We start from the raw sequence: 50,589 nt of genomic DNA, 5'->3' as shown, positions 1-50,589 counted from the left end.
CAGCTATGTGCGGAAGAGATAAGCGCTGAAAGCATCTAAGCGCCAAGCTCATCCCGAGATAAACTTTCCCTGAAGGATCGTGGAAGACTACCACGTTGATAGGTCGCGGGTGCAAGCGCAGTAATGTGTTCAGCTTAGCGATACTAATCATCCGTTTGTCTTGCATTGCCTTCATTCCTTTCAAAACAAGACACACACGTCGGCCCAAACCGAAATTGTTCATCTTTACTCCTGTATGCAGTTGTCAGGGAACTTCGATCAGCTCCCTTCCTTACCCTCAGACTGTCGAGCAGTCCTTAATTGAATAACCTCTGCTCGTAAGTCTGGTGGTCATGGCACAGTGGAACCACCCGTTCCCATTCCGAACACGGAAGTGAAACGCTGTTGCGCCGATGATAGTTGGACGATAGGTCCTGCGAAAGTAGGTCGCCGCCAGTTTATAAACCCCCTCCCTTCTCACGAAGCCGAGGGGGTTTTTTGTTTAACGACACGACACCAATCGCTGCGGCCTATGACAGTCTAACCTCATTTTGTTGGGAAAATGGGTTTGTGCTTCGGGACAAATCTCCCAGGAGATCCAACCAACCGCTTCTCCCACGCACCTCCTTAACCAGATGAGCATTTTGCGCCTCGACCAGCGCTTGCGGCGGAACCTCAGATCAATAGCCGCACCGCACTCATAAAAGCAGCGCGAAGCCTCCATTCCACTCGCGTGGAGGATCACACGCACCAATCCAATCCTTGTATCAAAGGGACGCAAGGCGAAAACACCCCTCGATCAAGTGGGCAGTGAACCCTGCATTGCCAAGGGCTCAATGTTCAAGCTGAGCTAAACTGTCGCAACCTTGTTCCATCTATAGGGTCTAACAAACTGTAAAAGCAACATGCCTCTGTCTTCGCTAAGAGTGTCGGTCGTTAGACGCTTCAATGGTTTTCTGACTCACGATCAGCTCAGTGGCGATCTGTTTTGTAGCGTGCTCAGTGAGGATCCAAGCCAAAACTTCTGACTCGCGTTCGGGCGGTTTTGCCCTGGATTTGAGGACAAGGCGCATTGATGATGGGGGACGCCAAAGAGGCTTGGTTTTTGAGAGCCTCGGTTGTTCGACTGCGGTTTTTGGGGAACCCTACAGTCCGGAAAATTCTCCGTGGGAGGACTTCCTTCGGAGGAATGCACCTCTTTAAATTTTAAGAGATGGTGCCGGTGGTCGGACTCGAACCGACACTCCTTACGGAACAAGATTTTGAGTCTAGCGCGTCTACCAATTTCACCACACCGGCGTGCAGTTAAGTAAGGACCGTTAAAATGGCGAGTCGCCAGAAGATTGCAAGGCTTTTGGTGGACCAAGTATCTCACGCAGCAAAATAGCTTGGCGGGCTGCAGCGGGATTGTGCAGCAGATCCTTGAGTGAGTAGGGGCTGGCGGCTTCGCTTTTCTGTCGCGTAGCAAGGGGGGGCTTGATGGGGGCGTCGAAGAAGACGGGGGGAGTCGCCATCTTAGCAGGCTTGGCCGTGACGGGAAAAGGCTCGGACTTGGACGGGACGGGCGGAGGAGCCGGGCGGAGATCTGCGCGCACGGTGCCTGGTGGGGTGCGCTGGCTCTGTGGTAGGGGCGGAGGGGGGCTGGTGGGGCGCTGGGGAGGGGCAGGAGACTCTTGTGCTCGGCGGGCCTGCTCGAAGACATCCCGCACGGTCTCCCAGGGATTGTAGGTGGGCGTCGGGGCCTGCGTAGGGGGGCGGTAGGTGCGCTCCTGCTGGGTCTGCTGTTTCCAAGCGGCTTCACGCGCCGCGCGTTCTTCCTCACTCAGGGGCATGTTTTGGCGCTTACCCTCCTCCAGCTTTTGCTGAATGAGGCCCCAGAGCCATTGAAGAAAGCCCGCCCCCATCGCGATGACGATGATGATGATCTGGACGGGGTCAATGTCAGCGAGGATCATGCGGGGAGTGTGGCATCAATCCACGGGGCGCGCCACCACGATTCCTGCATGGCTCTTAAAGTCGGCTAAATAACCGGAGAGGGTCTGATCCACCAGCACCTTCTTATGGGTGTAGGAAGCGTGCATGAAGTGGCACTGCCCATCGGCGGTGCGCACGGCGAGGCCGACATGGCTGCAATAGACATGCGGCTTATGCGTGACGATGCCGATGATGTCCCCACTGCGCAGCTTGGGCTCGATGGCGCGGACGGCTTCTTTGGGGATGTAACGGAAGGGGTGCGTTTGCAGTTCAGCCTCGATGCGAGCCATGCCTGGTCGTAGATCAGGATTGGCCTTGAGGTAGCGGTAGCTTTTCCACAGCACGGTCATCTCATCAATGCGGCGGTCGGTGAGTGGCACGGTTTGAGCCAAGCTCTCGGTGATGTTCTGAATGTGGCCACGCTTTTGGTTATCCCGAAACCATTCATCCAGGTAGTGAATGCGGTCCAGGTAGCCGCCGTTGCAGATACCGTGGCGGTAACGGGTGATCTCGATCTGCCGCAGCAGATCGCTCGGTGTGTAGGGGCCTTTTTTCTCCTTCAGCATGCGGGCGATACCGAGGGCGATCTCAAAAAAGGTCCAGCAATCTAGTCCCGCAAAATTGACGGAAGGAGACTCGATGCGGTCATGAATCTCCAAGGTGTATCCGACATAGGGGATGCCCTCCATGGCAAGCGCGGCACGGGTGATACGCTCACCGATGGGTAGGGCACGCCAGTTTTCTTTCAAAGCTTGAGCGACGATGCGCTCGAACTTCTTCTGGCCGACGAAGGTCAGGTTTTGCGGCAGATGCTCACCAGCACGAACGACTCTGGGGAGGACGCTCGCAGCCAGCAATTGGAGCAGAGTGCGGCGATTCATGGGGAAAAGTGAAGGTGGTTAGGCGAGGCTTGTCAGCACAGCCTTCGCCGCACGGTGATACGCTCCGCCTGCGCCTAAAGAGGCCACCACTTCGGCCAATTCGGCCTGGAGCTCGGCGCGGCGGTGGTCATTGGTGATGAGGTCCACCATTTCGGCGGCCAGGGTATCGGGCGTGAGCCCACCCTGCACGAGTTCCTTCACCACATCACGCTGAGCCAGCACATTGACGATGCCGATGTTCTTGATGCGCACCACCGTCTTAGCCGCGATGTAGGTCAGGGGCGTCACCTGATAGACCAGGGCATAAGGCAGGCCGAAACAGGCAGCCTCCAGCGTGGCGGTGCCGCTGGCCACCGCGCCGACCTGAGCGCGCTGCATCAGGTCATAGACGGTGCCAGTTTCGATCCACTGCTTTGCCTCCGGCATCCCGGCGGCCTCGGCCATCTGGCGCATGTGCCCGGCCAGGGTTTCATTGGCGGCAGAGACGGCGAAGCGTGCCTGAGGCAGCGCCATGCGGATGGCCAGGCCTGCCTGAAGCATGATGGGAAACAGGCGCTTCACCTCATTGAGGCGACTGCCCGGGAACCAGCCGATGAGGCCGCGTTCGCGCTCCCAGTTGCGCTTGAGTTGCGCCACGCGGTCCACCATGGGGTGCCCACTGAATTCGGTGGGCAGACCGCTCTTTTCATAAAACTCTTTCTCGAAAGGGAAGATGCAGATCATGAGATCCAGCACCTTGGCCATGACCTTGACGCGTCCTTTCTTCCAGGCCCAGACCTGGGGGCTGATGTAGTAGAGAATCTTGCCCGTGTAGCCGCGCTTCCGCAGTTCCTTGGCCACGCGCAGGTTAAAGCCTGGATAATCCACCAGCACCACCCCGGTGGGCTGCGTGCTCATGATGGTCTGCACGGTGGCATCGAAGCGCTGCTTGAAGTAACCATACATCTTCAGCACTTCCCACAGCCCAACCACCCCGGCGGTCTCTACCCAATCCTCGATGCCGTTGCCTGCGGCTTCGCGCATCTTGGGCCCCCCCAGGCCACTGAGGGTCAGGCTGGGATCGAGTGCACGCAGCTCTTTGATCAAACCCGCCCCATGAGTGTCTCCACTGACTTCACCGGCAATGATGTAAAGATGGGGCATGGGAGGGGAGTGAAGTTTGCAGTGGCTGAGCCGTTGTTGGCGAGTGTTGGCAGTGGTTTGAAGAAACCTGGAAGGCGCGATGAATATTGTAGTCGTGAAAAGTGTGGCACGCAGAGGATCGAAACAACAGCCAACCATGGCAAACCATTGCCAACAACAGCCAACCTTACCATTCCTCTCCTCGGGTCATGGCCATCAATTGATCCGTGTTCAGGGGAGTAGAGGCGCAGCCTTGGGCTTTGGAGAGCCAGCTTGCGACTACCTGAGGAGCGTGGTGGTGGGGCTTTTGGGGAACGATTTGCAGCCCATCCTCCAGTGCGATGAAGTCCACCTCTGTCCCTGGACGCAAGTGATAGCGTTCCCGCAGCGCTTGAGGGATGGTCACTTGGCCGTTGGCAGTGATCGTCATGGTTTAAAAATACTAGCAGACCGAGACGGGTCGAGTGAAACTTTGTGGCAGCCTGTGACTGCCCTGAGCCGTTTGCAGCGGTTGGAGGGACCTGGAGGCGCGGCAAGCAGAGGATCGAAACAACTGCCAACTATGGAAAACCATCGCTAACAACAGCCAACGTCACCCCTCAGCTTCCTAAAGCGGCATTCTTCTCGATCTGATCCGTGATCTCCAGGGCGATGCGGACGGCTTCGGCACCTTCCTGGCCGGTGACGACGGGGCGCTTGCCGAGGCGGGAGCACTCCACAAAGGCGGCGATCTCCAGCTTCAGCGGCTCGTCTTTCTCCACCTCCACGGCCTCGCGCACGATCTGCATGCCATCCTTTTTATAGATCCAGCCGCTCTGCTCCTGGTAGTCGAGCGAGAGGTAGCTATCCTGCTGGAAGACGCGGATCTTGCGCATCTTCTCGGGGCTGATGCGGCTGGCGGTGATGTTGGCAATGCAGCCGTTGGCAAATTTCAAACGGGCGTTGGCGATGTCTTCGCGCTTGGTCAGCACAGGGATGCCGACTGCGTCGATTTGCACCAGCGGGGACTTCACCAGATGCAGGACGATCTCGATGTCGTGGATCATCACATCCAGCACGACTCCGATGTCCATGCTGCGGTTGGGGAAAGGCGAGAGGCGATGGGCTTCGATGAAGCGCGGGTGGTCCATGCGCTCTTCCAGTTGGCGCAGCACGGGGTTGAATCGCTCGATGTGCCCCACCTGGAGGAGGACGTTTTTCTCCTGGGCCAGCTCGATCATGGCCTGGGCCTCGGCATAGCTCTCGCTGATGGGTTTCTCCACCATGACATGCACGCCTTGATTCATCAGGGGCTCGGCCACGCGACGGTGATAGATGGTGGGCACAGCGATGGTGGCGGCATCCACACGCCCTGCGAAATCGGCCAAATCCGAAGCCGGGTGCGTGTTGTATTGAGCCGCGAACTCGGCCGCACGTGCAGGGTCGGCATCATAAACCGACGAAAAGACGATGGCCCCCTCACTCCGGGCGGCGATCTCCGCCATGATGCGGGCGTGGTTTTTACCGATGGCACCCACACCGGCCACGCCGATGCGGAAAGGGGAAGAAACGGAATCCATGTTTGTGTTGGCTCAGCCTTAAATGGGGAGAGCGGGCTGGCAAGGGGAAAGGGAGGCTTCAGTGGTCAGTGGTCAGTGGTCAGTGAGTTTGGCCAACTTTCGCCGATTACTGAATACTGTTCACTGGCTACTGCCTCACCTGGCCGCTACCATCAATGAGGTATTTGTAGCTGCACAGCTCGGCCAGACCCATGGGGCCGCGGGCATGGAGCTTATCCGTGCTGATACCGATCTCGGCTCCGAAGCCGAACTCGCCACCGTCATTGAAGCGGGTGCTGGCGTTATGCAGGACCACGGCGCTGTCCACTTCATGCTGGAAGCGCTCGGCCAGGGCACGGTCGCGGGTGATGATGCTGTCCGTGTGATGGCTGCCGTAGCGGTTGATGTGCGTGATGGCTTCATCTGGGCCGGCGACGGTCTTGGTGGAGAGGATGAGGTCCAGCCACTCGGTGCCCCAGTCCTGCTCGGTGGCGGGTTCGCTAGGCACGCCGAGCTGAGCCTGCGCTTCGGGGTCGGCATGGATGGCCACGCCGGCGGCGGCAAGTCTTTGACCGAGCACGGGATAGAAGGTGGCGGCGATCTCGCGATCCACTAGAACGGTTTCCAGGGCATTGCAGACGCCGGGTTTCTGCGTCTTGGCATTGATGATGATGTCCGCGGCCATGGTCTGATCTGCCTCACGGTTCACATACACATGGCAGACGCCGTCGTAGTGCTTGATCACGGGCATGCGGGCGGTGGAGACTACCTTTTCAATCAGCCCCTTACCCCCACGCGGGATGATGAGGTCCAGGTATTGATCCATCTTCGCCATGTGCTCCACGCTGGAGCGATCCGTGAAAGGAATGAGCTGCACGCTATCTGCTGGGAGTCCAGCGCGTTCACCCCCGGCTTGGAGGGCGGCGGCCAGGGCCACATTGGAGTGGATGGCCTCGCTCCCCCCTCGCAGCAGGGTGGCATTGCCGGTCTTGAAGCACAGACTGGCGGCGTCTGTGGTCACATTGGGACGGGATTCGAAAATGATGCCGATGACGCCGATGGGCACGCGCTTCTTGGTGATGAGCAGACCGTTAGGCCGGGTCCGTTGCTCCAGTACCTCGCCGACGGGGTCGGGCAGGGCAGCCACTTCACGCACGGCTTGGGCGATGGCCTTCAGGCGTTTCGGATCCAGAGTCAGGCGATCAATCATCGCCTTGGACAGGCCATTGGCGGCGGCGCGTTCCAGGTCCTTGGCATTCTCCGTGAGGATGTGGCTCTCCTGGGCCTCGATCTCATCCGCCATGGCCAGCAGGATGGTGTTTTTCTGGGCCGTGCTCAGCTTCACCAGTTCATGGGCGGCGGCACGGGCGCGGCGGCCCATGTCGTGGATGGCGGCTTGGATTTCAGAATCGGTCATGGAGCGGTCAGAGAAAGAGAATACGTGCGAGGGCCTGCGCAGGGCAGGGGAGAAAAAAGGAGCCTCCACCATGGCATGGCCCGGCGGGTGTTCCAATGAAGAATGAGGGGGGGATCACTCCCCTCAATCGAGGTTTGTGATCTCCCCGGTTTTCCCCTCGTGTCCCACCCCATATCACAAAAACACCACCACCCGTGCCATTCGGGCGGAGCAGGGGGAAGGTTGGGCCCGTTTAATGCGTAGCACTCCCCTCACACCATCCGCATGAGACTCCCCCTCCTTAGCGCACTCTTGGCCTGCACCGCCACGGCACTCACCGCTGCTGAAACGGTCACGCAGACACTCAATGTCCTGGACCTGATGAAGGCCGGACAGGTGGAATACCACATCAACCCGAAGGCTGATTTCCATGATCCGGCGGATCAGGTCTTTCAACTCAAGGAAAACGAACTGCACATCAGTGGCAAGGGCTACGGTTACATGGTCACCAAGGAGAGCTTCAAGGACTATCACCTCGTGGTGGAGTTCAAGTGGGGCGCGAAGACCTGGGGCAAACGTGTGGATCGCGCCCGGGACAACGGCATCCTCGTCCACAGCTACGGCCCGCATGGTGCCTATGGCGATACCTGGATGGCCAGCATCGAGGCCCAGATCATCGAGGGCGGCATTGGGGATATCCTGGTGCTTTCCCCCAAGCTGACGGATGGCACGGAGCTAACTACAAGTGCGACCGCCGAGATCGAGCTGGATCGCGACAAAGAAAAGCGCTGGAAGAAGGGCGCGCCTGCTCAGGTGGTGACCAAAGGCCGCATCAACTGGGAGAAGCGGGATGAAGATTGGGCGGATAAGATCAACTTCCGGGGCAAGGATGATCCTGATAGCCCGGTGGGCGAGTGGAATCGCCTGGAGGTCATTGCCAAGGGGGATACCCTGCAATACTTCGTCAATGGCCTGCTGGTGAATGAAGCCTTTGATTGCAAACCTGCGGAGGGGCGCATCTGCATCCAGACCGAAGGCGCGGAGATGATCGTGCGCCGTTATGAACTTCATCCATTAGGCCAATTCAAAGAAAAATGGAATCCCATCCAGGCCAGCGGAGGCAGCGATATCGAGGTACGCCAGGGCCAGGAGCAGGCCTTGAGCCCGGAGGAGTCCTTGAAGCAAATCCAGTTCGACGGTCCCTATGAGGCTCAGCTCGTGGCTGCCGAGCCTCTGATTCAAGATCCCGTGGAGATCACCTGGGATGCCCAGGGGCGTTTGTTCGTGGCGGAGATGCGGGATTACCCGCTGGGGCCTGAGGCGGGTAAGCCCTTCATGTCCCGCGTGTCCATGCTCACCGATAAGGATGGTGATGGCCGTATGGACGAGAGCCAGGTCTTTGCCGATCACCTGGACCACGTGCAGGGCCTGCTGCCCTACGATGGCGGTTTGATCGCCACCACCCGCACGCAGATTCTCTATCTCAAAGACACGGATGGCGATGGCAAAGCGGATGTGAATCGCCCGCTCATCAAGGGCTTCAATCCACGCCACAGTCAGCTCCAGGTCAGCGCGCCACGCTGGGGCCTGGATGGCTGGGTTCACTTCAACAACGGCCTGGATGCTAAAGAGATCTACCCTGCCGATGCCCCGACCAAAGTGGTGGGCGTGCCGGGAGCGAACTTCCGCTGGAACCCGAAGACAGGGGAGATCCAGCCCACCGGGGGCAAGGGCCAATACGGCGGTGCCTTTGATGATTGGGGCCATCACTTCTACTGCTCGAATCGCAATCCGCTCATGTTCACCGTCATGCCCTGGGCGGCCATGTCTCAGAATCCTCATGCCGGCATCACCCAGAACTACGAGGACATCGCCCCGGCTGGCCCTGAGACCCGAGTTTATCCCCTGAAGATCACGCACACCACGGCAGACGCCCACGCCGGCACAAACACCGCTTGTTCCGGCCTGGGGGTCTATCGTGGCGACCTGATGCCTGAGCTGAAAAACAATGTCTTCGTGCCCGATCCGACTGGCCAGCTCATCACCCGCTACAAGGTGGAGCCGAACGGCGCCTCGCTCAAGGCCACCCGTGTGGGTGAGCGCACGGAGTTCTTCCGCAACGGCGATGAATGGAGCCGCCCGGTGAACGTCACCACCGGTCCTGATGGGGCTCTGTATGTGTGTGACATGTATCGCCGCTGGATTGATCATGCGCGCTTCTTCCCCGAAGACTTCGTGAAGAGCCACGACATGCGCCAAGGCGAGCTCCAGGGCCGCATCTGGCGCATCGTGCCGAAGGGAACGACGAAGCTGGTGACGAAGGTGCCCGGCAAGTATCACGCCATTCCTGAAACCGGCTGGGGCGATGTGCCGAAGGAGCATGCTGAGCGCGCCGCGTTTTTGAATGTTTCGCCGGATGCCGATGCGAAGACGCTGGCCATGCTGTTGGAAGCTCATGCCGAAGATCCTTGGATGGCCAAGATGATCGCCTCGGCTTCTGCTCGCAAGATGGGACAAGTGCTCAGTCTGTTGAGTGCTGAGTTTTATACCACCTTTTCGGAAGTGAAGGCGACCACAGTGCGCACCTTTGCGACAGGTGCTCTTGCTGATGGACAAACCGAAGACATTGCTGCTTTACTGACGCTTTTACAAAAGCAACCCGGCGAACTCCTTTGGTGGAAACCCGCGCTTCTTCAAGGTCTGGCCAAGCTGCCGAAAGGCCACGAAGCAGCCGCTCAAGAGATCGCTGCACTGCAATCCAAGATCGACGCCATTGTAGCTGATCCAAAAAGCTCGCTCGACCAACGCCTCGCCGTGTTGCCCCTGTTGAGCAGTCGCAAATGGGAGACCGTGCAGCCTGTGGTGAAAAGCCTGCTGACCAGCACACAACCCGTGGAACTGACCACGGCGGCACTGACCCTGCTGAAGAAATACCCCGCCACCAGCACGGCGGCTCTGGTTTATGACATCCTGCCCAGCGCCGGACCTGCCCTGAAACGTGATCTGGTGCCCCTCCTAACCAGCAATGCAACCACGGCTCTGGCTTTGTTCAAACGCATGGAGCAGGGGGAATTCCCCACCGCCTGGGTGGATGTGGAGACACGCTGGCGCTATCAGCGCGGCACGGGTGAGATGGCCACTCTGGCCAAGAAACTCTTTGGCGAAGCCAGCAGTGACCGCGCCGCCGTGGTGAAGGATTACATGGCCGCGATGACCCATCCCGGTGATGCGGCCAAGGGGCAGCAAGTCTTCGCCACCATCTGCATCACCTGCCATAAGCACGGCAGCCTCGGTGTGGACGTGGGCCCGCCGCTGTCCGATGTGAAGGTGAAACCGCCTGAGGCCCTGCTGGCTGATATCCTGGACCCCAACCGCATGTTCGAAGCCCGCTGGAGCGCGTATCAGGTGGATACCACCGATGGGCGTGTGCTCAGTGGCCTCATTCAGAGTGAAACCAGTGACGCCATCGTCCTCGTCATGATGGGCGGTCTGAAAGAAACCCTGCCACGTAGCGCCATCAAGACCCTCAAATCTCTGGACCGCAGCCTCATGCCTCCCGGCCTCGAAGCCGCCATCACCAAGGAACAGATGGCCGATCTCCTGGCTTTCCTGACGGCCGGGAAGTGAATGCACTTGATGTTAGGTAGGCGGTGAGCCGCGGCCGCGTTCTTCCTGGAGCGCGGGCGTCTCGCCTGCCGTTTCCTGCGTCCTCGCAGGAAACCGTTCTCGGGTGCCCACTTCTGTCCTGATCGATAGTTTCAAACCACTCATCGCCACTGATGGATGCGATTGCAGAATCAGCAGTCTTCATCAGTGCCGATGAGGGGTTCATCACCTGCGTCAAAGCCTGTGCACACGCTCACTGAGTTGCCGATCCTATACTATCGAGACTTCTCAGAACGGTCAGCGGCGAGAGACCGCTGACGGCGCGATGACGCGCGCGCTCCAGGATGCTTGGCCTGCCTAACGAGCCTATTTCAAAATCCGAGCCATCGGTTTGCCCATGCAGCCAGGAGGCTCCTGGATGCCGAGTGCGGCGGAAATCGTCGGAGCGATGTCGGTGATGTGAAATTCATCGGGATAACGTCCCGGGATGAACGCGTGGCCATAGAACAGCACGGGAATGTGAGTGTCGTAAGTGAAGGGGGTGCCGTGGGTGGTGCCGATGCCCGGCTTGCCGCTCCCGGAGATCAGGAAGGGTTTCAGCGTCAGCAGCACATCGCCGCTGCGCTCGCCATTGAAGCCATTCATCACCCGCTGACCGATCACGCCTGGGGCGCGGCCTTCCAGCAGTTGCTCACGCCCATAGACGGCATGGAAGATGCCGGTGGACAGGGCCCACTCGCGGATAAAGGCGGTGAAGCTCTCGGGAGAAATCTGTTTTTCCAGCAGGGTGGGGTGATTGAAATACAGCAGGCCATCCACTAGACGGGGTTTGAGCTGACCTTTCGAGGCCAGGAAATAGCGACCCGGGCCATAGCGCTCCACAATCTTTGCCTGGAGATCCATGAGCAGGTCCGACAGGCCGGGGCGTCCACCCCCCAGACCCTGTTCAGCAGCGAATTCCGGAGTCGGAGCCACACCGTGATCCGCAGTCAGCAGCATGGCGACATGGTCCAGGCCGATCTTCTGATCCAGGTAGGCAAACAGCTCCTGAAGCTGGCGATCCAGCCGCAGGGTGATGTCCTGCACCTCCTGAGAATAGGGACCGAACTTGTGCCCCACATAGTCATTGGAAGAGAAGGATATGCACAGCAGGTCCGGCTTGTCGCCCTGGCCTAGCTTCTCACCCTCGATCGCGGCCTTGGCGAATTCCGCCAGGATCTGATTGCCAAAGGGCGTGGAGAGGATGGGCTCGTAGCCTTCTTGCTCGGCCTTGATCACCTGGTGTGGAAAGACTCGGCCTTCTTCTCCAGCCAAGGAGGCCTCTCCCACCACATCATCGGCATTGGCGTATTCTTTTTCATCCAGCAGCCGCTCCCATTTTTGGCCGATGTAGGAATCGGCACGCTTTTGGGCATTGAAGGCCTTCACCCATTCCGGCAGGTCCTTCATGTAGTAGCTGCTGGTGATGAAATTGCCCGTGGCTCCCTCAAACCAAAAAGCTCCCGTGGGTTTTTTACCACTGGGTAGAATGGCCCCGCGATCCTTTACGGACATGGCGATGACCTTGGAGCCCCAATGCAGGCGCATCTGGTCGGCCACTGTGGCACCGATGAAGTTGCGTGGGGACATCTTGCCCGCCTGGGCCTGCGGGTCCGTGCCCACCCCGGTCACATCCGGATCACTCACGCAATACATCATCTGGCCCGTGCGTTTGTCGAACCACTCGTTGCTGATGATCCCGTGCATCACCGGTGCGCTGCCGCTGAAGTAACTGGCATGCCCCGGTGCCGTGATGGTGGGGGAGTAATCATACTGCGCAAAGGTCATGAAGGCCCCCTTATCCGTCAGCAGGCGAAACCCACCCTCGCCAAACTGGCTGTAAAAGCGGTCCAGGTAGTCGTAACGAAGCTGATCCACGACGATGCTCACGACCAGCTTCGGAGCCTGAGGTGGAGCTGAGAAGGCGGTGATAGGGGCAAGGCCTGCGACCAGCAAGGCCAGGAGAAAAGGGGAGCGAAAACGCATGAGATTGGAAGGTAGGAAGCGTGGAGCAAACAAACGTCTTTCACCCAACCGTCGTTTCAGCGAACCCTTATTGATTGCGTCTTTGGGCAAATACCAGACGGATCTTGGCCGTCGAAAGCCGCGTGTGAGCATCCTCCCTCTCTCGTCTAACAGAAAGTTTTGGGTTTTCTTGGCCCCTGTTTCGAGGGATGCGACCTCAGAAATGAGCCGCTTCAGGTGGGGTCTCCGCTGGCCAACCCAGCACCGAGTGAAAACATCTCTTGCTATTCCCGAGCAACGGGGCGACTGTAAAGCTGCAAGTTATCCTGGTGAAGGCTAAGCTAAGTTGTTCATCAGGTGATTCCAAGGATTCAATGATGTCCTGAAATCCGATAACGGAGCTAGTTACAGCCATCCCGGGGAGCTGAACCAAGCTAACGTTATGAATACCAAAATGTTTGTGGGCAATCTGCCCTTCAACATCACGGAGAGTGATCTTCGTGACCTCTGCGGTGACTTCGGCACCGTGACCGATCTTTATTTCCCTGTAGATCAGATGACTGGACGCCCTCGCGGTTTCGCGTTTGTCACGATGGATTCCGTCATGGCCATGAATGAAGCGATCAAAGCCCTGAATGGCAAAGAAGTGCAGGGCCGTGCGATCAACGTCAATGAAGCCCGCCCGAAAGAAGAACGCCCGCGTGACTTCGGTGGCGGCGGTGGTGGTGGCCGTGGCGGCTACGGCGGCGGTCGTGAAGATCGCGGCGGTAAAGGTGGCTACAGCAAGCGCTACTAAGAGACCCCGATCTCATCTCCCTTGAGGCATTGTCGTTTCGGCGGCAGTGCCTTTTTTTTGAGGATGAGAGGTCCCGTCATCGTCTTCGCTTCGAGGATTCTCGCGCTTCCTGGTTGAGATATTCCGCATAGATGTCGCCGGGGTAGTTGGCGCAGAAACCGCGTAAGGTGACGGCTTGTTTCACGACCCAGGCGGCGTGGCCGTTTCCGCGAATCTGCTCCCAGCACCACGTGACGGCAGTCGTGAACTGATCGAGATCGAGCTGAGAGGTTTTGAGGAAGGTGGTGAGGCGGAGTTCTCTACGCTGGCTCTTCAGGGTGGACTAACTTTGAGGATGTCAAATAGTGGATATCATTATTTTGATGCGAAGATGGTGGGGTGAGGTCGCTTCGCGAGTCTCGATACTCCAGTTCACTTCACCGCATCCCGGCCCTGCGTGAGCCACTCTAGGTTGAAGCGGGCGAAGTGGAGTTCATCCCAGTAGTGGCTGCTGCCTTTGTCGGCACGCTCGTAGATGCAGCCGATGCTGAAGTCATCCATGACCACGAGGTCCGAGTAAGAGCCGGGGTGGGGCCAGAGGGTGCGGCCTGCGGTCCAGGTTTCGCCTTCATCATAGCTGAGGCGCACGGTGAGGTTGTAGCGGCCGTAGGGATGCTCTTTTTGCCGATAGGGCGCGGCGGGGCTGGCGAAGAGCAGGCGGTTCTTGTCCTGTTTTCCAGCGAGGCTCAGGCGCTCGACACTGCCGTGACAGCGTGGGGTGATGAGCTCTTCGGCCCGCCGCACGGGTCCCCAGGTCTCGCCGCCATCCCCGCTGACGGCGACGAGGTGGCGTAGGTTGTCAGGGGCGTCCTCCGCGCTTTCGTTGCGTGAGATGACCATGAGCCGACCATCAGCGAGTTCCTCCAGTTGGCACTCGCTGGTGTGCATGCCAATGGTGCCCCCGAGCTTCCACGTGGCCCCCTGGTCATCGCTGTAAAAACAGTGGGCGTAACTGCGCAGGCGCCCCTTGCCCGAGTCCTCCCGGTGGCGAGCGGGCACGACGATGCGGCCCGAGGCGAGCTGGACCATGGCATGGCCGGGACCGCAGCCGTAGCGCTGAACCCAGCCCTTTTCCCACTGCGCCATGCGGCCTTTCGGGTTGGCGGGTTCGTCGTCGCTGGTTTTGCCTTGGAGGTGGTCCCACTCAGGTTGGGTCACCTGGGCGTGGATGTCCACGGGCCCCTGCCAGGTGTGGCCGTCGTCGGTGCTGCTGAGGTAGTGGAAGCGCTTTTTATCCCGCAGAAAGAAGATCCACAGCTTGCCGGTCTTGTCCTGCCCCAGGGTCAGGTCGGTGGTGACGCGTTTTTCATCATCCAGGATCAGGTGCTCCGCGCTCCAGGTTTTGCCCTGGTCGGAGCTGCGTTTCATGACGATGTCGTGATCGCCGATGTCTCCGGGTCCGTCATTGCGCCGCTCAGCGATGACGAGGAGGTCGCCATTCGCAGCCAGCAGGATGCCAGGGATGCGGTAGTTGGGCTTGTTGTTCGGCGTGAGAGGAAACACACAGACAGTCTCAAACAAAGGCTCTGCTGCTGAGAGGGGAAGGGAAACCATGGTCGCTGAAAAAAGCAAAGCCTGAGCTGCGCGCCGGAGGAAGGTCATGACAGCGAAAACGCTGGGGCAGGGGACGGACTGTCTGGTCATGGGCGCTGACCAGGGGGAGGACCTGTTACGGAGCGCGGGATTCATTCCGCAGCAGGTGCCCATGGACCGACGGCTGCCGAACGGATGCCTCTGAGCAGGCCTGAGGGTACATGTTCGCGCTCTTCGAAGAGTCGGCATTAAGCTGAACCCGATTTGTTGCTCTCATGATCAAGCGCCTGCCCGCACTAAATTTTCCCTTGCTTAGGCTTCCTTCATCTCAGTGTCTTGCGCATCAGCGTCGCTTAGCAGGCGTAGGCCTGGGGTGCCACTGTGCATGAGTTGGCTGGTCAGGCGGGTGATTTTCTCCAGCGGCAGGGGAGCTGCTTGCGGATTGACCTGACGCGCGGCGAGTTCCCATTCCAGGCGGATGTATTCCGCGATGACGTTGGTCAGGCTGAGTTGGAAAAAATGGGCTACAGCAGCCCAGACGAGGAAGAAATGCCCCGGGGTTTTGCCTTCTTCTTTCAGGGCACGGTAGCGACCGAGCAGACCCTGATAGCGGGCACCACGAGTTCCTTGCAGGAGGCGTTCACCCGCTTCCCGGCTGCTGGCGCGGAGAGCGGGAGGCAGGGATTCATCCAGAGCGGCGTCCTGCTCGATAAGACGGTTGAGATTCTGCTCTTGGACAGCCTGCCAAGCCTGAAGGAGCGTACTGCCGAGAGAGCCGCGCAACTCACTCTGCAGGAAGTTTTCCCAGCGGGCGGCCAGGGCCTGATGACTGAGTGTGGCACGCGGATAAAGACCCGTGTTTGGCAGCCCGGCGGCATGAAAGTAAAGGCCGCTGTGTCTCTGTCGGATGCTGGAGAAGAGCCACTGCACCCAGTCCAGTCCCCGCGACCAATCTTCCAGCGCAGTTTCGGCAGATTCATCGGCATCAGCTAACACCGTGACGCTGTGGGGGAGCGACGTGGAGGCACCGCCTTCCCCATGTCGGGGCTGGCTGTCATCCATACGTTGCAAGAGCCGGATCATTCCAGCAATATGCCAGCCTCCAGCATCCTTGCGAGTCATATAGTTTTCCCCATGTCGCTTCCAGCCCTTGACAAACCCAAGCCCTATTACCAATGCCAGCGTTGTGGCAACTGCTGTCGCTGGCCCGGGGATGTGAATGTCACCGCGAGGGAGGTGACCGCCATCGCGGAGTTTATCGGCATGCCGGAGGAGGAGTTCATCCGTGACTGCACCCGTTTGAACATCAGCCGCACGGGACTCTCCATCATTGATAAGCCGAATGGCGAATGTCTTTTCCTTGAAGGCGTGAATGTCTGTCGCATTCAGTCGGTGAAGCCCATGCAGTGCTCCGGCTTCCCCAATGTCTGGAATTTTCCGGGTTGGCAGGACAAGTGTGAAGCGATTGAAGTGAGCGGTGACTAGTGGCCTTTCTGGCGCAATGATACAAAAGTGTTCCGATTGCGTTCCGAGGCGTCCAAACGGTCCGCTTCGTCCGAAAACCTGACCCGAAATGTCTTTGCATCACGGGTCGCTTCATGTATGACGTGTCAAATCCACACTACATGGGCGATCACACAGGCACACGGAAATTTAGGCGCGTTCTTCTCAAACTCAGCGGTGAGGCTCTTCGAGAGCCAGGCAGCACCGACAATATTTCACCTCCCATCGTGGAGGACATTGCGGCCCAGATCAAAGCCGCTCACCAGACCGGGCTGGAAATCGCCGTGGTCGTCGGCGGTGGTAACTTCTGGCGTGGCGTCAGTGCCAGCAACAAAGGCATGGAGCGCGCGACGGCGGACTACATGGGCATGCTGGCGACGGTGATGAACTCTCTGGCGCTTCAGTCCATGCTGGAGGCCATGGATGTGCCGACGCGTGTGCAGAGCGCCATTGAGATGAAAAACGTGGCGGAGCCCTTCATTCGCCGAGTGGCCACCCGTCACCTGGAACTCGGTCGCGTGGTGATCTTTGCCGCAGGCACAGGTAACCCCTTCTTCTCCACCGACACCACCGCCGCTTTGCGCGCCAGTGAAGTTGGTGCGGATTGTGTCTTCAAGGCCACCAAGGTGGACGGCATTTACTGCTCAGACCCGAACAAGAATCCTGATGCGGTCCGTTTTGATACCATCAGCTTCCACGACTGCCTGACCAAGCAGCTCAAAGTTATGGACGCCACGGCTTTCTCCCTCTGCATGGAGAACAACATGCCGATCATCGTCTTTAGCATGAACGAGCCGGACAATATCCGCCGCGCTCTCGTTGGCGAATCAATGGGCACCCTGGTGAATGCCTCGGGCAAGGATGCTTAGCGCAGCATTGGCAGCAGTATCGATTTTTAAAATCAGCATCCTGAGCGGTTAACTTTAACTCTCAGGATGTTTTTTTTTTGCTCACAACGCCGAGCGAGACCTGTTTACTTGCCCCGCTCCAGCACAATCCGGAAACCGACTGTGGGCCGACGTGAATCGACGGACATGGGAACGCGCACGGAGGAGAGTAGCTCATCTGGATTGGCGGTCTGCCAGCTACCCCCGCGCACGGTGCCCATGATCTTTTTGGTTTTGGGGTCCGTTTTGCTTGAGCTGTCGAAATCGGTGTCCACCCATTCGGCCACGTTACCGCCGAGGGCACAGATACCGCGCTCATTAGGCGCGAAGGCCCCCACGGGAGCGAGTTGGGGGAAGCGATCTTCATAGCCGGGAATGAAGTGTTCCATGTTCGCCTTACGTCCGGCGTGAATGTCGGCGAGGTTTTCTACATTTGGCGGAGGCGGCCAGTCAAAGCCCCAGGGATAGATCCCGCGGATGCGGCCATTGCGCTCTGCTGGTGTGCTGCCACGCTCCAGGGGCAGACCAACCGCACGGCTCCACTCTTCATCAGTGGGGAGGCGATAACGATCTTTAGCGCCGATCAGACCGGCATTCCGCTCTCTTTCCGTCAGCCATTCACAGAAGGCGCGTGCCTCATCTCGATCAATGCCCACGATGGGTTGGGTGCCGCCACGGCCATCGGCATCTTGATTGCCGGGACGGCGGGCATTGGTGGCTTTAGCAAACTCCAGGTAATCCCGGCGGCGGGTTTCCACGGCGGCAATCATGACCTCACCCAGCGGCACGAGGCGCAAACCCAGACCATTGGCTTTCCACTCACGACCGAAGGTTACGGCTTGGCGGGTCTGCATGTCGGAGAACAGCTCCAGCAGTGCACCGGGCTTCACCTCGCCCTCTAAGACGACATCGGAAAAGCCCTCTTCTCGCAGCTCATACTCCACCAGGCCACTGCGCACACGGGGCAGCTCGAGGGGGGTATAACCGAGAAACTCATCATATTGGAACACACGCACCTTTTCAGGGGAGGTGCGGATGACGACGCTGCCGTAGGTCTGACGTTCCACGCGCAGATGGAAGGCCTGCCAGTTTTTCTCTTCACTGGCGAGGTTGCCTTCACTATCTCGGTCTTCCGGCATGTCTTCGTTACTGCCGCTGCCGCTTTCCACATAGTAGAAGGGCTCCACCTCATAGTGATGCTCTTGGCTGAGCACGCCGGCGGCACGATCCGTATCGGTCATCCAAAAGCGGAAGGCTTCCGCATCTCCCACCGGCACGACGACGAAGTAGGAGGCGTCCTTGCCAGTATCGGTGAGAGAGGCGCGGACGACTTTGCCCTCAAAGGAGCGGCCGGTGGCTTCGAGGAAGCGCTTGAAGTATTTGATCTCGATGGGCTGGGCACTGATGTGGCCACTCTGGGCGGGTTTGAAAGCGATGCCGAGGCTATTGGTCCAGCGTTCACCGGGCTGGGGGAGGCGAGTGGCTTCAAGGCGCAGATCGTATTCCGCCGGGCGGGAGCGATTGGCGATGTGCTCAATCTCCATCTGCTTGTGACCGGGCAGGCGGAGCTGATAGATGACCGGCACGCCTTCCTCGGGGTTGAGCGTGAGAGGCGTGATCCCCAGCGTATCCTCTCCGGCGAAGACCTCAGCCCCTTCAGGCTCGGTCTTGATGGTGAGCATCGGGGTGCCTTTTTGCACCTCCAGGGTGAGGCCGCCCTGACGTTGGGCCAGCCACATGCCGAAGCCTACCGCGAGCGTGAGCGTCATCATGCCCGCCGCGGCCCAATACCACACCAGCCGACGCGAGGGCAGGGGTTGGCCGCGCAGGTCCAGAGTCATCTCATGGGCGCTGTTGTAGCGGTCCTTGGCCTTAGGCGCACAAGCGGTGCAGATGACCCGATGCAGACGCTGCCAGATGGCAAGCTTATCCCCACTCTCCGTGCAGGAGGGGATGTCTGGGAAATCCAGGCGGTCTTTGCCTGTGCTGGCTTCATACAAAACCATGCCGAGCGAGAAAATATCTGACTCGGGTGAGCCCGGGCCTTCGGGCGCCACAAATCCCTCCGTGCCGACGAAGCTGCGCTGTCCGAGTAGCGCCACCAATCCGATATCGGCCAAGCGGCAAGCTCCATCGATGAAGATGAGGTTGGAGGGTTTTACATCCCGGTGGATGAGCTTGTTCTCGTGCAGATACTGGAGGCCCTCGGCCACATTGGCACCGATCTTCAGGCAGCGGTCGGCTTTGATCCGCTTGTCCCGGCGCATCTCCAGCCCCAGCGTGTGCGGCTTGTAGTCCTCGGGGCGGATGTCACGGCCTGTGGCGAGGTCATCCGCCAACTCCATGACATAGTAGTAGAAACCCTGCTCATCACTGCGGCCGACTTGAAGAATGGGCACCAGCCCGGGATGGCGGCGGGAGATCGGTTCGTAACGTTTGATCGCCTCAAACTCGCGCTCAAAGGAGTCCGCATGATCATAGTCCTCACGCCAGACCACCTTGACCGCTCGCAGGGCACCCGTCACGGAGCGAGCCATCCAGACCTCACCGTAGGCCCCGCGTCCGATGAGACGTAGGGTCTCATGGTCACGAATCTCTGGCGCGGTGCGGACAGGGGCGACGGTCATGCAGGAAGTTGGACAACGAAGGCTGGAAAATATTCAGTGTGCAGCATTCAACCGCCCCAGGTCAAGCTTCGCCTGCTGATGAAGCTGAGGCTTGGTGCTCCTCAAGAAATTTCGCACCCCAGGTGCGCACCGCTCTCTGACATGATCATCCCCGCGCCGTCAGCGGCGTGCGGCGGCCATCGTCATGGAAGAAAGACTCCATGCGCTGACGCAGATCGGCATAGAAAGCGGTGGCCATTTCCTCCAGCATCTCGGCCTTGTTGGCGATGCCCCCGGTCGTGGCGAGGCGTTCGCGCTCAAGTCGCACTTTTTCCTGGAAGGCTTGCTCCAGTTCCATGAGGTGTTCGAGGAAGGCCTTGGCGGCGCGGCTGCGATCCACACCTTCGATGAGAGCTCGTTCCAGCGGGCGGTTTTGAGTGATGTGCAGGAAGGGACTCTCGACGAGTTGCTTCATATAGCGATCAAAGCTTTTCAGGAAGGCGAGTCGCTCACGATCATACTTCACTTCATCGCAGTCCACGAGGGTGTCATAGGGGCCGGGTTTGGAGAAAAACTTCACGACTAGGGGAATGGTATCCACCAGCATGAACAAGGCGGAGAGCACGAGATAAGCGATGAAGGCGAACTGCCCTCCCTCGGCTCCATTTTCAAAGAGATCGTGAAGCGCTAGGGTCTGTGTCAGGATATCGCGACGGGGCTCCTCACGCAGCTTGGTGACGCGCGTTTCTTCATCAATCGTGAGACGTGCGATCTCTTCATGCAGACTTTTCAGTTGGAGAAGCAGGGCATCGATCTGGGTTTTGAGTGTTTCACGAATGGCGTTTTGCTGGCCGACAAAGGCATCGGCCTGTTGCTGCTGCACCTGCTGCTTCAGAGCCAGAATGCGGGCCTCTTCCGCTTTGAGTTTGGCGGCTTCTTCAGCGGCCTTGGCGTCCAGGGCGGCGTTGACCCCATCTTCAGCGGCTTTGATCTCGGCAACGAGAGTGACGCGGTTTTGCGTCATCGTATCCAGCACACCGCTGAGACGGGCTGATTCAGCCCGGCGCCAGGTGAGTTGATCTTCTTGAATGCTCTTCGCCCGTGGGCCGAGACCGACGATACCGCTGCGCTGACCATTGACTTCTTTTTCAAACTCAGTCTGCCAGTGATTGAGTTCAGCGGCGATTTTCTGGTAGTCGGCACTTAGCTTGGCCATCTCGGCATCCAGAGCTTCCAGTCGGGTTTTGCCCGGGGCCACCGCGTCGCTGATTTTGGCATCGCGTTCAGCCTTGGCCTTCTTTTCATCTTCGGTCAGCGGTTGTTCGACGGGCTTCCCATTTTCATCGAGGAACTTCGCGTTGAAGCTGGAGTTCCAGGCTTCGCGCTGGGTGGCGATTTCGGCTTCCAGCGGTTTGATGCGCGCCTCGACGAGGGCTTTTTGATCGGTGGCCTGCTTGCGCATGGCCTCGATCTCCACCTGCCGCTCGTTTTCGATGGCGGAATTGATCGTGTCCTTGAAGAGCAACAGCGTCAGCGGGTGCGAGATGGTGATGCCCATAAGCGCTGCCACCACGATGCGCAGGCTGAACTGCATCAGCTTGCGAAAGATATTCTGGTAAGCTCGGTAGGTGGCTAGCAGGGCGCGGTCCACCGTCAGGATGATGAAGGCCCAGACCAGCGAGACGGGAGCGATGACCAGCCAGTTATCCGTGAGCGTGGAAATGGCGTAGGCACAGGCAATGGTGGCGAAGGTGCAGGGCACCAGCACGGTGGCTCCGAAGGCCACATACTTGCGTCTTTCCCAAGCAGGGCAGATCTCAAGGTTATCGGCAGAGGCTCCAGAGAGCCAGAAGAAGACGCGTTCCAAACGGTCGAGGAGAGACATGGGATAGTGGGCTGTGGCCCAGGGGCGAAGGTGGGGTGAAAGGCTGAGAAGTCAACTGGCCTAACCGCTTCGGACGGAGGAGTTTCCGCCGGAATTCGAAAGTTTTTTCGCACGGGTGAGGCCTCCCAGACGAATCCTCTGTGAAAATCGCCTCCTCATTCGACATCAGACGCTTTTTTGCTAACCTGCCCGCCCATGAACGCTGCTATCAATCCCGCCATTGCCTCCAAAATCGAAGCTCTCTGCGCCGCCATCGCTGCGGATGCAGAAGTGCAGGAGGCTCGCGACAAAGCCGAAGCTTTTCTGGCCGATGAAGCGGCCGTTTCTCTCTATCGTGATGTGATGACCCTCGGCCGGAGCCTAGAGCAGCGTCACCGCAGTGGAGCGGAGTTGGAACCTGCTGAAGTCAGCCGCTTCGAGGAACTGCAAGGTCAAGCCGACGCTCATGAGGGCATCCAGAGCTTTATGGCCGCTCAGGATCTGCTGCAAGATGTGGCCAACAAAGTGAACGGCTTTGTGACCAAGACACTGGAAAAAGGCCGCGTGCCGACTCATGACGAAGTCTTTGGTCAGGCTGGCTGCGGCTCCGGCTGTGGCTGCCATTGATCCGCCAAGCTCTTGCGGGTGGTTCATTGGATAGGCTCTGCGGCTTACTGATGACCGGTTACTGAACATTGATTTCCCCCCATGCCGCCGATCTTCGAGGCCCAAGCTCTGCGTAAGGTGTATCACACCGGTGAGCTGGACGTCGTGGCTCTGCATGGGGTGGATATTCAGTTTCATTCGAGTGAGTTGGTGGTTCTGCTGGGAGCTTCGGGTAGCGGCAAATCCACGCTGCTGAACATCCTCGGTGGACTCGATACACCAACGAGCGGGCAACTCCGCTACAAGGGCTGGGACCTCACGGGAGGGGATGAGCGCACCCTCACGCTGTTCCGGCGAAATTGTGTGGGGTTCGTGTTCCAATTTTATAACCTCATCCCCAGCCTCACGGCTCGGGAAAATGTGGCGCTGATCACCGACATCTCGCGGGATCCGATGAAACCGGAGGAGGCACTGGCGCTGGTGAATCTGGAGCACCGCATGGATCACTTTCCCAGCCAACTCAGCGGTGGGGAACAGCAACGTGTGGCCATCGCCCGTGCCATCGCCAAAAAACCTGAGGTGCTGCTTTGCGATGAGCCGACAGGAGCTCTCGATGTGAACACAGGCATCGCCGTGCTGGATGCGGTGGAGCGAATCAATCGTGAGTTAGGCACGCTCACGGTCATCATCACGCACAATGCGGATATGGCCGGAATGGCCGACCGTGTGCTGAATCTCAAAGATGGGCAGATCGTCAGCTCTCATCGCAATGAGCAGCGGGTGCCGGTAAGCAGCTTGAAGTGGTAAGTCATCCGCAAGAGTTTTCGGTGCCATGTCCTCGCTCCTGCTTCTCGCTGAAACACGCATTCAAGAGGCCTTGGAAGCGGGCGAAGATCAGGCACTCGTGTGTCGAGGAAAGTCCCTGGATCTCGAGGCCTACTTTGCGGCCCCTTCAGGATTGCGCTCCGGTTTTGGTTTGCTCAAAAGCGCCGGTGTCGTGCCTCCGGAAATCGAGGCGATGCGGGAAGTCCAGATGCTCAAAGAGCGGTTGGATCAAACGCAAGACCCTGCTAAGGCTGCGGTTCTGCGGAAAGAATTGCAGACCCGCGAGGTTGAATTGGCCATGGGCTTGGAGCGCATGAAACGTGCATTGAAAGCGGATGCGTCGATGAGGGACTGAGGGCGCACGGATGTTGTGGTTTTCAGCCGTGACTTAATGAGTGTTTGTTGCCTCCGGCAGGGGAGTTGAGCCTTGCTCTTTCGGAGCCAGATTTTGGATGGCGACTTTGAGTTCCGGCCAATTGACCGGTTTAGTGAAATGGCGCGAGAATCCCGCCGCGTAGCTTTCCTTGAAATCCTCTTCCATTCCGTAGCCGCTGAGAGCAATCCCGGGCATGGGATGGTGGACCATGACTTCGCGCATCAAGTCATGGCCGCTGCCATCGGGGAGCCCCAAATCGCTGAGCAAGAGATCAAAGGACTCTCTTTGCAAGGCTTGCCGCGCTTGATCCAAATTACTGGCCGCGGTGACTCGATGTCCCGCGCGTTTAAGCAGACGGCTCAGTTGTTGCGCACTGTCCACATGATCTTCCACCAGTAAGATATGCAGGCTATCGACAGGGAGGTCGGAGCCTTTTTCTTTGATCGTGGGTGCAGTGGCTTTTTCGTCGACCTGATTGATGAGGGGCAATTTGAGTGTGAATGTCGCACCTTTTTGCGGGCCTGGACTGCTGGCCGAAATCTTGCCGCCATGCATCTCCACGAGAGCCCTGCTGATGGCTAGACCTAAGCCCAAACCACCAAAGCGGCGAGTCCGTGAGGGATCACCCTGTTCAAAGGCATCGAAAATCAAGGGTTGGATCTGTGGCTCGATTCCGATCCCGGTATCGCTCACCTGGATGATGACTTCGGTTTTCTTTTCAGAGTCCGTCGGCCCGCTTTCTGTGAACAGATCGATGGTTATGCTGCCTTCAGGGGGAGTGAATTTACAGGCGTTTTGAAGCAAATTCCAGAGCACTTGAGTGATGCGTGAGGCATCGGCTTGAATCCATGCGTTGGCAGGTTCGATGTTGACCCTCACCTGTTGGTTCTTCTGGGCTGCTGGGCCGCGGAGGTAGTTATCCACGGCATGGTTGAGCAGACCTCGCAAGTCCACGGGGCGAGTGTAGAGTTCAAGCTTACCACGAGCAATGCGTGTGATGTCCAGAAGATCATCAATGAGTCGAGCCTCGACTTCCACGTTACGCCGGATCATCTCCAATTCAGCGTCAAAGGATGCCGGTTTATCTGGAGACTCTTCCAGCATGGCCAGGGTGGCCAACACGGGCGTCAAGGGGGTGCGTAATTCATGGCTGAGGATGGCTAAAAATTCATCCTTGGCCCGATTCGCCGCCTCCGCGTTATTCTTCGCCGTTTGAAGTGCTTCTTCGATTTCCTTGGCTTGGGTAACGTCCATGCTCACGCCGCTCATGCGGAAAGGACGGCCCTGAGAGTCGAGGAAAACGCGTCCCCGAGTCGCCATGTGGCGCAGGTGGCCATCCGCTCCATAGATGCGAAAAGCAAGTTTCACATCTTTATGGCTCTGAATGGCCTCCTTCATTTTTTGCTCGATCAGTGCCCGGTCCTCAGGATGCACGAGGTCAAAGAAACCCTGAGGATTGCCTTTCCAGTCTTTTTTCTCAATACCGTGGAGAGGAAACATGAAATCATCCCAGGTGATTTGATGGGTGAGCAGATTCCAGTCCCACGTGCCCATTTCAGACCCTTCGAGAGCGAGGCGTAACCGTTCTTCACTTGCAGACAGGGCTGCCCGCCCGTCCTCGATCCGCGTGAGCATCTGATTGAAAGCATCTGTAAAATCACCTATTTCATCCAGGCCATGGCGGGTGGCTCGCACGGAGTAATCCTGCTTTTCTGAAATGGCACGGGCTGTCTGAGCCAGTTCACCGATGGGACCCGAAATCCGTTGTTGGAGCCGAGTGGATGCGGCGAGGGAGCCCACAATCGCCACAATACAAACGATGAGCACGAGGCTCCCATAGGTGAGCAGGCGGGAATACATCTCACTCAGATTGGCGCGCATGTAGATGGTTCCGAGCCTATTTCCTTTTTCGAGCACGGGTTGAAAAAGGGTCAGATCATCAGGTCCAAAAAAGCTGCCATCTCGTCCAGGTGTCGTCGGTATATCGGCGTCTGGGGCATCTTCAGGGAAACGTGCAAAGACCTTTCCCTGACTGTCATAGAGGGCTGCGGCGGTGATTTGAGGCTCCGCCGAGAGCACGCTGAGAACTTCCACGGCATCACCGGGATTTTGGAAGGCCAGCGAGCTGGTGCTTATGGAGCCGATCACCTTGGCCAGCACATTGGTATTCGTCATGACAGCGCGGCGAAAGGTGAGAACCTCATACGTCACCACGGCCCCTGCCATCAACACCAGCGCCAAGCTGGTGGTCAAGAGCAGGACGACCCGCAACTTTTGTTGGATGGGGGCGTCGCGAAGTGGAATCATGAGTCAGCGTTTGATATCGGCCACGCGCAGCAATTTGGAGCTCATTTCTACCTTCGCAGCTCTCACGGCCGGTAGATTGACCTTCAGTTTGATTTTATTCTCCACCGAGGGCAGCGCGATCATTCCGCCCTGCTCAAGAAAGGCTTCACTCTCTCCCACGGTGACGACGCTGTGGTTGGCCAGCACGGATAGCAACGCCGTCATTTTGGGCATTTCCTCATCGCTGATGAAGAGCAGATGGCATTTCAGCGCATCCTGGGGGTTTTGACAGGGGCTCAGTTGAATGGAACGTCCTCGTATCAGTTCGCCATGCACGGTCTCGCTCAAGAGACCGCCAAAGGGGTTTGAACCCATGACGCCGATGATGATTGGGGCACGATCATGGGCAAAGCTGCCGGAGGGCCAGTCAATGAACTGACAGAAGTTGTAAAGGAAGACCGCCTTGAGCGCATACTCTCGCTTTTCAGAAGACTCAGCGTGAGCCTCGAACGGGGACAAAACGAAGGCAAGGAGAAGCAATATTGCGACTCCTTGCGTGTGCGTTCGTTTCGCCAATGTCCTTAAAAGCTCCATGTCACCATGAGATAAACACTACGTCCAATTTCCCGGCTGACTGTCCTCCCACGATATTCAGGGTGGGCCTCATCCAGTAAATCCCGTCCGACAATGGCTATCTCGAGATCCTCCCGAGGGAGCCAAGCTAAACGCAAATCCAAAGTCGTGTAAGCTGGTGTGGCAGGCTGAGGCAACTGATCGACGTAACGGAAGGTCGCATCGAGTTCCAGATCCCATGGGAGATCGAAGGAGGACCGCAGAACCAGGATATGATCCGGGTCGTTGCCCTCAATGGTGGCCCCGGTCCTGTCGCTGCTTCCTGCTTCGGGACGGAGAAATTTTTGCATCCAGGTGTAGCCTGCCCCGATCTGCCACCAGCGGCTGGGTTGCCACTGGATGTCCAGTTCCGCCCCATAGGTCTCACCGGCAAAGCCATTGCCAAACTCGGTCGGCGTAGCGGTTGCACCGATTCTTTCTTGGCTGCGTAGATCGCTGTAATCGTGGTAAAATAAGGCAAGGTCAGTGGTCAGATTCGGCCGCAGGCGAGCACGATAGCCCAGCTCATAGGCGATCAAGACTTCGGATTCAAAGCGTCGGTTCCCAACCAATGTCGAGGGGCCAAATTCAGGATTGGGCACAAAGATATCCTGATCAATGCGTGACGGGGTGCGCACCGCTCTGGACACGGCTCCCCAGAAGGTGTGATTTTTGGTGGGGGTCAGGGCAAACCGGCCGCTCGGTTGGTATTCGAAACCGCTGAAGCTGTTGTATTCAAATTTGGAGCCAAGGGTGACGGTGAGTAACTCCGGCAGCACGGAGATTTCATCCTGAATGAAGCCGCTGACGAGGTAGAGCGTTTCCTTTTCAGGGAGAAAGGCTAAAGCGCCGCCCAGATTGGAGATCTCATCGGATGAAGCGCGGGCATTCAGGCCCCAAATGATGTTCTGACGCTTGCTCAGTTCAAAAGCGTGCTGAAATTCGAGATCGTAGGTATTACGTCTTTCTTCCAGCACGTCCGGCAGCAATCGCTGGGTGCGGTCATAGTAGAATTGCAGTTGAAAAGATTCGTCACTGGAGATTTCCCGGCTCCAGCGCAGCAGCGCATTGCCTCCCCGGGCTTCGACATCGTCACCATTGACCTGACCGAAACGGCCCGTGTAAACATCCCCTTGAATGGTCAAGGTGTCCTCTGCATTGAGATGCGAGTCGAGCTTGAATCCGCCTTGGGTCATGCCGTATTCGTCACGCGCATCCAGCCCACGGAGTTCTTGGGTTAGGCTGTCGCGGTTCAGGGTCGTGGCATAGATGCGATAGTAGGTGTCGTCGCCTATTTTGCCTCCGTATCGGAGGCCTGCAAAACCACGGTCTTCACCACCACCGAGTTGGGTTAACCAGCCTTGGGTATCCTCGGCGTCCTTGGTGCGGATGTTGATCACACCGGTCACCGCATTAGCTCCCCAAAGAGTCGCCCCCGGGCCGCGAATGACTTCGATCTGTTCGATATCGGGCATGAAGGTGTGCTGCACATCCCAGAAGACTCCCGCGTAAAGTGGCGTGTAGAGGCTGCGTCCATCCATCAGCACCTGCATTTTATTCGAGGTGGTGGTGTTAAACCCACGCGATGATATCGCCCAACTATGCCCGTCATATTGAGCGACATGCAGACCGGTGGCCAGCCTGAGTGCATCGGGCAGATTGACGGCCCCATAGCGGCGTATGTCATCGGCCGTAATGACATCAATCGCGCTTGCGGCGGCTTGAAGTGATTCTGGATGGCGAGATACGGAGGTGATCTCGATATCCACCAGTTGCTCAAGCGGCAATCTTTTGAGCACCTCCGGCCGGTAGTCAGTGATTTCCTGCGCGCTGGAAATAACGGCAAGAAGCATCGTTAAGAGGACAATCCCCCACAGGCGTGGGCTTTGCTGAAATCTTTGACGACGCGGGCTCTGCAATTGAAGTCTCACCCAGTCCATTGAGGCGTGATTTAACACGGAGTCTGTCCAAAGAGCCAAACTTTTTTAGGCGAATAACCAGATAAAAGGAATGAAATTCTGGGTGGAAGTTTGAGATGATTTTGCAAAAAACTGCCTGAATCGTCGCAGCTCCGGGAACTGGATGTATGAAAAATGCGCCAGCGTAAATCTCCATGCAGAGCGCATGATATCACTCACGCTCAAGCACGGGAGAGATTCCCAGGCTGCGCCAGGTTTCATTCGGCAGCCACCCGCCCTCACGTTGGACGACGCCCTCCAAGCGGGAAGGGATGGTTTTGCCCAGAAAGACATCGGCCCGGGTCAGGTGCACGGTCAGGCTGCCATCGGCATTGACGATCTGAGGTTGAGGTTCGTCACTGTTGATCCAACCGTCTTCGGTGAAGAAGATCACCTTTTCGTCGGGCTGAAAGGGCCGCGCCTTCGGACCTGGGGTGAGGTGAAGTGTCACCTGCAAGCCCTTCTCCGTGGCCGAACTCGTCCAGTCATCGCTCGGGCGCACATAGGCGGCACGCTCCTTTTCAAAGAGGGGAGCCCAGCGGAAATCAGGCCGGGCTTCCGCTGCGACAGAGAGGCTGAGCGAGAGTTCCCCATGCCCAGGGTGGCAGGTGTTACCACAGCACATCCAGGTGGCTTTGCCCTGAAGGAAGATCTTTTTTCCCAGAGGCAGCTCTTTGGGCGGTGTGATGAGGGTTTGCAGCAGCACATCGCGCTCATACCCCTGCGCTTTGATCTGAAACATCAGCACGCTTTCAGGCTCAGGGTATTCCAGGGGGCCAGCCGTGAAGCCTTCGGGGAGTTCCCAAGCGATACTGGTGGGCACGCCGACGATTCCCGGTTGGCGCCAGTAGGTGTGCCAGCCCGGCTGGTGCTGAATGTAGATGCCGACTCGAAACGGCTGCCCTGGCACGATGGCGGTGGTCTCGGGGACGAGCTGGATCGAGAGCCCCGTCTGAGCAGAAGCGGTGCCTAGGAGTAGCGCGAAGCAAGTGATCAGTAACCAGTGGGCAGTGTTCAGTCTGAGACTGGAGACTGACCACTGAAAACTGTTAACTGAAAACTGACGGCTCATAGCATCAATACGCCGCATGACCCGGGGTGCGTGCAAAGGGAATCACATCGCGGATATTGCTTACGCCGGTGACGAACATGAGCAGACGCTCGAAGCCCATGCCGTAGCCTGCATGCGGCACGCTGCCATAGCGGCGTAGATCCACATACCAGGAGTAGTCTTCCTCAGAGAGGCCGTGATGCTGCATGGCGGCACGGAGGACATCCAGGCGTTCTTCACGTTGGCTACCGCCGATGATTTCGCCAATGCCCGGCACTAGAAGATCCATGGCAGCCACGGTCTTGCCATCGTCGTTTTGGCGCATGTAGAAGGGTTTGATGGCTTTGGGGTAGTTGTAGATCGTGACCGGTCCCCGCACATGCTGTTCGGCAATGAAGCGCTCGTGCTCCGTCTGCAGACCTTCACCCCAGACGACAGGGTGTTCGAAAGTTTGGCCCGATTTTAAAAGGAGATCCACCGCCTCGGTGTAGCTGATGCGCTCGAAAGGTTTCTGCAAGGTCTGTTGGAGCCGGTTAACCAATTCTTTGTCAATGAATTTGCCAAAGAACTCGAGTTCCTCACTGCATTCACTCAGCATGGCATCCACGAGATACTTCACATTCTCTTCCGCCAAGGTCATGTCGGCAAAGAGATCGCAGAAGGCCATCTCCGGTTCGATCATCCAGAACTCGGCGGCGTGGCGGGCGGTGTTGCTGTTTTCCGCGCGGAAGGTGGGGCCGAAGGTGTAAATGTTGCCCAGGGCACAGGCGAAGGTTTCCCCCTGGAGCTGACCACTGACGGTGAGGTAGGTGGGGCGGCCAAAGAAGTCATCCTCGGGTTTGGCCGGCGTTCCCTGCTTCAGCGTGGTCACGCGGAAAAGCTCACCCGCACCTTCACAGTCGCTGGAGGTGATGATGGGCGTGTGCACGTAGAAAAAGCCGCGCTCCTGGAAGAAGCGATGCACCGCGTAAGCCATGCGGCTGCGCACGCGGAAGACATTGCTGAACAGGTTGGTGCGTGGGCGGAGGTGGGCGATGGTGCGGAGGAACTCGGGGGTGTGCCCTTTCTTTTGCAGCGGGTAGCTGGCATCGGCTTCGCCCAGCAGGCGGAGTTCAGAGGCCTGGAGTTCCCATTTCTGCCCCGCAGCGGGGGAAGCGATCAGATCTCCCACCACCTCGACTGAGGCTCCGGTGAGGATGCTGGGCAGGAGGGAGGCACTGCTGAGGGCGGCATCCACCACGACCTGCAAACCCCGGAAGCAAGAGCCGTCCGTGATCTCCAGGAAGGCACAGGACTTCGATTCCCGCTTGGTGCGCACCCAACCACGGACGGTGATGGCGGATCTCGGGGACTCTGAGGCAAGGACATGACGCAGCGTTTCAGACATGCTGCATCATGGATGGGAGAAATGCGGCGAGCAAATGGATGAAGGGGGAAGATTCGCGCAAAATCCTCATCGCGACTGTATCATCGTATCGATACCCAGGGGCCAAGACGCCAGACAAGTGCCGTTCAAAATGTTTCCATGTTTCCATGCCTAGACACGGAAACATGGAAACATTTTTGGTCAGGGCTTGAATCTCGTTCATCGAGTCGAAGAAGTCGGTGAAGAAAGTTTCCAAGTTTCCACCCCTAGACACGGAAACTTGGAAACTTTTGGAGAAGGTGGAAATCTAGGAAGGGCTTTCGTAGTTCAACTATCCAAAATTGAGAGCCAAACTAAACAGATCATGATTCCGATACTTTCAATTCAAGGGCTCGATCTTGAAGATCCGTATTTCATTTTCAAGCTAGCGGATCGTATCGCGGAGTCTGTCAATGTGGATGATACCCCAGAGTCTGCTGAGCGTTTGCAAGCCCTGCCACAGCCTTGGCGCTACATTGCTCCTCTCGTGGCCTACTATAATGAGGTGAACAATGGGGGGCATCATCAATACTTCTGGAACACTCAAGGCGTTTACCGAGATTTGGTGGCGGAGGGGTTGAAATATTATCGCGCGGAGGCTTTCGAGAGAAACTATGATGAAGCTCTTCGGCTTTATCGCCCTGACCTTTACGACATCGCTCAAGGTGCGAGCTATGAGGCGTATGATCAGGCATCCAGAGCGGACCGCTTCGATCAGCAAGACAGATGCTTCTACGCCACAAGGCCCAAACTGACCGAGGTCTTATCGAAAGAGGTCAGAGAGGGCAAAGACGGTTACCAATGAGTATTCTCAAAATGTTTCCATGTTTCCACATTTAGGGGTGGAAACATGGAAACATTTTTTTTGAAGGCCTCGAATGAATGAAAGGGTTAAAACACACTCATTGTTAATCCCGAAAAGTTTTGTCCATCCAGTCCAAGAAGACAGACAAGAAAGTTTCCAAGTTTCCGTGTCTAGGGGTGGAAACTTGGAAACTTTTTCTCGTCTGAGTTTTGGGACGGGTTTCAAGCCTCTAGCTGTTAGGTGGGAAGACTTCATGGAGGCTGATTTTAGATGCTGCCAGATGGAATCATCTGATGAAGAGCTTCGTGTGGGTAGAGGCTATGAGGCTGAGATGAGCTTTACCCTCAAAGCGCCTTCTTTTTCTTTCGCATCCCCTTGGGAGGCATGGGCTCGCGGGCCAGTTGAGGGCCGTTGTCCGGGGGCATGGACTGGTGCCAGGCGGTGACGGCCTTCACGAGTTTCTCGACGATCTCGGGATGATTGGCGGCGAGGTTGGTGGTTTCTCCACGATCTTTGACGAGGTCATACAGTTGTGGGTTCTGGCCTTGGTAAGAGCAGAGCAGCTTCCAGTTTCCATCACGGATGGCGAGGTCGGGTTGGTCGGGCAGGCTCATGGAGGGCCAGGATTTCCGATCCGGCGGACGTCGCCAGCAGAGGACGGCGGAGCGAGAGACGTTTTTTTCACCCAGCAGGGCCGGGGAAATATCTTCGCCATCAAAGGTGATGCTCTGCGGCACGGCAATGCCTGCCAGCTTCAGCAGCGAAGGCACGAGATCGAAAGCCGCGAAAACGGAGCTTTCATTGTGCGAGCCGACCTGATCCGCTTTTATCAATCCAGGTGCCCAGACGATGAGGGGTGAACGGATGCCTCCTTCAAACAAGCGAGTCTTCGCCCCACGGAAAGGACCTGCGGATCCTGCCCCAGGTTCGGGACCATTATCGGAGCAGATGAGCACGAGGGTGTTTTCACGCAGGGTTGGCGAGTTGCGAATGTGATCAAAGAGTCGGCCAAACTGACGGTCCATCTCCTTGAGCACGGAGAGGTAGAGACCGCGTTTGCCATCGGCCCATTGATCCACGGGTGGCCAGTAAGGGCTATGCACGTCGTCGGGCCAGAGATTGATGTAAAAGGGCTTCCCGTTGGCCTGGGCCTGATCCATGAAGGGGAGGGCCGCATCAATGAAGCCGCTGGTGATTTTAGAGCGCAGCATCCACGTCACAGGTTCTCCGAGGCTCTCGGCATCTTCCCAGATTTTTCCAGGTTCCTTGTCCCCAGGTTTGAGCGTGAGCGGCAGGAGTTTAGGCCCCATGCCTTCAAAGTTGGTGAGGGATTGATCGAAGCCGTAGGCGGTGATGGGGGGCGCTTCATTCACATCCCGCTGACCCCCGAGGTGCCACTTGCCGAAATGGCCTGTGGCATAGCCGTTCTGCTGGAGCAGGCGAGCCAGGGTCGGAGCGGAGAGATCCAGCCATTGGGTGACTCCCCGACGTTCATTGTCTGCACGGTTGTTGAGGAACGAGGTCACGCGCCAGCGCTGCGGATACTGTCCCGTCGTTAAAGCACAGCGGGAAGGGGAGCAGATGGGCGCATTGACATAAAACTGGGAGAAGCGAATACCCTCGGCTGCCATGCGATCCACATTCGGTGTCTGGGCATCCGCATTGCCAAAGCAGGAGAAGTCTCCCCAGCCCATGTCGTCAATGAAGAGCATGACGATGTTGGGTTTGTGCTCCTGAGCCAACAGGGGCATGCAGGAAAGAAGGAGGAGGACCCAGAGAGAGAACGGCTTCATGGTGGCAGAGGCTGGTTTCACACGTTGACGTTTCAAACGAAGTTAAAATTTCCCCGCAATGCCACCACTGGCTATCTCGTTTCCACATTTGCTCATGTTTAAGTTACGTCCTCTCCTGCTGGGCCTTTGGGTCTCCTTGTCTGCTTTCGCCACCGCCGCGGATCAGCCTAACATCATCGTCATCATGGCGGATGATCTCGGGTATGGAGATCTGGGGTGCTATGGGGCGACGGCGGTCAAGACACCGCACATTGACCAACTCGCCGCCGAAGGGGTGCGTTTCACCAGTGGTTATTGCTCAGCCTCCACCTGCACGCCCACGCGTTTTTCTTTCCTCACCGGCACGTTTGCTTTTCGCCACAAGGGCACCGGAATTGCCCCGCCATCCGCACCGGCCATCATCACCCCTGGCACGGCCACGGTGGCCTCTCTGCTGAAACAAAAAGGCTACAAGACAGCGGTGATCGGGAAGTGGCACCTGGGCTTAGGCGATCCTGAACCGGACTGGAATGGAGAGCTGAAACCCGGACCACTGGAGATCGGCTTTGATCACTGTCTTCTGCTGCCCACCACCAATGATCGGGTGCCTCAGGTGTATGTCCAAGATCATCGTGTGCTGAATCTGGATCCGAAAGACCCGCTCTGGGTCGGCACGAAAATGCCATCTCCAGACCATCCCACCGGCATCTCGCATCGCGATACTTTGAAAATGGACTGGAGCCATGGGCACAACCAGACCATTCACAATGGCATCAGCCGGATCGGTTTCTACACCGGAGGAGAGTCGGCGCGCTTCCGGGATGAAGATCTGGCGGATCGTTGGGTGAAGGAGTCCAATGCCTGGATCGAGCAAAATCAGGCAGATCCCTTTTTCCTCTTCTTTGCCAGCCATGATATTCATGTGCCGCGCATCCCTCATGAGCGTTTTCAGGGGAATACTTCGCTGGGCCTGCGTGGAGATAGCATCGTGCAGCTCGACTGGTGTGTGGGGGAGCTGATGAAGACCTTGGACCGTCTGAACCTGTCTGAGAAGACGCTCATCGTGTTCTGCTCGGATAACGGGCCGGTTTTAGATGACGGATACAAAGACGGAGCGGTGGAGAAGATCGGCACGCATCAGGCGGCAGGGCCCTTCAGCGGGGGGAAATACAGTGTGTTGGAAGGCGGCACGCGCACCCCCTTTATCACTCGGTGGAAAGGGCGCATCCAACCCGCTGTCTCCGATGCCATGGTCTGCACGGTGGATCTGGCGGCCAGCTTTGCCGCACTCAACGGTGTGACATTGCCTGAAGAGGCCTGTCTCGACAGTCAAAACGTGCTCCCAGCACTGCTGGGTGAGTCCGGTGCCAAAGGCCGGGCCGATCTCCTCCAGCAGGACAACGGCACCAGTGGTAACTTCGGTCTGCGGATGGGCGAATGGAAGCTGGTGCGCCTGAAGAAGCCTGCTAAGAGCCAGGCCAAGGTGACTCTGCGTGCCCGTCCTGAAAAGGAGCCTGTGCACAGCCTCTATTATCTGCCGGATGATCCTGCAGAGATGAAGGACGTGAGCGCCGCACACCCTGAGCAAATGCAGCAGATGATCCAGCGCATGGATGCACTGCTGACGGCTGAGCGCAGCCGGTGAGGGACGAGGGACAGGCCTAACTATCGGGATAACCAAGGTCTCTTGACTTCGACGTCATTTGCCTGAGGGGATCCCGGTGTGCTGCGGCCCTGGGTGATGTATGTCTCCAGCAGTCTCGTGAGTTGAGTGACTTTTTCAGGATACTGAGAGACGAGGTTGGTCTCTTCACCCGGATCAGACTCAATGTCGTAGAGCTGCACGGAGGGAGCTGCTTTTTTAGCGGCGGCCTTGTCCGTGGGGTGTCCCCAGCCTCCGCTGCCAGGACAGAGATCGAGCTTCCAGCGACCTTGGCGCACGGCAAATTGGCCGTTGATGCTGTGATGCACGAGGGCGTCACGCCCGGGAAGGCTGGGGTCTTTGAGGTTGGGCAGAAAACTGATGCTGTCTGGGGCTGCTTCAGCGGGGAGTTCCACCTTGAGCAGATCCGCCACCGTCGCCATGAAGTCGCCCAAGCAGATCACGGCCTGACTCTGACTGCCTGGAGTGATGGTGCCTGGCCAGCGGGCCAGGAAGGGGACACGGTGCCCGCCATCCCAGATGTCTGATTTGTAACCGCGATAGTTGGCACTGGCATAATGCCCCTGCTTCTCCAGTTCAGTCGTGCCAGCCTGGGGAGAGCAGCCGTTGTCGGAGGAGAAGATGACGAGTGTGTTCTCCGCCAGATGAGCCGTGTCCAGGGCCGTTAGGATCTGACCGACGCAGGCATCGGTCTGCATCACAAAGTCGCCATAGGCCCCGACGCCGCTCTTGCCCTGCCACTCCGGGCTGGGAAGGATGGGGGTGTGGGGAGACGTAAGCGGGAGGTAGAGGAAGAAGGGCTGCTGAGGCGGTGCGCTGAGATACTCCACCGCTCGCTGGGTGAGGCGTGGCAGGATCTCAATCGGCGGGAGAATCTCTGCGACATGATCCCCCTCAATCACCGATGACATCGTGCGTGCATTGGAGCAGCCCCAGAAGAGGTCAAAACCCCGAGTCGTCGGACCCCCGATGATTTGAGCAGCCAGAGGCAGCCCGCCCGACCCCATCTGCTTGGACTTGGCCGCGCGCGGGGCAGCCTCCGATTGAAAACCCAGATGCCATTTGCCGATGCAAGCGGTCTGATAGCCGTGTTGTTGTAAAAAACGCCCCACCGTCAGTCGCTCGGCGGAGATGAGAGGCTCATCATTACCGCCATCCAGCACCCCTTTTTGCAAACGAGTCCGCCAGGAGTATCGGCCAGTGAGAAGGCCGTAACGAGTCGGGGTACAAACACTGGAACCGCTGTGCGCGTCGGTGAAGACCATGCCCTGTGAGGCCAACTTATCCAGATGTGGCGTGGCCACCTTCCCACGCTCCGGATTCAGCGCCTGGACATCTCCATATCCCAGGTCATCGGCGAGAATGAAGATGATGTTAGGCCGGGGTGATCCAGTTTCCACCGCATGGCCCTCGATAGACACCAGAGCTGCGATGAAAAGGAGGGTGATGATTTTCATCAACGCGGATTCGTTTTTCTCGGTGACTTGGATCAGACTAGGCCAACGTGCTTCAAGGCCTCGATGGGAGGACCTTCAAAAGCAGCCAGGGTGACATTGCCACGATAACCGATGTCCTTCATGCCTTCGGGGGTGGTGTAGTAGCCTCCGGCGGTGAGGTCACGATACCGTTTGAAAAAGGCGGAGGCTTTTTTGTGCTCAGGTTTGGCTGGGGACCCCAGACTGAGTTCCTCGCAGATGGCATGTTGCTGGGTCTCGTTCAGTTGCGCAAAAGCGGTTTGAAAACGCTTCTGAGATTCGGCTTCCATCCAGTCCAGACCTTCAAGGATCGTTTTGCGATCTGCGGCCTGTCCAGGATAAGGGGAGCTGACCCATTCATCAATGAAGTCCGGCACACCGACAGCGGAAGCACTGGGGGAGGTTTCATCAGCTGGGATGATCACATCACAAAGCGCGGTGGCGGTGCGTCGCTGAGTTTCGCTCAGCGTGAGCGGCCAGACATCCCCCGGTTTGTAGATTTTCACCATGACGGGATCCGGTCCATAGCCGGTGGCTTTGAACGCAGCGGAAGCTCCTCGGGATGTTTCATTCAATGTTAGACTGGCCGATGCGGCGAGCATCCATTGAATGGCGGTGCGTCGGTCCATGCGGGTCGGAGAGGGGGAGTCGTGAGAGGTCATGGCCATGAGATCAGAGATTGCCTTTCTTCATTTCGTCCATCAGATGATCGGCCATCCGCCAGGCCAGGGCCATGATGGTGAGGGTGGGGTTTTTATCCGCTGTGCTGGCAAAGGGGGCTCCATCCGCGAGAAAGAGGTTTTTGACGTCCCAGGTTTGGCTCCAGGCATTGGTCACGGAGGTTTGAGGATCACTGCCCATGATGGCGCCGCCGACTTCATGGATGACGGAACCCCCAGGCCGGATGGCCTTGAGCGGATCGGTCTCGGGAGGGCGTGAGAACTTGCCACCGAGCGCTTCCAGCAGTTCACCAATCCGCTGCTGTTGATGCTTCACCTGATTGAGCTCGAAGTCCGACCACTTCCAGTGAAAGCGCAGGACGGGAATGCCCCATTGATCTTTGAGATCGGGATCAATTTCACAGAAGCTATGGTCATTCGGCAGCATGGTGCCTTGCGCTCCGAAGCCCAGGCGGCAGCCATAGTAACGGCGGGCATCTTCCTTGAACTGCTTGCCATACGACACGCCCTTGCGGCCGGCTAGTTGATCCACGCCATTGGCCACCGTCATGGAGGGCATCTGACGGCCACTGGTGAACTCCAGATGATAGCCGCCAGGGAAGCCAAGCTCACCTTTCCGATTCAGCGCATGCTGAGTCCAGGGCACATAAGCATGCGGGCCACCGGCGCCATCTTCATTGTGCAGTGGCATGCCTTCGAAGGCGGGGATGTGGGCGCTGAAGCTGCTGGAGACGGAGTCGGTGATGTATTTGCCGACCTTGCCGCTGGAATTGGCCAAGCCATCAGGAAAGAGCGCCGACTTGGAATTGAGCAGCAAGCGCACGGATTCCTGGGAGCTGGCGGCGAGGACGACGGCGCGTCCTTGAACATGATTCTCCTTACCGGTGGTTTTATCAATGTAAGTTATACCCGTGGCTTTGCCTTCTGGATTGACGGTGACCTCGCGGGCCATGGCATTGGGGATGATGTCCAGATTTCCTGTCTCCAGGGCGGGGCGGAGGTGGACGCTTTGCGAGTCGTAATTGGCGCGGATGGCGCAGCCGCGATGGCAGTCCGTGGCCCAGAAGCAAGGCGCTCGGGTGCGCATGGAGTCTGCCAAGATCTTTTGCGCCTTGAGGTTCCCGGGATGCAGCTTGGGGGGAATGTTCTGCGCATCTTGAGGCACACTCAGCACCGCTCGGTGAATGTGGGCGACACGCATGCCCACTTTGGGCGCGTGCTTTTGCGCATACAGCTCGCCGACCCGCAGTTTCGGTGCTGGCAATAGAACGCCGGGGGATGAATCGGGCGAGTTTTCGAGGCCTTCGTTTTCACCAAAGACGCCCACCAGCATCTCCACCTTGTCATAGTAGGGGGCGATGTCGTCATAGCTGATGGGCCAGTCAAAACCGGCCCCATACAAGGAACGCGGTTTGAAGTCATAGGGACCATTGCGGAGCGAAATCCGCCCCCAGTGATTGGTGCGCCCGCCCATCATGCGCTGACGCCACCAGCGGAACTGCTCCGTCTCGGCCTGGCCGGCATTGCTGTAGGGTTCCCCCGGGATCTCCCAGCCGCTGTTGATGGAGCAATCGTGGAAGCCGTATTGTTTATCCGGTGTTTTTTCACCCCGCAGAGGTGCATGACTGGGCAGTTGAAACATAGCGGTCTCGGTCTGCACATTGAAGGAGCGCCCGGCTTCCAGCACCAGCACCTTCACGCCTTCCATGGTTAAGGTGTAAGCGGTCTGCCCGCCCCCTGCACCCGAGCCGACAATGATCACATCATAAGAGGACTGAGCTTGGTCTGGGGTGATGACAGGCATGGCGAGACAAGAGAAAGGTGCGGCTTGGCGAGTGCGAAACGCGGGGTGGCGCGACTCATTGCAAACGACCGCAGGAGAGGATGTCTCTCACGGAAGGCGAGGCTTATCTGACGTGAGGGGTGCAATGCCTCCCAATGGAGCATTCCCAGGGGCCTCTCGGGGTGAATCAGGATACGATTTTTTGATCGTTATCGCTTTAAAACCCACCCTTTAAAGAGTGGTGGCTCGGGACGGAATCGAACCGCCGACACGGGGATTTTCAATCCCCTGCTCTACCGACTGAGCTACCGAGCCATTCCCGCGCTTTTTTGGCGGGCCGCGATAGTGGCAAAGGCTAGCGGTCCATGCAACGAGTTTTTTACTTTTGACGCAAAAGTTTTGTCATGCGGCCTCATTGCGCTGCGGCTTCTCGGGCTCCACGCACGGTCTGTGGTGCGAAGCGTGCGCGCCAGATGTAACGTTGGAAAAGCACCTTGATGCTGGCAGTGAGGGGCACGGCCAGGATGGCACCGAGCAAACCCCCAAGCAGAAGGCTCCAAAGCAACACACTGGCAATGACCGTCATGGGGTGCAGTCCCACGGCTTCACCCACCACTCGGGGAGTGATGAAAAAGCCATCGATCTGCTGAACGATGATGAAGATGACCGAGACGGCCAGCGGCATGGCCCACCAGGGATCGGCGGGGATCAGGGCACTGCCGCCTTGCACGGCGCCGATGATCACGGCAGGAATCCAGCATAGCGCGATGCCCAGATAGGGAATGATGCCCGCCACACAGAGGGCCAAGCCAATGAGCAGGCCGAAATCCAGGCCGATGATCATGAGCCCCGCTCCGGTGGCGATGCCATTGATGACGCTGACGAAGAGCTGTCCGCGGAAGAAGGCGATGAGGTAGCGATTGATCTCGTTGAGACAGGACACGACTTCGTCTTTAAAGGCGCTGGCCCGCAGTGGGAGATAGTCGGACCAAGTGGCCTTGATGCGTGCGCTCTCGATCAGGAAATAATAGAGATAAAGCGGAACGATGATGAAGGAGAGCAGGAAGCCGAAGATGCCGAGGAAACCGCCGAAGGTGGATTTGAGGAAGTTCCACGAGTTCGTCAGCAGCGAGGGAAGCGCGGTCTTGACCCAGTCTCCAGAGAGCAGGGCCTGAAAATCCACATCCATAGCGGTAATGGGGGAGTCCGTTTCAGCGGGAGAGGTGAGTAAAGGGCGAGTCTCAACCGCTGCCTCCTCGGGGGGGGCAATGGTGGGAGCGATACCGCCCGAAGGCACTTCCAAGACAGGCTGGGCTGGAGCTGGATTGGATGTCGGAAGCTCGGGCGTGACGTCGGAAGATGGGCTTGGTTCCGAGGAAGTCGTGGGGGTGCTATGCGGAATGAGAGTGATGCCATAGTCACGCTCGATCCGGGCGGCGAAGTCCAGCGCTGCCGTGCGCGCTTTGACCGTGTAACCGGGCACCTTTTTCGCAAAGGAAGAGGTCTGCTCCCCCAGCTTAGGCACGACCCACCACCCGATGCCGAACAGGGCGATGCTGAAGGCGGCAAAGATGATCAACACAGCGGGCTGGCGACGCAGGCCACGTCTCTCCAGCCAAGCGACGCCGGGATCGAGGAGGTAAGCCAAGACCCCCGCCACGGCAAAAGGGGTCAAGATGGGTTGGAGAAAACCAATGACCTTGGTGCCCAGGAAGATGAAGCCAATGCTAAGTGCGCCGATGACGGTGATGGAGAGCGCAGTGACTGCGGTCCATAGGGCGCTACGCTGAAAGGCCGTGGGAAAGTTTTTCATGGAACGAGAGCGGTAGGACTGTTGCAGAGGATTCGAAAGATGGAAGGCTTTTGATGCGCTGAGAACGATCAAAGCGACGCTTCACCGTTCGAGGAGTGTAATTTTGCTTCAGTCTTGTAGCCGTGAGGTGGGCTTGGATTGGGGGCATGGAATGCGTTGCTGATTGGAAACGCAAAGGTGGATGGAGCGCGGAATTCACTCCGTGCTCCTATTGATTTTTCGTCATTCAGCGTTCGGCGTTTGGCATTTCCCATTCGCTGCGTAAGATGGGGGTGTTCACGGATTTTCACTCCTCAGCGCCATGACTCCTCTCTCCCATGCCCGCCAGATTGTGGATACCATGCTGGGTTACCTCGGCTTTACGGTGACGATTGATGAACTGGAGGGTCCGGAGGGGCCGACGCTACAGATCCACACGGAGGATTCCCAACTGCTGATCGGGCGGCGCGGGGCGACGATGGAGGACATCCAGTATCTGGTGAACCGCATCCTGCAGCGGCACGTGCCCCAGGCACCGCGCATCCGTGTAGATATCGAGTATTTCCGCTCCATGCGGGAGGATAAGATGGTGGAGCAGGCCCGGGAGATGGGCGAGCGCGTGCGGGCCACGGGTCAGGCGCAGATGCTGGACCCCATGAACAGCTACTATCGGCGTCTCATCCACAACGTGTTTGTGAACGATCCTCAGGTGCAGAGCGTGAGCGTGGAGGAGGGGGATGCACGGTTTAAACGCATCCAGCTCAAGCGACGTGGGTAAACGGCCCGAGCGGTCTATTCGCCTCCAGGTTATCGGTCAAAGAAGCTCTCTTCTTCACGATCTCCCACCTTCAGATAGCGGTAATAGACCTCCAGCATGAGGGTGCACAGCACCTGACGGTAAACGGGGTCAGCGGCATCGCCGATGGGCCAGTTGGGGCGGCCTTTCTTAAAGCTGCCATCGGGCTGCTGCGCGGCCAAGATCTGCGGAAGGAATTGCTCGTTGTAAAACTTCCAGTCCTCGCCACCGGCTTGGAAGAAGGTCTGGGTGTAATAATACCAGCAGTAGAGGTTGCAGTTCTTTTCCCAGTCCAGCGGCTCCTCCGTGAGGAAGTCGCGCAGGAAACGAATGCCTTTTTTGATGGAGGCCGTGCGGCCCTTGCCCAGGGTCTGGAGTCCGAGGGTGCCTACGCCGGTGAGGCTCCATTGGTTGTAGTGCATGTCGCGTCCCGGTTTCCCATAGCCGCCATCCTTGGTCTGCAGGCGCTCGATGTAGTCGCAGGTGCGATTGATGGCGGAGGAGAGACCATCGATTTTCAAGCCGGTGTATTTGGCCGCTTTGAGGGCCTGATACTGCCAGCCCGCCACGGAGAGGTCTTCGCGATTCGAGGTCTTTTTGCCTTCAGCGAGGTTCTTGGTGTAATAGTCCCAGGAGCCTTCGGCATTCTTGGCATCGGCCTTGTTTTGGGTCTCGATGATCAGCTTCACGCCTTTCTCAAATGCCTCGCGCATGCCGGGGAGCTGCTTGCTGCCCAGTCGGGCCAGGGTATACATTTCCCCCAGGGCATAGGTGGCGATGCCATGCTCATAGGCCCCGTGGTTGCTTTTGAAGTCTTCGGTGATGGCCCCGTAGGGGTTCTTTTTGGACAGCTCCACGAGGAACATGATGGCGTCCATGACGTTATCACCATAGAAAGGCGAGTCAGGCGTCTCACAGCGGCCGAGGTAGCAGAGCAGGGCTAGACCAGTCATGGCAGCGCGATCTCGTTTGCCTCCTGCCTGGCCCCAGTAGCCGTCTTTATGCTGCTGGCTCTTCAGCCATTCGAGCGAGGCTGAGACGGCACGTTCACATTCGGCATTGCCGCCATTCTGACGCAGTTTTTCCAAGCGCTCAGAGGTGGCACAGCGCTGCTTCATGGAGGGAGGCAGGGTGACGAAGCTGGCCATGCTGCTCATGCTCTTGCCGGAGCCAAAGGTGAGATTCACGCTCGATTTGCTGAAGCCGGGGGCACCGAGACTGCCACTGCCGAGCGCGGAACTCACATCCGGCACGTCCAGCAGATCTGGCGGTGCATCGGGAAGGGTGATCTCAGAGTTGGCATTGGTGCTGACGATCTTCTTCATCGGCATGGTTTTATTCAGCGAGGTGCGCTTTTTCTGCTGCACCTTGTGCTGCATCTCCGCCGAGGCCAGTGCGCCTTTTTGAGTGCCTCCGCCAGGGAGGAAGTCCACCTGCTTTTCCGCCTGCTGCTGGGTGATCACAATCACGCCGCCGACGAGCAAAATGCCGACGTGGATGATGACGCTGAGGGTGAGTGATCCCCCGCCCACTTTACGCCAAGCTTCGATGAGCGGATTGCGCCGCTTCGTCTCAAAGTGGGTCAAGGCAGGAGGATGGAAGACCTCTCCAGCCACGGCGTCCACCGTCAGTTCCTCGTCCACCGGAAGAGCCGCATTCACGGGCTCAGCGGAGGATGCTTGGGGAGCCGCTGGATACCCAGGGATCCCCGGCTGGATGGGATAGCCCAGCTCATTCTGCACCGGATAACCCAGAGAATTCGTCGGGGCCGCTCCCGGGTATCCGAGATGCCCTGGCCCATAGCTCGGCGGTGGTCCCAGCTTTTGGGTGCCGGTGATCTTAGGCGGCACTGGAGGAGAGGACTCATCGCCCTGCGGAGATGATGGATGGTCGGACATAACAAACGATGGGTTTGGATGTTGAAACGAAAAGGGCTGGGTCCGGTTTAGCGGCGGTTCATGAACGGCTTAGAAATCGTCGCCGCCGACGGTGAAGGTCACGTTGGCGATCTTGGCTTTGGCCATGGAGTTGAGAACGTCGATCACGCGCTCGTAGCGAGCCTGTTCCTCGGCCTGGATCGTCACCATGACTTTGGCATTGCGGTGATCCGCCTCTTGCTTGAGGCGCAGCAGGGTGGCGGTGAAGTTCGGGAGCGCTTTATCCGTGGGCGTATCGAACTCTTCCTCATTGAGTGTGACGATGCCCGTCTCCTCCACGGTGACGAGAATCTCATCCGGTGGTGTGTTTTCATCCGCCAGTGCAGGGGTGCCCAGGCCGGGGAGCTGAGTCTTCAATTCCCGCTCCACCTTCACGGCTCCGGCCATGACCATGAAGAACAGCATGATGACGAAGACCACGTCGATCATGGGGGCGATCTGAAAGCCCATGTTGACCTGCTCCGTGTCCAGCGTGCGATGTTTCTTTTTGTGCGCCATGCTCAGGAGTCCTGGTTGAGGGTTGAAAAGGAAATGTCGTCGATGCCCGCCTGGGCGATGAGGGCCATGACCTTTTGGATTTCCACCGCCAGCACATCCCGATCTGCTCGAATGATCACGCGGTAAGTGGGGTTGTTATTCTTCCGCTCCGTGAGCACCTTGACGATCTCTTCGTTGGGTAGCTCCTGGGTATCCAGCTTAATCTTGGCCTCTTGCCGGGCGGCGATCCAACTGACATTGATGGATGCCTCGAACATGGCGTTCTTATCATCCTTTTTCTTGGCATCTGCCGCCACGGGCAGACGAATGTCCTGATCGATGCGCAGGACTTGAGCTGAGGTGATGCTCATGAAGAAAATGAGCAGCACCAGCAGCACGTCGATCATCGGAGCGATTTGAAACTCCGGTTCTCCATCTCCACCTCCGCCTCCTCCAGCCATAAGCGTGTCAGTTTGAGGTTGATTAATAGTTGGTTAGGTTCGTCCGGACGGGTTTAGCCGGCCACTGCGACAGCCACAGCGGGCTCACCGGCACCGGCCACCCAGTTCGGGATGGCGGCGTAAAACTCTTCTTCACCCACGTGGGCATCCTTCAGGTGCGCATAAGGCATCTTGCGGAAAAGAGCCCCGACGACCTCCTGCAGCTGATGCATGGAGCCCTGGAGTCGATTGCGCAGGAAGTAGAAGAACATGAAGGCAGGCACGGCGATGAACAGGCCGGAAGCGGTGGCCACGAGCACCTCACCGATGGCGGCGGAGAGCTTCGAGGGGTCACCCACGCCACTGGTGCCGAGGGTTTCGAAGGCATTCATCATCCCGGTCACTGTGCCAGTGAGGCCGATCATCGGGGTGCAGACCCCGATGACGGAGAGGTAGTTGATGCGGGTTTGGATGATGGAGTTCACCTTATTCAGTTCCGTGAACAGGGCCGCTTCCACCGCTTCTTCACCATCTCCTACGAAGCTGAGGGCGACACGCGAGACATCACAGAAGGCGGAGTTGTTATTTTTGCAGAACTGGTAAGCGCCCACGTAGTCACCCGCGCGGAAGAGATCCTGCACCTGAGTGACATGCTCTCCCGGAGCCATGCGGCGGATATTGGTGCGGGACCACAGATCAGTGATCAACCAAATCAGGGCGACGGAGCAGGCGGTGATGGGATACATGACCCAGCCGCCTTCATGGAACTGATCCATCAGGGTTTTCTCATGGCCTGTCGGGGCTTTGGCATCTCCCTCCGCCGCGGCCTCCTCCTCCTGAGCATGCACAGGGGCGACGATGAGCAGGCTGCCGCCGAGGAGAAAAGCACAGGCGCTGAAACGGGCCAGGAGGCGGGTGAGGGGACGAGTCACGGAGGACAGAGAACGGAGGGTCATGGACGGGGCTGGGATGGTTGGGATTCGTGAATGAAAGGGAGGGTGGCAGTGGGGGAGAAAGTCAGTCAGCTTTGCTTGGCAGGCGCATCGGGCGCGGCATCGGTTTCCGGCTCGGGTTCGTTTTTCATGCCGTTGATGGCCGCGCTTTCCTTGGTGGCGGCTTCGGAGATGGCGGAGCCTTTGTAGCCCTCCACGAGGCGGGTGAAGATGGCGTGGGCATCCTCATAGCGTTTCATCTTCACCAGCATCTGGCCTGCCTTCAGCTCGGCCTCCGGCACGCGCTGCATCTGGGTGCCAAAGAAGACGGGGATGCGCAGGTAGGCCATGAGCGCCTTTTCCCACTCCTTCTTTTTGGCATGAATGTCGGCGATGATCATCCAGATGGCCGCGCCGACAGCGGAGTCATCGGTGTCCTTCAGGATGCCCTCGGCCTCAGCCAGGATGGAGGTGTATTCCGTGGAGGTCTGGCGGTCGATATCGAGCTGGATGATGCGCAGCGTCATCTTCTGCGCGTCAGTGAGAGGCAGGGCACGGAGCTGCGGCAAGAGCTTGATGGTCTCTTCGAATTTTCCCGCCTGGCTCAAGGTTTCGACATAGGCAAAGAAGATGGGCTGATACCAGTTTCCCTCGATCTTTTCGAACTTCTGGAAGAAATCGAGCGACTTCTTCAATAGGGCCACCGCTTCATCGAACTTGGCCTGAGCCATCAGATCCTTGGCTTCCAGCAGTTCCGCCGGCTCGGGCCATTCCAGATAGGCCACGTTCTGCCAGGGCAGCACGGTGGTGGCGGTATTGCCGCCGATGTTGAGGGTGCGCAGGATCTTATCGCCATCGAGCTTGAATTCATTTTCAGGCACGCGGGTGCCGTCTTTCAGCACGATGGCCTGACCGAAAGCCATGGCGGCGAAGCTGACGATGGCCAGCGCCAGACGCAGGGTGCCTAACCGGGGCCGCATGAAGGAAGTGGAGCGAGAGTTCATGAAGGACGGCGGTTACAGTTTGGTGAGTTCTTGCTGTGCCTGCTGCATCTCAGGCAGGTCTTTTAGGTCCTGGCGCTTGGTCATTTCGATCAGCAGGAGTTTGGCGGCCTCACGATCCTCATATTTACGTTCTGGCGGCTCTGCCGGGCGATTGAGCTTCAGGAAAGCGCGGGCGCATTGCAGGTAAGCCTGGGCCATGATGGGTTTCCATTTCTGATGGGCGATGAACACACGCTGATAGAACGGAATGGCTTCACCCCACTTTTGGTTAGCGAACTCGATCTCGCCCTGCATGAAAAGCGCGGTGGCATGGGCTTCACCACGCCATTCTTTGGTGTTCAGGATCTGCTCGTAGAGCTTCTTGGCATCGGCATACTTCTTGAGTTTGAACAGGCTCTTGGCCTTACCCAGCGTGGCATCCTGGAGGCGGGAGCTGGCGGCGTATTCCTCAATGGCGGCTGTGAAGAGTTCCAGCGCCTTTTCATACTCGCCCTTGGCATAGGCGATCTCGGCCAGGCCCACAGCGGCTCCATCGGCATACTCGGTGTCTTTGTAAAATTCGTTCAGGCGGGTGTAGCAGGCGGCAGCCTTTTCCAGATCACCCTTCTGCCGTGCATTGTCCCCCACCGTGGAGAGCAGCATGGGGCTGAGGTCTTCGGGCTTGGCCACCTCAATGATCACGGTGAAAAGTTTCTCCGCTTTGACAGGCTCGCGCATCACCTTGGCCAGCCAGGCTTTGGCAAACAGGATGCGCATCTGGGCCGTGCCATTCATGGCAGCTTCTGGAGGCGTGATCAGGGTTTCCAGATCCTTTTCCAGCTGAGCGGAGGTGACCTCGGCTGCAGGGGCAGGCGCGGGTGCATCCTTGCTGGCAGTCGTGGGCACAGGACGGCGGCGTTTCGGTGCACTGAGGGTGACGAGCTGCTGAATCAGGCCTTCCACCTGTTGGTTCGTCGCATTGGGGATCTTCGGACGGATGGCCTCGGCCAGCAGTTGCTTGGCCTCCTCCACTTTGTTCTCTTTCACGCGGGCTCGTGAGATCCACAGCACGGCTTTCAGTTCCTGGTCTTCGTTGTCCTTGTGCGTGGTGAGATACTTCTGCCACATGTCCCCGAGTTCCTTCCACCGACCGGTGCCGGCATACAGGTCTGTGGCTTGATCGAGGGCGTAGCTGAGCACGTCTTCGGACTTGGCTTTATCCACGCCGAGGGCGAAGTGCTCCAGCGCTTTGTCATACTCGCCCTTTTGATTGTAGGCATCTCCCAGCAGGGCATGCACTTGACCGATGTTTTGATCATTGGGTGCATCCTTGATGATCTCCTGCAGATCCTTCATGGAGCCGTCCACATCCCGCGCCTGGAACTTGATGAAGGCCAGCCGGTAGCGTGCATCCACCACGTATTGGCCTTTCGGGTTTTGCTCGATGTAGTTCTTCAGCGCCTTGTTGGTGCTGACGGAGTCATTTTGATAGAAGTAGATCAACGCGACGCGGTAGAGCGCATCGTCTTTGTAGGCGGACTCGGGGAACTCCTTGACCAGTTGCTCGAAGGTCTCGCGCGCTTTGTCAAAACGCTGCATCTCAAAGAGCACGTTGCCGCGCAGAAAGCGCAGCCGCTCCTTATCGGCCTGAGGAAAGCTCTCGGCTTTCTGGAAAGCATCCGCAGCCTCCTGAAGCTGGCCGTTTTCATAAGCCAGCATGCCATACATCTCGGAGACGGTGCCAAGCTCGCTGCCCTCTGGAAAGTCGCTGATGTAGCGCTCGCAGAGCTTACGGGCCGTGCGCACCCGCTTGAGTTGGGCATTCGCGATGATCATGCCGAACAGGCAGCGATCCCGCTGCGGGAATTCCTTGAAGTCCCGAACGATCACTTCGAAGGCCAGCAGTGACTCCCAGAGTCGGCCCATCTCAAAGTAGCAACGGCCTAACCGATAATACAGAGAGGCATCGTAGTCGGCTCGGCCTTCGATCTCGGCCAGGAGAGCCTTGTTGGTTTGCAGCTTTCCCTCCAGTTCTTCTTTCGTGCCGCGGATGGGGCCCCGGCCTGGAGTTTTCAGGCTTTGTTCGATTTTCCCAATCACCTCTTTCTGCAGGCGGGTGATCTCGTTTTTCCGGCGCACGAGCTGATAGGCACCCAGGGCCTCGCGGAAGCTCTTTTTCTCCAGCATCTGATCCCCGAGCTTGAGGTAGATGTTGTTCATCTGCGCCACGTTGTCGCCCCCGGTGGCAAAGCCTTTCACCTTTTCCATGAGCGCACTGGCCTGATCCAGCTCACCCTTCGCCACATAGAGATCCGCCGCCATCATGGCCGCCTGGATGGCCTCACTGCTGCGGATGCCGCCCTCCAGCACGGAGTTCAACACGGTCAGCGCTTCATCCAACTTGGTTTCCTTTTTCAGCGCCTCGGCGATGAAGAGTCCGGCCTCCGCTTTCATGTCGGGGGAGCGAGCCGCCAGGTCTTTGAGGACGGAGACCCCCTTGTTCGTATCACCTTTATTGATGTAGCTGCGGCCCAGGGCCATCTGCACCACGCCCAGGTATTCGCCATCGGGGAAGTTTTTCACATACTCCTCGAGGGCCAGGATGGCTTTGTCATACTCGTTGAGATTGAAGTAGGATGCGCCCTCGACAAACAGCACCTGCGCGAAGGGTTTGTTATTCAGGTTGGTTTTGACCTGATCGATTTTCTTCAACGCATCGGCGTATTTGGCCTGCTGGAAAAATTGCAGGGCATCCGCCATCAGCGCCTCCGTCTCCTGCTGGATATTGAGGCTGCCGGGTGCCGCTGGAGCAGGAGGGGGTGTCTGGCCCGAAACCTGCTGGCACAGGGCGGTGAGCAAAAGAAGACGGAAAACGTAGCTTCGCATGATGGACACGAAAAAGTAAATCACAGCCCGTTCCTCGGGAGCAATGCCAAACCCTGTTCAGCCGTGGTTCCTCGGGTGAATATCCCTGTCTCCTGACGTTTGGTGGTTGGGCACAAACGAGTCATTTTTAACGGAAAAGTGACAAGAAATACTCAGTTGCTGATTTTTTGTCACGACTGTTCTTGATCCTTTGACACTCTTTTTGTTGTCCGCGTTGTGCATCTTTAAGCTTGATGCTGAGGCACTTAACGTATGGCTTTTTCCGTTCTTAGAGGCTTTTGAGTTATGTTACAGATTTGACACTTTCGTCATGCTCTGTTCCGTCTGTGGCATCCGCTCCCGTAGCGGCCCGCCCCCGCCCATGATCTCACTGCAGAAGCTTTTTGGTAAAAACGACATTTTCTTTGACCTGCTGGAAGCCAGTGCTGAAGAAGCACTGCACAGCGTGCAAGCGCTGGAGAAGTTGATTTCTCAGCCTGCGGCAGAGCGGAAGATGGATGAACTCATCCTCACCCGCCGGAAGGACAAGAAAATCACCGAGCAGATCAATGAGGAACTCTGCCGCACTTTTGTGACGGAGCTGGAGCGTGAAGACATCGAGGCACTCTCCAACGTGCTCTATAAGATCCCCAAGACGGTCGAGAAGATCGCCGAACGTGTGATCATCGCCGGCACCCGCCTCAGTGATGTGGACTTCAGCCGCCAACTCACCATGATGCGCGACGCCACCACGACGGTGGTCACCATCGTTAAGGAACTGCGCAAGAAGCTGCATCTGGAGAAGGTGAAGGACTACAATGCGAAGCTGCAGCACATCGAAGGTGAAGCGGACAAGCTGATGCTGGACCTGCTGCAAGCCCTCTACGCCGGGGAGCGTGACCCGATCCAGATCATCATGCTAAAGGACCTCTACGAACTCATGGAAAAGGTCTATGACCGCTGCCGTGATGCCGGGAACGTGGTCTCCCACATCGTGCTGAAGAACTCCTGATCTCCAGTCCAGCCCGCTCTGCATGACTTCCGCCCTGCTCTTGCTCCTCGTGGTGCTGCTGGTGGTGCTCGCCTTTGAATACATCAACGGCTTTCACGATACCGCCAACGCCATCGCCACCGTGGTTTCCACCAAGGTGCTGACTCCACGTCAAGCCCTGGCGCTGGCCGCCATGGCCAATCTTATCGGTGCTTTTTCCGGCACCGCCGTGGCCAAGACCATCGGCTCAGGCCTCGTGGATGTCGCTCATGTGACCACCACCACCATCCTGTGTGCGATGTTGGGTGGCATCATCTGGAACCTCGTGACTTGGTATTTTGGCCTGCCCAG

40 protein-coding genes, 2 tRNA genes and 2 rRNA genes (1 of these 44 cut by a window edge) are annotated in these 50,589 nt (G+C 58.0%); 14 read left to right on the top strand and 30 right to left on the bottom strand.

Features of this window, described 5'->3' with window-relative positions; all coding sequences use genetic code 11:
* Together B5D61_RS26675 and rrf are read left to right on the top strand one after the other, a co-directional pair.
* A 23S ribosomal RNA gene (locus B5D61_RS26675) occupies nucleotides 1–168 on the top strand; the annotation flags it as partial.
* A gap of 154 nt (nucleotides 169–322) precedes the next feature.
* A 5S ribosomal RNA gene (rrf, locus tag B5D61_RS18735) occupies nucleotides 323–438 on the top strand.
* Between the two features lie 461 nt (nucleotides 439–899).
* On the opposite strand, the gene B5D61_RS27230 is transcribed toward rrf, so the two are convergent.
* From B5D61_RS27230 to B5D61_RS18695, 8 genes are all read right to left on the bottom strand, one after another.
* A complete protein-coding gene (locus B5D61_RS27230; RefSeq protein ID WP_078814952.1) occupies nucleotides 900–1,052 on the bottom strand; it encodes a LuxR C-terminal-related transcriptional regulator in 153 nt (50 codons plus the stop codon).
* 141 nt (nucleotides 1,053–1,193) lie between these two features.
* Nucleotides 1,194–1,278: transfer RNA gene (locus tag B5D61_RS18725), tRNA-Leu, on the bottom strand.
* A 20-nt stretch (nucleotides 1,279–1,298) separates the two neighbouring features.
* Nucleotides 1,299–1,934 (bottom strand): hypothetical protein, encoded by a 636-nt coding sequence (locus B5D61_RS18720; RefSeq protein WP_078814951.1) that lies wholly within the window; start codon nucleotides 1,932–1,934, stop codon nucleotides 1,299–1,301.
* Nucleotides 1,935–1,949: 15 nt separating this feature from the next.
* Entirely contained in the window at nucleotides 1,950–2,834 is an 885-nt protein-coding gene (locus B5D61_RS18715; protein WP_078814950.1) for an N-acetylmuramoyl-L-alanine amidase-like domain-containing protein, read from the bottom strand.
* An 18-nt stretch (nucleotides 2,835–2,852) separates the two neighbouring features.
* A complete protein-coding gene (gene lpxB, locus B5D61_RS18710) occupies nucleotides 2,853–3,977 on the bottom strand; it encodes a lipid-A-disaccharide synthase (RefSeq protein ID WP_078814949.1) in 1,125 nt (374 codons plus the stop codon).
* A 166-nt stretch (nucleotides 3,978–4,143) separates the two neighbouring features.
* Nucleotides 4,144–4,386: an AbrB/MazE/SpoVT family DNA-binding domain-containing protein gene (locus tag B5D61_RS18705; RefSeq protein ID WP_078814948.1), complete on the bottom strand. Its 243-nt coding sequence runs from the start codon at nucleotides 4,384–4,386 to the stop codon at nucleotides 4,144–4,146.
* Nucleotides 4,387–4,555: 169 nt separating this feature from the next.
* Nucleotides 4,556–5,515, bottom strand: a complete 960-nt coding sequence (locus B5D61_RS18700; RefSeq protein ID WP_078814947.1) for a Gfo/Idh/MocA family protein — start codon at nucleotides 5,513–5,515, stop codon at nucleotides 4,556–4,558.
* Between the two features lie 127 nt (nucleotides 5,516–5,642).
* Complete coding sequence (locus B5D61_RS18695; protein WP_078814964.1) at nucleotides 5,643–6,911, bottom strand: glutamate-5-semialdehyde dehydrogenase; 1,269 nt, start codon at nucleotides 6,909–6,911, stop codon at nucleotides 5,643–5,645.
* A gap of 264 nt (nucleotides 6,912–7,175) precedes the next feature.
* Here B5D61_RS18695 and B5D61_RS18690 point away from each other — a divergent pair, with 264 nt between their 5' ends.
* Nucleotides 7,176–10,517: a PVC-type heme-binding CxxCH protein gene (locus B5D61_RS18690; protein ID WP_078814946.1), complete on the top strand. Its 3,342-nt coding sequence runs from the start codon at nucleotides 7,176–7,178 to the stop codon at nucleotides 10,515–10,517.
* A gap of 345 nt (nucleotides 10,518–10,862) precedes the next feature.
* Here the strand turns inward: B5D61_RS18690 and B5D61_RS18685 are convergent, their stop codons facing one another.
* Entirely contained in the window at nucleotides 10,863–12,521 is a 1,659-nt protein-coding gene (locus tag B5D61_RS18685; protein ID WP_176159526.1) for an alkaline phosphatase family protein, read from the bottom strand.
* 421 nt (nucleotides 12,522–12,942) lie between these two features.
* On the opposite strand from B5D61_RS18685, the gene B5D61_RS18680 reads away from it, so the two are divergent.
* Entirely contained in the window at nucleotides 12,943–13,296 is a 354-nt protein-coding gene (locus B5D61_RS18680) for an RNA recognition motif domain-containing protein (protein ID WP_078814944.1), read from the top strand.
* A 411-nt stretch (nucleotides 13,297–13,707) separates the two neighbouring features.
* Here B5D61_RS18680 and B5D61_RS18670 read toward each other — a convergent pair whose 3' ends face one another.
* Both B5D61_RS18670 and B5D61_RS18665 read right to left on the bottom strand, forming a co-directional pair.
* On the bottom strand, nucleotides 13,708–14,889 hold the full coding sequence (locus tag B5D61_RS18670) for a sialidase family protein (protein ID WP_176159525.1): 1,182 nt from the start codon (nucleotides 14,887–14,889) through the stop codon (nucleotides 13,708–13,710).
* Nucleotides 14,890–15,180: 291 nt separating this feature from the next.
* On the bottom strand, nucleotides 15,181–15,990 hold the full coding sequence (locus B5D61_RS18665) for an urease accessory UreF family protein (protein ID WP_078814941.1): 810 nt from the start codon (nucleotides 15,988–15,990) through the stop codon (nucleotides 15,181–15,183).
* Nucleotides 15,991–16,002: 12 nt separating this feature from the next.
* Here B5D61_RS18665 and B5D61_RS18660 point away from each other — a divergent pair, with 12 nt between their 5' ends.
* Nucleotides 16,003–16,353: a YkgJ family cysteine cluster protein gene (locus B5D61_RS18660; RefSeq protein WP_078814940.1), complete on the top strand. Its 351-nt coding sequence runs from the start codon at nucleotides 16,003–16,005 to the stop codon at nucleotides 16,351–16,353.
* A 113-nt stretch (nucleotides 16,354–16,466) separates the two neighbouring features.
* Nucleotides 16,467–17,240, top strand: a complete 774-nt coding sequence (gene pyrH / locus B5D61_RS18655; RefSeq protein WP_245846565.1) for a UMP kinase — start codon at nucleotides 16,467–16,469, stop codon at nucleotides 17,238–17,240.
* A gap of 104 nt (nucleotides 17,241–17,344) precedes the next feature.
* Here the strand turns inward: pyrH and B5D61_RS18650 are convergent, their stop codons facing one another.
* Together B5D61_RS18650 and B5D61_RS18645 are read right to left on the bottom strand one after the other, a co-directional pair.
* Nucleotides 17,345–19,885 carry a bifunctional serine/threonine-protein kinase/formylglycine-generating enzyme family protein gene (locus tag B5D61_RS18650; protein WP_078814938.1) on the bottom strand — a complete coding sequence of 847 codons (2,541 nt, stop codon included), beginning with the start codon at nucleotides 19,883–19,885 and terminating at the stop codon, nucleotides 17,345–17,347.
* A gap of 145 nt (nucleotides 19,886–20,030) precedes the next feature.
* On the bottom strand, nucleotides 20,031–21,749 hold the full coding sequence (locus B5D61_RS18645; protein ID WP_078814937.1) for a DUF4407 domain-containing protein: 1,719 nt from the start codon (nucleotides 21,747–21,749) through the stop codon (nucleotides 20,031–20,033).
* 195 nt (nucleotides 21,750–21,944) lie between these two features.
* Here B5D61_RS18645 and B5D61_RS18640 point away from each other — a divergent pair, with 195 nt between their 5' ends.
* The 3 genes from B5D61_RS18640 to B5D61_RS18630 all read left to right on the top strand — a co-directional run bounded on the left by B5D61_RS18640 (nucleotide 21,945) and on the right by B5D61_RS18630 (nucleotide 23,514).
* Complete coding sequence (locus B5D61_RS18640; RefSeq protein WP_078814936.1) at nucleotides 21,945–22,355, top strand: YlbF/YmcA family competence regulator; 411 nt, start codon at nucleotides 21,945–21,947, stop codon at nucleotides 22,353–22,355.
* A gap of 81 nt (nucleotides 22,356–22,436) precedes the next feature.
* Nucleotides 22,437–23,141, top strand: a complete 705-nt coding sequence (locus B5D61_RS18635) for an ABC transporter ATP-binding protein (protein ID WP_078814935.1) — start codon at nucleotides 22,437–22,439, stop codon at nucleotides 23,139–23,141.
* 25 nt (nucleotides 23,142–23,166) lie between these two features.
* Nucleotides 23,167–23,514 (top strand): DnaJ family domain-containing protein, encoded by a 348-nt coding sequence (locus B5D61_RS18630; protein WP_078814934.1) that lies wholly within the window; start codon nucleotides 23,167–23,169, stop codon nucleotides 23,512–23,514.
* Between the two features lie 33 nt (nucleotides 23,515–23,547).
* Here the strand turns inward: B5D61_RS18630 and B5D61_RS18625 are convergent, their stop codons facing one another.
* The 5 genes from B5D61_RS18625 to asnS form a co-directional block, all read right to left on the bottom strand.
* On the bottom strand, nucleotides 23,548–25,842 hold the full coding sequence (locus tag B5D61_RS18625; protein ID WP_078814933.1) for a sensor histidine kinase, YfiR-like protein-associated: 2,295 nt from the start codon (nucleotides 25,840–25,842) through the stop codon (nucleotides 23,548–23,550).
* Between the two features lie 3 nt (nucleotides 25,843–25,845).
* Complete coding sequence (locus B5D61_RS18620) at nucleotides 25,846–26,340, bottom strand: TOL_0243 family YfiR-like periplasmic protein (RefSeq protein WP_176159523.1); 495 nt, start codon at nucleotides 26,338–26,340, stop codon at nucleotides 25,846–25,848.
* A gap of 62 nt (nucleotides 26,341–26,402) precedes the next feature.
* Nucleotides 26,403–28,286: a TOL_0244 family TonB-dependent receptor gene (locus tag B5D61_RS18615; RefSeq protein ID WP_176159522.1), complete on the bottom strand. Its 1,884-nt coding sequence runs from the start codon at nucleotides 28,284–28,286 to the stop codon at nucleotides 26,403–26,405.
* Between the two features lie 277 nt (nucleotides 28,287–28,563).
* A complete protein-coding gene (locus B5D61_RS18610; protein WP_078814930.1) occupies nucleotides 28,564–29,481 on the bottom strand; it encodes a protein-disulfide reductase DsbD domain-containing protein in 918 nt (305 codons plus the stop codon).
* The gene (gene asnS / locus B5D61_RS18605; protein WP_078814929.1) at nucleotides 29,468–30,829 is read right to left on the bottom strand and encodes an asparagine--tRNA ligase; all 1,362 of its coding nucleotides are present in this window, start codon (nucleotides 30,827–30,829) and stop codon (nucleotides 29,468–29,470) included. Before asnS ends, B5D61_RS18610 begins: the two co-directional genes overlap by 14 nt.
* A gap of 343 nt (nucleotides 30,830–31,172) precedes the next feature.
* On the opposite strand from asnS, the gene B5D61_RS18595 reads away from it, so the two are divergent.
* Nucleotides 31,173–31,652 carry a DMP19 family protein gene (locus B5D61_RS18595; protein ID WP_078814927.1) on the top strand — a complete coding sequence of 160 codons (480 nt, stop codon included), beginning with the start codon at nucleotides 31,173–31,175 and terminating at the stop codon, nucleotides 31,650–31,652.
* Nucleotides 31,653–31,996: 344 nt separating this feature from the next.
* On the opposite strand, the gene B5D61_RS18590 is transcribed toward B5D61_RS18595, so the two are convergent.
* A complete protein-coding gene (locus B5D61_RS18590) occupies nucleotides 31,997–33,445 on the bottom strand; it encodes a sulfatase family protein (RefSeq protein ID WP_078814926.1) in 1,449 nt (482 codons plus the stop codon).
* A 94-nt stretch (nucleotides 33,446–33,539) separates the two neighbouring features.
* Between B5D61_RS18590 and B5D61_RS18585 the strand changes: the two genes are divergently transcribed.
* Nucleotides 33,540–35,069, top strand: a complete 1,530-nt coding sequence (locus tag B5D61_RS18585; protein WP_078814963.1) for a sulfatase family protein — start codon at nucleotides 33,540–33,542, stop codon at nucleotides 35,067–35,069.
* A gap of 20 nt (nucleotides 35,070–35,089) precedes the next feature.
* Here B5D61_RS18585 and B5D61_RS18580 read toward each other — a convergent pair whose 3' ends face one another.
* The 5 genes from B5D61_RS18580 to B5D61_RS18560 all read right to left on the bottom strand — a co-directional run bounded on the left by B5D61_RS18580 (nucleotide 35,090) and on the right by B5D61_RS18560 (nucleotide 40,838).
* On the bottom strand, nucleotides 35,090–36,544 hold the full coding sequence (locus tag B5D61_RS18580) for a sulfatase family protein (protein WP_078814925.1): 1,455 nt from the start codon (nucleotides 36,542–36,544) through the stop codon (nucleotides 35,090–35,092).
* A gap of 32 nt (nucleotides 36,545–36,576) precedes the next feature.
* Nucleotides 36,577–37,191 (bottom strand): gluconate 2-dehydrogenase subunit 3 family protein, encoded by a 615-nt coding sequence (locus B5D61_RS18575; RefSeq protein ID WP_078814962.1) that lies wholly within the window; start codon nucleotides 37,189–37,191, stop codon nucleotides 36,577–36,579.
* Nucleotides 37,192–37,234: 43 nt separating this feature from the next.
* Complete coding sequence (locus B5D61_RS18570) at nucleotides 37,235–39,046, bottom strand: GMC oxidoreductase (protein WP_078814924.1); 1,812 nt, start codon at nucleotides 39,044–39,046, stop codon at nucleotides 37,235–37,237.
* Between the two features lie 218 nt (nucleotides 39,047–39,264).
* Nucleotides 39,265–39,340 (bottom strand) — tRNA-Phe (locus B5D61_RS18565).
* 97 nt (nucleotides 39,341–39,437) lie between these two features.
* Entirely contained in the window at nucleotides 39,438–40,838 is a 1,401-nt protein-coding gene (locus B5D61_RS18560) for an AI-2E family transporter (protein ID WP_139373360.1), read from the bottom strand.
* A 301-nt stretch (nucleotides 40,839–41,139) separates the two neighbouring features.
* On the opposite strand from B5D61_RS18560, the gene B5D61_RS18555 reads away from it, so the two are divergent.
* Nucleotides 41,140–41,595 (top strand): Jag family protein, encoded by a 456-nt coding sequence (locus tag B5D61_RS18555; protein WP_078814922.1) that lies wholly within the window; start codon nucleotides 41,140–41,142, stop codon nucleotides 41,593–41,595.
* A 29-nt stretch (nucleotides 41,596–41,624) separates the two neighbouring features.
* Here the strand turns inward: B5D61_RS18555 and B5D61_RS18550 are convergent, their stop codons facing one another.
* From B5D61_RS18550 to B5D61_RS18525, 6 genes are all read right to left on the bottom strand, one after another.
* Nucleotides 41,625–43,511, bottom strand: a complete 1,887-nt coding sequence (locus B5D61_RS18550; protein ID WP_078814921.1) for a prenyltransferase/squalene oxidase repeat-containing protein — start codon at nucleotides 43,509–43,511, stop codon at nucleotides 41,625–41,627.
* Nucleotides 43,512–43,580: 69 nt separating this feature from the next.
* A complete protein-coding gene (locus B5D61_RS18545; RefSeq protein WP_078814920.1) occupies nucleotides 43,581–44,048 on the bottom strand; it encodes an ExbD/TolR family protein in 468 nt (155 codons plus the stop codon).
* Nucleotides 44,049–44,050: 2 nt separating this feature from the next.
* Nucleotides 44,051–44,488, bottom strand: coding sequence for an ExbD/TolR family protein (locus B5D61_RS18540; RefSeq protein ID WP_078814919.1), 438 nt, complete (start codon nucleotides 44,486–44,488; stop codon nucleotides 44,051–44,053).
* 53 nt (nucleotides 44,489–44,541) lie between these two features.
* Nucleotides 44,542–45,423, bottom strand: a complete 882-nt coding sequence (locus tag B5D61_RS18535) for a MotA/TolQ/ExbB proton channel family protein (protein ID WP_078814918.1) — start codon at nucleotides 45,421–45,423, stop codon at nucleotides 44,542–44,544.
* A gap of 65 nt (nucleotides 45,424–45,488) precedes the next feature.
* Nucleotides 45,489–46,403, bottom strand: a complete 915-nt coding sequence (locus tag B5D61_RS18530; RefSeq protein WP_078814917.1) for a tetratricopeptide repeat protein — start codon at nucleotides 46,401–46,403, stop codon at nucleotides 45,489–45,491.
* Between the two features lie 12 nt (nucleotides 46,404–46,415).
* Nucleotides 46,416–49,268, bottom strand: coding sequence for a tetratricopeptide repeat protein (locus B5D61_RS18525; protein ID WP_139373359.1), 2,853 nt, complete (start codon nucleotides 49,266–49,268; stop codon nucleotides 46,416–46,418).
* Nucleotides 49,269–49,629: 361 nt separating this feature from the next.
* Here B5D61_RS18525 and B5D61_RS18520 point away from each other — a divergent pair, with 361 nt between their 5' ends.
* The gene (locus B5D61_RS18520; RefSeq protein ID WP_078814915.1) at nucleotides 49,630–50,259 is read left to right on the top strand and encodes a DUF47 domain-containing protein; all 630 of its coding nucleotides are present in this window, start codon (nucleotides 49,630–49,632) and stop codon (nucleotides 50,257–50,259) included.
* Nucleotides 50,260–50,281: 22 nt separating this feature from the next.
* Nucleotides 50,282–50,589, top strand: partial view of an inorganic phosphate transporter gene (locus B5D61_RS18515; protein WP_245846564.1) — the beginning only. The gene runs 784 nt beyond the window's last position; 308 of the gene's 1,092 nt are visible here — the first part of the coding sequence; the start codon lies at nucleotides 50,282–50,284; its stop codon lies beyond the right edge, outside the window.

The sequence above is a fragment of the Prosthecobacter debontii genome (genome assembly GCF_900167535.1).
GTDB classification, from domain to species: Bacteria; Verrucomicrobiota; Verrucomicrobiia; order Verrucomicrobiales; family Verrucomicrobiaceae; genus Prosthecobacter; species Prosthecobacter debontii.
The sequence above is the reverse complement of the archived record's forward strand: the minus strand, read 5'-3'. Positions and strand labels throughout refer to the sequence as shown.

Excerpts from the sequence above, each read along its gene's own strand:
- B5D61_RS18650 (WP_078814938.1), bottom strand. The coding sequence starts at position 19,885 with ATGACCGTCGCCCCTGTCCGCACCGCGCCAGAGATTCGTGACCATGAG.
- B5D61_RS18545 (WP_078814920.1), bottom strand. The coding sequence starts at position 44,048 with ATGGCGCACAAAAAGAAACATCGCACGCTGGACACGGAGCAGGTCAAC.
- B5D61_RS18555 (WP_078814922.1), top strand. The coding sequence starts at position 41,140 with ATGACTCCTCTCTCCCATGCCCGCCAGATTGTGGATACCATGCTGGGT.
- B5D61_RS18685 (WP_176159526.1), bottom strand. The coding sequence starts at position 12,521 with ATGCGTTTTCGCTCCCCTTTTCTCCTGGCCTTGCTGGTCGCAGGCCTT.
- B5D61_RS18535 (WP_078814918.1), bottom strand. The coding sequence starts at position 45,423 with ATGACCCTCCGTTCTCTGTCCTCCGTGACTCGTCCCCTCACCCGCCTC.
- B5D61_RS18540 (WP_078814919.1), bottom strand. The coding sequence starts at position 44,488 with ATGGCTGGAGGAGGCGGAGGTGGAGATGGAGAACCGGAGTTTCAAATC.
- B5D61_RS18585 (WP_078814963.1), top strand. The coding sequence starts at position 33,540 with ATGTTTAAGTTACGTCCTCTCCTGCTGGGCCTTTGGGTCTCCTTGTCT.
- B5D61_RS18615 (WP_176159522.1), bottom strand. The coding sequence starts at position 28,286 with ATGCTTCTTGCCGTTATTTCCAGCGCGCAGGAAATCACTGACTACCGG.
- B5D61_RS18660 (WP_078814940.1), top strand. The coding sequence starts at position 16,003 with ATGTCGCTTCCAGCCCTTGACAAACCCAAGCCCTATTACCAATGCCAG.
- B5D61_RS18520 (WP_078814915.1), top strand. The coding sequence starts at position 49,630 with ATGATCTCACTGCAGAAGCTTTTTGGTAAAAACGACATTTTCTTTGAC.
- B5D61_RS18665 (WP_078814941.1), bottom strand. The coding sequence starts at position 15,990 with ATGACTCGCAAGGATGCTGGAGGCTGGCATATTGCTGGAATGATCCGG.
- B5D61_RS18680 (WP_078814944.1), top strand. The coding sequence starts at position 12,943 with ATGAATACCAAAATGTTTGTGGGCAATCTGCCCTTCAACATCACGGAG.
- B5D61_RS18595 (WP_078814927.1), top strand. The coding sequence starts at position 31,173 with ATGATTCCGATACTTTCAATTCAAGGGCTCGATCTTGAAGATCCGTAT.
- B5D61_RS18590 (WP_078814926.1), bottom strand. The coding sequence starts at position 33,445 with ATGAAGCCGTTCTCTCTCTGGGTCCTCCTCCTTCTTTCCTGCATGCCC.
- B5D61_RS18625 (WP_078814933.1), bottom strand. The coding sequence starts at position 25,842 with ATGATTCCACTTCGCGACGCCCCCATCCAACAAAAGTTGCGGGTCGTC.
- B5D61_RS18695 (WP_078814964.1), bottom strand. The coding sequence starts at position 6,911 with ATGACCGATTCTGAAATCCAAGCCGCCATCCACGACATGGGCCGCCGC.
- B5D61_RS18610 (WP_078814930.1), bottom strand. The coding sequence starts at position 29,481 with ATGCGGCGTATTGATGCTATGAGCCGTCAGTTTTCAGTTAACAGTTTT.
- B5D61_RS18630 (WP_078814934.1), top strand. The coding sequence starts at position 23,167 with ATGTCCTCGCTCCTGCTTCTCGCTGAAACACGCATTCAAGAGGCCTTG.
- B5D61_RS18570 (WP_078814924.1), bottom strand. The coding sequence starts at position 39,046 with ATGCCTGTCATCACCCCAGACCAAGCTCAGTCCTCTTATGATGTGATC.
- lpxB (WP_078814949.1), bottom strand. The coding sequence starts at position 3,977 with ATGCCCCATCTTTACATCATTGCCGGTGAAGTCAGTGGAGACACTCAT.
- B5D61_RS18705 (WP_078814948.1), bottom strand. The coding sequence starts at position 4,386 with ATGACGATCACTGCCAACGGCCAAGTGACCATCCCTCAAGCGCTGCGG.
- B5D61_RS18640 (WP_078814936.1), top strand. The coding sequence starts at position 21,945 with ATGAACGCTGCTATCAATCCCGCCATTGCCTCCAAAATCGAAGCTCTC.
- B5D61_RS18530 (WP_078814917.1), bottom strand. The coding sequence starts at position 46,403 with ATGAACTCTCGCTCCACTTCCTTCATGCGGCCCCGGTTAGGCACCCTG.
- B5D61_RS18635 (WP_078814935.1), top strand. The coding sequence starts at position 22,437 with ATGCCGCCGATCTTCGAGGCCCAAGCTCTGCGTAAGGTGTATCACACC.
- B5D61_RS18560 (WP_139373360.1), bottom strand. The coding sequence starts at position 40,838 with ATGAAAAACTTTCCCACGGCCTTTCAGCGTAGCGCCCTATGGACCGCA.
- B5D61_RS18720 (WP_078814951.1), bottom strand. The coding sequence starts at position 1,934 with ATGATCCTCGCTGACATTGACCCCGTCCAGATCATCATCATCGTCATC.
- B5D61_RS18525 (WP_139373359.1), bottom strand. The coding sequence starts at position 49,268 with ATGCGAAGCTACGTTTTCCGTCTTCTTTTGCTCACCGCCCTGTGCCAG.
- B5D61_RS27230 (WP_078814952.1), bottom strand. The coding sequence starts at position 1,052 with ATGCGCCTTGTCCTCAAATCCAGGGCAAAACCGCCCGAACGCGAGTCA.
- B5D61_RS18700 (WP_078814947.1), bottom strand. The coding sequence starts at position 5,515 with ATGGATTCCGTTTCTTCCCCTTTCCGCATCGGCGTGGCCGGTGTGGGT.
- pyrH (WP_245846565.1), top strand. The coding sequence starts at position 16,467 with ATGTATGACGTGTCAAATCCACACTACATGGGCGATCACACAGGCACA.
- B5D61_RS18690 (WP_078814946.1), top strand. The coding sequence starts at position 7,176 with ATGAGACTCCCCCTCCTTAGCGCACTCTTGGCCTGCACCGCCACGGCA.
- asnS (WP_078814929.1), bottom strand. The coding sequence starts at position 30,829 with ATGTCTGAAACGCTGCGTCATGTCCTTGCCTCAGAGTCCCCGAGATCC.
- B5D61_RS18645 (WP_078814937.1), bottom strand. The coding sequence starts at position 21,749 with ATGTCTCTCCTCGACCGTTTGGAACGCGTCTTCTTCTGGCTCTCTGGA.
- B5D61_RS18575 (WP_078814962.1), bottom strand. The coding sequence starts at position 37,191 with ATGGACCGACGCACCGCCATTCAATGGATGCTCGCCGCATCGGCCAGT.
- B5D61_RS18550 (WP_078814921.1), bottom strand. The coding sequence starts at position 43,511 with ATGTCCGACCATCCATCATCTCCGCAGGGCGATGAGTCCTCTCCTCCA.
- B5D61_RS18715 (WP_078814950.1), bottom strand. The coding sequence starts at position 2,834 with ATGAATCGCCGCACTCTGCTCCAATTGCTGGCTGCGAGCGTCCTCCCC.
- B5D61_RS18670 (WP_176159525.1), bottom strand. The coding sequence starts at position 14,889 with ATGGTTTCCCTTCCCCTCTCAGCAGCAGAGCCTTTGTTTGAGACTGTC.
- B5D61_RS18580 (WP_078814925.1), bottom strand. The coding sequence starts at position 36,544 with ATGAAAATCATCACCCTCCTTTTCATCGCAGCTCTGGTGTCTATCGAG.